The 56,532-nt window shown below is 69.5% G+C and carries 50 protein-coding genes and 1 tRNA gene (1 of these 51 running past the window's edge); 16 read left to right on the top strand and 35 right to left on the bottom strand.

Annotated elements, in window-relative coordinates:
* The first annotated feature begins 527 nt into the window (after window positions 1–527).
* Complete coding sequence (locus ACTMTI_RS47275; protein ID WP_441127418.1) at window positions 528–791, top strand: hypothetical protein; 264 nt, start codon at window positions 528–530, stop codon at window positions 789–791.
* Window positions 792–934: 143 nt separating this feature from the next.
* Window positions 935–1,360 (top strand): BP74-related protein, encoded by a 426-nt coding sequence (locus tag ACTMTI_RS47270; RefSeq protein WP_441127417.1) that lies wholly within the window; start codon window positions 935–937, stop codon window positions 1,358–1,360.
* Window positions 1,361–1,527: 167 nt separating this feature from the next.
* Here the strand turns inward: ACTMTI_RS47270 and ACTMTI_RS47265 are convergent, their stop codons facing one another.
* On the bottom strand, window positions 1,528–4,809 hold the full coding sequence (locus ACTMTI_RS47265) for a BTAD domain-containing putative transcriptional regulator (protein ID WP_441127416.1): 3,282 nt from the start codon (window positions 4,807–4,809) through the stop codon (window positions 1,528–1,530).
* Between the two features lie 120 nt (window positions 4,810–4,929).
* Here ACTMTI_RS47265 and ACTMTI_RS47260 point away from each other — a divergent pair, with 120 nt between their 5' ends.
* Entirely contained in the window at window positions 4,930–6,240 is a 1,311-nt protein-coding gene (locus tag ACTMTI_RS47260) for an FAD-binding oxidoreductase (protein ID WP_441127415.1), read from the top strand.
* Window positions 6,241–6,500: 260 nt separating this feature from the next.
* Here ACTMTI_RS47260 and ACTMTI_RS47255 read toward each other — a convergent pair whose 3' ends face one another.
* A complete protein-coding gene (locus ACTMTI_RS47255; protein WP_441127414.1) occupies window positions 6,501–7,652 on the bottom strand; it encodes an alginate lyase family protein in 1,152 nt (383 codons plus the stop codon).
* 1,026 nt (window positions 7,653–8,678) lie between these two features.
* Window positions 8,679–10,073 carry a hypothetical protein gene (locus ACTMTI_RS47250; RefSeq protein ID WP_441127413.1) on the bottom strand — a complete coding sequence of 465 codons (1,395 nt, stop codon included), beginning with the start codon at window positions 10,071–10,073 and terminating at the stop codon, window positions 8,679–8,681.
* 96 nt (window positions 10,074–10,169) lie between these two features.
* On the opposite strand from ACTMTI_RS47250, the gene ACTMTI_RS47245 reads away from it, so the two are divergent.
* Entirely contained in the window at window positions 10,170–10,469 is a 300-nt protein-coding gene (locus ACTMTI_RS47245; protein WP_441127412.1) for a hypothetical protein, read from the top strand.
* Window positions 10,470–11,122: 653 nt separating this feature from the next.
* On the opposite strand, the gene ACTMTI_RS47240 is transcribed toward ACTMTI_RS47245, so the two are convergent.
* Window positions 11,123–11,204, bottom strand: a tRNA-Tyr gene (locus ACTMTI_RS47240).
* A 310-nt stretch (window positions 11,205–11,514) separates the two neighbouring features.
* Between ACTMTI_RS47240 and ACTMTI_RS47235 the strand changes: the two genes are divergently transcribed.
* Both ACTMTI_RS47235 and ACTMTI_RS47230 read left to right on the top strand, forming a co-directional pair.
* Complete coding sequence (locus tag ACTMTI_RS47235) at window positions 11,515–12,006, top strand: YajQ family cyclic di-GMP-binding protein (protein WP_441127411.1); 492 nt, start codon at window positions 11,515–11,517, stop codon at window positions 12,004–12,006.
* Window positions 12,007–12,263: 257 nt separating this feature from the next.
* Window positions 12,264–12,737 carry an NUDIX hydrolase gene (locus ACTMTI_RS47230; RefSeq protein ID WP_441127410.1) on the top strand — a complete coding sequence of 158 codons (474 nt, stop codon included), beginning with the start codon at window positions 12,264–12,266 and terminating at the stop codon, window positions 12,735–12,737.
* On the opposite strand, the gene ACTMTI_RS47225 is transcribed toward ACTMTI_RS47230, so the two are convergent.
* From ACTMTI_RS47225 to ACTMTI_RS47190, 8 genes are all read right to left on the bottom strand, one after another.
* Window positions 12,709–14,187: a hypothetical protein gene (locus tag ACTMTI_RS47225; protein WP_441127409.1), complete on the bottom strand. Its 1,479-nt coding sequence runs from the start codon at window positions 14,185–14,187 to the stop codon at window positions 12,709–12,711. The genes ACTMTI_RS47230 and ACTMTI_RS47225 overlap by 29 nt on opposite strands.
* 26 nt (window positions 14,188–14,213) lie before the next feature.
* Entirely contained in the window at window positions 14,214–15,065 is an 852-nt protein-coding gene (gene htpX, locus ACTMTI_RS47220) for a zinc metalloprotease HtpX (protein WP_441127408.1), read from the bottom strand.
* A 107-nt stretch (window positions 15,066–15,172) separates the two neighbouring features.
* Window positions 15,173–16,720 carry an NADH-quinone oxidoreductase subunit N gene (locus ACTMTI_RS47215; RefSeq protein WP_441127407.1) on the bottom strand — a complete coding sequence of 516 codons (1,548 nt, stop codon included), beginning with the start codon at window positions 16,718–16,720 and terminating at the stop codon, window positions 15,173–15,175.
* A complete protein-coding gene (locus tag ACTMTI_RS47210) occupies window positions 16,717–18,408 on the bottom strand; it encodes a complex I subunit 4 family protein (protein WP_441127423.1) in 1,692 nt (563 codons plus the stop codon). Before ACTMTI_RS47210 ends, ACTMTI_RS47215 begins: the two co-directional genes overlap by 4 nt.
* Before the next feature lie 129 nt (window positions 18,409–18,537).
* The gene (locus tag ACTMTI_RS47205) at window positions 18,538–20,532 is read right to left on the bottom strand and encodes an NADH-quinone oxidoreductase subunit 5 family protein (protein ID WP_441127406.1); all 1,995 of its coding nucleotides are present in this window, start codon (window positions 20,530–20,532) and stop codon (window positions 18,538–18,540) included.
* Window positions 20,529–21,077 (bottom strand): NADH-quinone oxidoreductase subunit NuoK, encoded by a 549-nt coding sequence (gene nuoK / locus ACTMTI_RS47200; RefSeq protein ID WP_441127405.1) that lies wholly within the window; start codon window positions 21,075–21,077, stop codon window positions 20,529–20,531. The genes ACTMTI_RS47205 and nuoK overlap by 4 nt, the downstream gene beginning before the upstream one ends.
* On the bottom strand, window positions 21,077–21,802 hold the full coding sequence (locus ACTMTI_RS47195) for an NADH-quinone oxidoreductase subunit J family protein (protein WP_441127404.1): 726 nt from the start codon (window positions 21,800–21,802) through the stop codon (window positions 21,077–21,079). Before ACTMTI_RS47195 ends, nuoK begins: the two co-directional genes overlap by 1 nt.
* Window positions 21,799–23,403 (bottom strand): 4Fe-4S binding protein, encoded by a 1,605-nt coding sequence (locus tag ACTMTI_RS47190; protein WP_441127403.1) that lies wholly within the window; start codon window positions 23,401–23,403, stop codon window positions 21,799–21,801. Before ACTMTI_RS47190 ends, ACTMTI_RS47195 begins: the two co-directional genes overlap by 4 nt.
* Window positions 23,404–23,571: 168 nt before the next feature.
* Between ACTMTI_RS47190 and ACTMTI_RS47185 the strand changes: the two genes are divergently transcribed.
* Window positions 23,572–24,795: a serine/threonine-protein kinase gene (locus ACTMTI_RS47185; RefSeq protein ID WP_441127402.1), complete on the top strand. Its 1,224-nt coding sequence runs from the start codon at window positions 23,572–23,574 to the stop codon at window positions 24,793–24,795.
* 50 nt (window positions 24,796–24,845) lie between these two features.
* Here the strand turns inward: ACTMTI_RS47185 and nuoH are convergent, their stop codons facing one another.
* Genes nuoH through ACTMTI_RS47165 form a run of 4 tightly spaced genes read right to left on the bottom strand, consistent with a single transcriptional unit; the run spans window position 24,846 to window position 27,341 of the window.
* Window positions 24,846–25,787, bottom strand: coding sequence for an NADH-quinone oxidoreductase subunit NuoH (gene nuoH, locus ACTMTI_RS47180; RefSeq protein ID WP_441127401.1), 942 nt, complete (start codon window positions 25,785–25,787; stop codon window positions 24,846–24,848).
* A 54-nt stretch (window positions 25,788–25,841) separates the two neighbouring features.
* Entirely contained in the window at window positions 25,842–26,384 is a 543-nt protein-coding gene (locus tag ACTMTI_RS47175) for an NADH-quinone oxidoreductase subunit C (protein WP_441127400.1), read from the bottom strand.
* On the bottom strand, window positions 26,381–26,911 hold the full coding sequence (locus tag ACTMTI_RS47170; RefSeq protein WP_441127399.1) for an NADH-quinone oxidoreductase subunit B: 531 nt from the start codon (window positions 26,909–26,911) through the stop codon (window positions 26,381–26,383). Before ACTMTI_RS47170 ends, ACTMTI_RS47175 begins: the two co-directional genes overlap by 4 nt.
* Before the next feature lie 58 nt (window positions 26,912–26,969).
* Window positions 26,970–27,341 carry an NADH-quinone oxidoreductase subunit A gene (locus ACTMTI_RS47165; protein ID WP_441127398.1) on the bottom strand — a complete coding sequence of 124 codons (372 nt, stop codon included), beginning with the start codon at window positions 27,339–27,341 and terminating at the stop codon, window positions 26,970–26,972.
* 131 nt (window positions 27,342–27,472) lie between these two features.
* Here ACTMTI_RS47165 and ACTMTI_RS47160 point away from each other — a divergent pair, with 131 nt between their 5' ends.
* From ACTMTI_RS47160 to ACTMTI_RS47140, 5 genes are all read left to right on the top strand, one after another.
* Window positions 27,473–29,014, top strand: coding sequence for a polysaccharide deacetylase family protein (locus ACTMTI_RS47160; RefSeq protein ID WP_441127397.1), 1,542 nt, complete (start codon window positions 27,473–27,475; stop codon window positions 29,012–29,014).
* A gap of 38 nt (window positions 29,015–29,052) precedes the next feature.
* The gene (locus ACTMTI_RS47155; RefSeq protein ID WP_311132193.1) at window positions 29,053–29,142 is read left to right on the top strand and encodes a putative leader peptide; all 90 of its coding nucleotides are present in this window, start codon (window positions 29,053–29,055) and stop codon (window positions 29,140–29,142) included.
* Window positions 29,143–29,263: 121 nt separating this feature from the next.
* Window positions 29,264–31,108 carry a 2-oxoacid:acceptor oxidoreductase subunit alpha gene (locus ACTMTI_RS47150; protein ID WP_441127396.1) on the top strand — a complete coding sequence of 615 codons (1,845 nt, stop codon included), beginning with the start codon at window positions 29,264–29,266 and terminating at the stop codon, window positions 31,106–31,108.
* The gene (locus tag ACTMTI_RS47145; RefSeq protein WP_441127395.1) at window positions 31,101–32,147 is read left to right on the top strand and encodes a 2-oxoacid:ferredoxin oxidoreductase subunit beta; all 1,047 of its coding nucleotides are present in this window, start codon (window positions 31,101–31,103) and stop codon (window positions 32,145–32,147) included. Before ACTMTI_RS47150 ends, ACTMTI_RS47145 begins: the two co-directional genes overlap by 8 nt.
* 62 nt (window positions 32,148–32,209) lie before the next feature.
* Window positions 32,210–33,166, top strand: a complete 957-nt coding sequence (locus ACTMTI_RS47140; protein WP_441127394.1) for an NAD-dependent epimerase/dehydratase family protein — start codon at window positions 32,210–32,212, stop codon at window positions 33,164–33,166.
* Here the strand turns inward: ACTMTI_RS47140 and ACTMTI_RS47135 are convergent.
* From ACTMTI_RS47135 to ACTMTI_RS47125, 3 genes are read right to left on the bottom strand one after another with little or no spacing between them, the layout of a single operon-like run.
* Window positions 33,148–34,485 carry a hypothetical protein gene (locus tag ACTMTI_RS47135; RefSeq protein ID WP_441127393.1) on the bottom strand — a complete coding sequence of 446 codons (1,338 nt, stop codon included), beginning with the start codon at window positions 34,483–34,485 and terminating at the stop codon, window positions 33,148–33,150. The two genes, ACTMTI_RS47140 and ACTMTI_RS47135, sit on opposite strands and share 19 nt — an antisense overlap.
* Window positions 34,485–36,533 (bottom strand): glycosyltransferase, encoded by a 2,049-nt coding sequence (locus tag ACTMTI_RS47130; protein WP_441127392.1) that lies wholly within the window; start codon window positions 36,531–36,533, stop codon window positions 34,485–34,487. Before ACTMTI_RS47130 ends, ACTMTI_RS47135 begins: the two co-directional genes overlap by 1 nt.
* Window positions 36,534–36,535: 2 nt before the next feature.
* Window positions 36,536–37,282, bottom strand: a complete 747-nt coding sequence (locus ACTMTI_RS47125) for a WecB/TagA/CpsF family glycosyltransferase (protein ID WP_441127391.1) — start codon at window positions 37,280–37,282, stop codon at window positions 36,536–36,538.
* 169 nt (window positions 37,283–37,451) lie between these two features.
* On the opposite strand from ACTMTI_RS47125, the gene ACTMTI_RS47120 reads away from it, so the two are divergent.
* Window positions 37,452–38,000, top strand: coding sequence for a dTDP-4-dehydrorhamnose 3,5-epimerase family protein (locus ACTMTI_RS47120; RefSeq protein WP_441127390.1), 549 nt, complete (start codon window positions 37,452–37,454; stop codon window positions 37,998–38,000).
* Here the strand turns inward: ACTMTI_RS47120 and ACTMTI_RS47115 are convergent.
* The gene (locus tag ACTMTI_RS47115; RefSeq protein WP_441127389.1) at window positions 37,939–39,318 is read right to left on the bottom strand and encodes an O-antigen ligase family protein; all 1,380 of its coding nucleotides are present in this window, start codon (window positions 39,316–39,318) and stop codon (window positions 37,939–37,941) included. The two genes, ACTMTI_RS47120 and ACTMTI_RS47115, sit on opposite strands and share 62 nt — an antisense overlap.
* Entirely contained in the window at window positions 39,315–39,998 is a 684-nt protein-coding gene (locus ACTMTI_RS47110; protein ID WP_441127388.1) for a hypothetical protein, read from the bottom strand. Before ACTMTI_RS47110 ends, ACTMTI_RS47115 begins: the two co-directional genes overlap by 4 nt.
* A 174-nt stretch (window positions 39,999–40,172) precedes the next feature.
* On the opposite strand from ACTMTI_RS47110, the gene ACTMTI_RS47105 reads away from it, so the two are divergent.
* Complete coding sequence (locus ACTMTI_RS47105) at window positions 40,173–40,982, top strand: 2OG-Fe(II) oxygenase (protein ID WP_441127387.1); 810 nt, start codon at window positions 40,173–40,175, stop codon at window positions 40,980–40,982.
* A gap of 10 nt (window positions 40,983–40,992) precedes the next feature.
* Here ACTMTI_RS47105 and ACTMTI_RS47100 read toward each other — a convergent pair whose 3' ends face one another.
* A complete protein-coding gene (locus ACTMTI_RS47100; protein ID WP_441127386.1) occupies window positions 40,993–41,850 on the bottom strand; it encodes a hypothetical protein in 858 nt (285 codons plus the stop codon).
* A gap of 199 nt (window positions 41,851–42,049) precedes the next feature.
* Here ACTMTI_RS47100 and ACTMTI_RS47095 point away from each other — a divergent pair, with 199 nt between their 5' ends.
* On the top strand, window positions 42,050–43,201 hold the full coding sequence (locus ACTMTI_RS47095) for an acyltransferase family protein (RefSeq protein ID WP_441127385.1): 1,152 nt from the start codon (window positions 42,050–42,052) through the stop codon (window positions 43,199–43,201).
* Here the strand turns inward: ACTMTI_RS47095 and ACTMTI_RS47090 are convergent.
* The 10 genes from ACTMTI_RS47090 to ACTMTI_RS47045 all read right to left on the bottom strand — a co-directional run bounded on the left by ACTMTI_RS47090 (window position 43,198) and on the right by ACTMTI_RS47045 (window position 53,297).
* Window positions 43,198–44,106, bottom strand: a complete 909-nt coding sequence (locus ACTMTI_RS47090) for a hypothetical protein (RefSeq protein ID WP_441127384.1) — start codon at window positions 44,104–44,106, stop codon at window positions 43,198–43,200. The two genes, ACTMTI_RS47095 and ACTMTI_RS47090, sit on opposite strands and share 4 nt — an antisense overlap.
* A gap of 68 nt (window positions 44,107–44,174) precedes the next feature.
* Window positions 44,175–45,065: a glycosyltransferase family 2 protein gene (locus tag ACTMTI_RS47085; RefSeq protein WP_441127383.1), complete on the bottom strand. Its 891-nt coding sequence runs from the start codon at window positions 45,063–45,065 to the stop codon at window positions 44,175–44,177.
* Window positions 45,065–46,513, bottom strand: a complete 1,449-nt coding sequence (locus ACTMTI_RS47080; RefSeq protein ID WP_441127382.1) for an oligosaccharide flippase family protein — start codon at window positions 46,511–46,513, stop codon at window positions 45,065–45,067. Before ACTMTI_RS47080 ends, ACTMTI_RS47085 begins: the two co-directional genes overlap by 1 nt.
* Window positions 46,514–46,529: 16 nt before the next feature.
* Window positions 46,530–47,489, bottom strand: coding sequence for a hypothetical protein (locus ACTMTI_RS47075; RefSeq protein WP_441127381.1), 960 nt, complete (start codon window positions 47,487–47,489; stop codon window positions 46,530–46,532).
* Window positions 47,489–48,751, bottom strand: coding sequence for a DUF4910 domain-containing protein (locus ACTMTI_RS47070; RefSeq protein WP_441127380.1), 1,263 nt, complete (start codon window positions 48,749–48,751; stop codon window positions 47,489–47,491). Before ACTMTI_RS47070 ends, ACTMTI_RS47075 begins: the two co-directional genes overlap by 1 nt.
* Complete coding sequence (locus tag ACTMTI_RS47065; protein WP_441127379.1) at window positions 48,748–49,767, bottom strand: NAD-dependent epimerase/dehydratase family protein; 1,020 nt, start codon at window positions 49,765–49,767, stop codon at window positions 48,748–48,750. The genes ACTMTI_RS47070 and ACTMTI_RS47065 overlap by 4 nt, the downstream gene beginning before the upstream one ends.
* Window position 49,768: 1 nt before the next feature.
* Window positions 49,769–50,419 carry a PIG-L deacetylase family protein gene (locus ACTMTI_RS47060; protein ID WP_441127378.1) on the bottom strand — a complete coding sequence of 217 codons (651 nt, stop codon included), beginning with the start codon at window positions 50,417–50,419 and terminating at the stop codon, window positions 49,769–49,771.
* Window positions 50,416–51,192 (bottom strand): glucose-1-phosphate cytidylyltransferase, encoded by a 777-nt coding sequence (locus ACTMTI_RS47055; protein WP_441127377.1) that lies wholly within the window; start codon window positions 51,190–51,192, stop codon window positions 50,416–50,418. Before ACTMTI_RS47055 ends, ACTMTI_RS47060 begins: the two co-directional genes overlap by 4 nt.
* On the bottom strand, window positions 51,189–52,397 hold the full coding sequence (locus ACTMTI_RS47050; protein WP_441127376.1) for a methyltransferase domain-containing protein: 1,209 nt from the start codon (window positions 52,395–52,397) through the stop codon (window positions 51,189–51,191). Before ACTMTI_RS47050 ends, ACTMTI_RS47055 begins: the two co-directional genes overlap by 4 nt.
* Entirely contained in the window at window positions 52,398–53,297 is a 900-nt protein-coding gene (locus ACTMTI_RS47045) for a hypothetical protein (RefSeq protein ID WP_441127375.1), read from the bottom strand.
* A gap of 46 nt (window positions 53,298–53,343) precedes the next feature.
* On the opposite strand from ACTMTI_RS47045, the gene ACTMTI_RS47040 reads away from it, so the two are divergent.
* A complete protein-coding gene (locus tag ACTMTI_RS47040; RefSeq protein WP_441127374.1) occupies window positions 53,344–53,922 on the top strand; it encodes a dTDP-4-dehydrorhamnose 3,5-epimerase family protein in 579 nt (192 codons plus the stop codon).
* Here ACTMTI_RS47040 and rfbD read toward each other — a convergent pair.
* The 3 genes in view from rfbD to ACTMTI_RS47025 are tightly spaced (at most 26 nt apart) and all read right to left on the bottom strand, a layout consistent with a single transcriptional unit that may run on beyond the window.
* Window positions 53,904–54,755 (bottom strand): dTDP-4-dehydrorhamnose reductase, encoded by an 852-nt coding sequence (rfbD, locus tag ACTMTI_RS47035; RefSeq protein ID WP_441127373.1) that lies wholly within the window; start codon window positions 54,753–54,755, stop codon window positions 53,904–53,906. The genes ACTMTI_RS47040 and rfbD overlap by 19 nt on opposite strands.
* Before the next feature lie 26 nt (window positions 54,756–54,781).
* A complete protein-coding gene (gene rfbB, locus ACTMTI_RS47030; RefSeq protein ID WP_441127372.1) occupies window positions 54,782–55,708 on the bottom strand; it encodes a dTDP-glucose 4,6-dehydratase in 927 nt (308 codons plus the stop codon).
* Window positions 55,705–56,532, bottom strand: partial view of a glucose-1-phosphate thymidylyltransferase gene (locus tag ACTMTI_RS47025; RefSeq protein WP_441127371.1) — the 3' portion only. It continues 240 nt past the right edge of the window; the window shows 828 of its 1,068 coding nt (coding positions 241–1,068); its start codon lies beyond the right edge, outside the window; the stop codon is at window positions 55,705–55,707. The genes rfbB and ACTMTI_RS47025 overlap by 4 nt, the downstream gene beginning before the upstream one ends.

Here is a 56,532-nt window from a genome sequence, read left to right as displayed (position 1 = left end):
CCGCCACCGAGGCCGCCTAAGATCCACTCACGGCACCTACCTCGTCGAGCCTTTTACACCGCTCCGAGGACGCGACCCTCACCTGGCCTTTGGGATCCGACTTTAAAGACACCCACCAATGCCTGTTCATGGCACAGCGCTCAGGCGGTTGTTCTCTCACGCGGCGAGCACACCCGCGTGCACCCCTCCCGTGGCCGACGCCCCAGCCGAAGACTCCTAGTGGCCTACGGTCATACTCCCACCAGCACGGCGATCAGCCACGTTCTCGGTGAGCCAGGGTGAGGAACGAACCCTGGATCGTCGATCGCCCCCAGCCATGCACGGTGGCCAGCCACACCGTGGCGATCGTAAGGGCTGTATCTGTGCGGCGGCGCGGCAACCCCGGCCGGTGCGTTCGGTCTGTACGGCGGGGCCGGCGTGCGGCGCCCGGCCCGGTGTCCCGCCGCCGTCCGGGACCGGCCCCCAGGCCGCATGCCCGGACGGCGGGCGGAGGGCCGGGGGTACGGCGGCGCGCCGCGCCGCCGCTTGTGGCCGCGATCCTGGCCGAATGGGACGCCCACGTCGCCGAGCACGGCACCGTCACACGCGAGGAGGCCCGCCGCGACAACGAAATCGCCGACCTGAAGCGGAAGCTGGCCGACAAGACCCGCGAATGCGGCACTCTTCAGCGTTCCCTGGATGCGGCCGCCACCGCCATTGCCGCCCTTCACCACGACAACACGCTGCTGCGGGAGGACCTGGCGGCCCGCGGCGGCACCGTCGTCCCGCTGCATCGTTCCTCGCGACGCTGAAGGGTCGCCCGCAGCGAAACTGGGCTGTTGCGGACGGTGACTGCGTTATCACTGTGGCGTTAGGGGCTGCTCTCATCTTCACATGATTACTTAGCGTATGCAACAGCAACTCAAAGTAGTTTCGCGCAGCTGAAAGGGTCTCCATGCACAGCATCCTGACCAGGATCCTCGCGGCTCTCGCCGCCATCGCGGCGTTCAGCGTCGCCACACCGCCCGCCCAAGCAGCGCCCACAGCCTACTTCGTGATGACCGACATCACCCGCGAGGAGTTCGTCGTCCAGCTCACCGACCCCGGCAAGATCCAGCACGCTCGCGACCTGCTCAGCGGCGCCACCGAGGACCGACCACACGTCGTCGGACGCATCATCAAGCGCCCCACCCCCTACAACCCGCGCTGGAGCTACCACCTGAACCCCGACACGGTCGACTTCTTCGACTACGCGATCGAGGTCTGCGACGCGACCATCCCCTACGTCGAGGACCACCTGGACGAGGCCGGCGGGGCGTTCCTGCCTGGTCTTGTCTGGTGCGACTGGTCTTCCAGGCTCGTGCGCGAACTCACGCCATAGCCCCCTGACGTCGTCTGCCATCGCGGCCCTGGAGAACCGCTCCGGGGGCCGCCCCCTCGGGCGGCACCCAAGTAAGCAGCTGTGGATCCCTCGGAGCCATGCCCTAGAGACACCGGCACCTCGTCGCAGGCGTCGCATCACCGCAAGTCATGAGCGCTTCCGTCGCTCTAGGTGATCGGACGTATGTCGAACCCCGGTATAGGGGCCGGCCCATTCTCGCCTGGAACAGCGACGACCTCCGCTTGTTCACTCCTTCGCCCGGAGTCCTTCAGCGCATGTTGAGCGGCGCGCGTGTGCTCGCGGGCCGTCTCCGGCCGTCCCATGCGGTCGGCCAGCTCGGCGAGGACCTGATGAGTGGAACCCCAGCAGGCGCTGCCGATGCCGAGCACGACAAGCAGGTTGGCGGAGGGCAGGAGCGTCTCGTACAGGCGGCGGGGCTCGGGGCTGCCGAGCCGGGCGGCGATCAGTCCCCAGACGGGGGTGAGGAAGTCGGCGGTCCAGTCCTGCCTGATGGCGGTGCCCCAGCGGGCGATCAGATCGTGGGCGAGGTCGGTCCGGTCGGATTCGGCGGCGGCGAGGATCGCGAGCGGGCGGACGGGCTCCAGATGGCGGTCCTCGGCCGCGGCCAGCAGGTCGTCCAGCACCGTGCCGCTCTCGCCGTGGGCGCGGGCTCGGGAGTAGGCGGTCACCAGCCGCCGGTACGGCCCGCCCCACAGGCTGGAGCCGTAGCGCGGCGACGTGTACCCGGCGGCGAGCCGTTCCACCTGGTTCCAGTCGCGGTCGAGCATGTGACGGCCGGTCTGCGCGATGCGCACCATCGCCTCCAGGTCCGGCCGCCGGTCGCGGTCGAGGAGGCGTTCGCAGCGGCCCAGTTCGCGGTCCCATTCGTCCAGGTCCGCCTCGCGTAGCAGGCAGGCCAGGCGGGTGACGCGGGCGACCAGCTCGGTGCTCGGCGACAGTCCCGGCAGCGCCGCCAGCTGTTCGGCGGCGGCGCGGCGCTCGCGGTTGCGGCCGGGCACGAAGGCGGCGAGCAGGTAGTTGCTCAGCGTGCGGGCCTGCAGCGTGCGGTCGTCGGCTCGCCTGGTCAGTTCGATTGCCTGCGTGGTGAGGCGTTCGCCTTCGGCCTGCCGCGGGCCGTAGTGCAGCTCGACGCCGAGCGTGCCGAGCAGCCGGGCCCGATCGCCGTCCGGCAGCGGCCCGGCGAGCAGCTCTTCGAGCGCGGCCACGATACGCTCGTCGACCTGGCCGTAGGGTCGCCAGTGCCACAGCGCGGGCGTGCCGAAGAAGCTCAGCGCGTCGATCATGGCTGTGCGGTCGCCGAGCCGGCCGGCCAGCTCGATGGCCTCGAGCAGGTCACGCTCCGCGGCCTCGGCCTCGCCGGTGGCGCGCCGGGCGTGCGCCAGGCCGATCAGCAGCCGGGCTCGGGTGGCTTGGTCGCCGGGCGACAGGTGGGTCAGGGCGAGTTGCCAGAACTGGACGGCCTCGGTGTAGGCGAGCTGGCGTGCCGCGTGCCCCGCCGCGCGGGCGGCGTGCCTCACGGCCTCTGCGGCGCCGCCCACCTTGGCGGCCTGGGCGAAGTGGTGGGCCAGTGTGGCGGCCTCGGCCTCGGCGGTGTACGGCTCCAGCGCCCGGCCGACTCCCAAGTGCAGGCGGGCCCGCTCGAGCCGGGACAGCTTGGCGTAGAGAGCCTGGCGGACCAGGGCGTGGCCGAAGCGGTAGTCGGGTCCGCCGGGCGGCTCGGTCAGCAATCCCGTCGCCACCGCCGGTTCCAGGGCCAGCATGACCTCTTCTGCGGGTTTGGAGGTGACGGCCACGAGCGTCTCGACGTCGAACTCGCGGCCCGCGATCGCCCCGACGCGCAGGAGCTCGCGGGTCTCTTCCGGCAGGCGGGCGACACGCCGGTCGATCACGTCGCCGGCGCCCCTGGGCACGGCGGTGGGGTCGCGCCGTTCGCTCTGGCTGAGCCGTAGCACCTCTCCTAGATAGAACGGATTACCGCCGGTGCGCTCCAGCAACGTGCCCGGCTCTTCCTCGAGGTTCCTGGAGCGCAGGTACGCGGCGACCTCCTCCAGGGTGAACGACGTCAGCTCCAGCCGGTCCACCACGTGCTGGCGGGCCAGCGTGGCGAGCAGGTCACCCAGCTCGTGGGGATGGTCGCCGGGCTCGGGACGGAGGGTGGCGACGGCCAGGACCGGGAGGCGGGAGAAGGGGTCGGCCGCGTAGGCGAGCAGCCGCAGCGAGGAGGCGTCGGCCCAGTGCAGGTCATCCAGGACCACCAGGAGTGGCCGGGGATCCTCGGTCAGGGCCGCGACGGTCTGTTCGAACCGGCCGTACAGGGTCGGTTCCAGGGCCTCGCCCGACAAGGGCTCTCCCTCGTGGCCGCTCTGCCGGATGATCTGCGTCCACGGCCAGAAGGCGGGAGCCGTACCCTCCACACAGCGCCCCCAGGCGACGCGGAAGCCGCGGGCCTGCGCCAGCTCGGCCGCGACCTGAGCGAGCCGGGACTTGCCGATGCCCGCCTCCCCGGCGATCAGGACGACGCCGCCGCGGCCGCCGCGGGTCTCGGCGAGCCGGCGTTCCAGCACCGCCAGCTGGCCGGACCTGCCGACCAGTGTGCTCGTCGCGGGCACGGGCGCCGGGGCGGGCGGCTCCGGCGTCGGCGCGGCCGGCCGCAGGTCCGCCGCCTGGTCGAACACGGCCTGTTCCAAGGCGCGCAGCTCGGGCCCGGGGGTGAGGCCGAGATCCTCCGACAGCCGGGCCCGTACGCGGCGTAGCGCCGCCAGCGCGTCGGCCTGGCGGCCGGTGCGGTAGAGGGCGAGCACCAGCAACGCCCAGCCGCGTTCCCGGTAAGGGTGTGCTTCGACCAGGTCCTGAAGGCCAGGGATGACCGAAGCCGCCTCGCCGAGCGCGAGCCGCGCATCGAAGCGGTCCTCCAGCGCCGCGGTCTGTATCTCGGTGAGCCGCGCCACGGTGGGCCGCGCGAACTCCTGGTCGGCGAACTCCCCGAGCGGATCGCCGGTCCACAGCGCCATGGCGCGGTCCAGGGCGGTGATCGCTTCCTGGTGCTCGCCGCGGGCCAGGGCCAGCCGCCCTTCCTCGGCGTGGGCGGCGAAACGCCCGAGGTCCACCTGGCCGGGAGCGACGGCGAGCAGGTAGCCGGGCTCGCGGGTGAGCAGCACACGCGGCGGGGTGCGCGGTGGCCGGTCAGGCTCCAGGATCTTGCGCAGGTGCGCGATGTAGGCCTGCAGGGTGCGCGTAGCTCCGGCAGGCGGCTCGCCGGTCCAGAGCTCGTCGATCAGCCGGTCGAGGGAGACCACGCGACCCGGCTCCAGCGCCAGCATCGCCACGAGCGCCCGCTGCTTACGCGTCCCCAAATCGAGCGGCTCGCCAGAGGCACCGGAAACCTCCACCGCACCGAACAACCGGAACGCCAGTCCCGCCGCCATCATCCCACTCTGCTCATAGATCCACCGAGGTCACAGCATATGCCCCCAGCCTCAGCTCGATCCCAGCTCGACCTCAACTCACCTACGAGAGCCTTGATCCAACGCCAACGAAGGGGATACATCATGAACATCGGCGACGAACTGCGCAGTGTGGTCAGGGGCACCGTGCTCGCGGCCGGCGATGGCGGCTTCAAGCAGGCTCGCCGTCCGTGGAACCTGGCGGTGGAGCAGCCCGTCCGCGCGGTGGTCGAGGCCGCCGACGCCGATGACGTCGCGGCTTTGGTACGGCACGCGCGCCTGGCCGGGCTCACCGTCACCACCCAGCCGAACGGCCACGGCGCCAGCGGTGATGTGGACGGCGTGATCCTGCTGCGCACCGGCAAGCTGGACGAACTGGTGATCCACCCTCGGGAGCGGCAGGCCAGAGCGGGCGCCGGCGTGAGCTGGGGCCGGGTGCAGCAAGCGGCAAGCCCGCACGCGCTGACCGGTCTGGCGGGCAGTTCCCCGGTGGTCAGCGTCACCGGCTACACGCTGGGCGGCGGCCTGAGCTGGTTCGGCCGCAAGCACGGATTCGCCTCCTCCAGTGTGCGTGCCTTCGACGTCGTCGACGCCGAAGGCATCCGAGCCCGGGTGGACGCCGGCAGCGACCCCGACCTGTTCTGGGCGCTGCGCGGCGGCGGTGGCGACTTCGCGATCGTCACCGCCGTCGAATTCGACCTGCACCCCGCTCCCGCCCTGTACGGCGGGCGCATGCTGTGGCCCGGCGACAAGGCCCGCGATGTCCTGGAGGCCTACCGGGAGATCACCGCCGACGCGCCGGAGGAACTGACCGCCTGGTACGACCTCCTGCAGTTCCCCGGCGCCCCGGCCATGGTCGCCGTGGACGTGGCCTTCCTCGGCGAGCGGGCGGAGGCCGAACAGTTGCTCCGCCCGCTCGACAAGATCGATGCAGGCATATCGGACTCCCGCGCCGTGATGGCCGTCGCCGACCTGCCCGCCATCACCGCGGAACCGACCGACCCCGGCGCCGGCCGCTCCAGGGCGGAACTGCTGACCGGGCTGGGTTCCGACGTTGCCGACGTGCTGCTGGAGCGGCCCATCGACCCGCTGCTCAGCGTCCAGCTCCGGCACCTGGGCGGCGCGCTGGCCCGGCCCTCGGACACGGCCGCGGGTCACCTGGCCGAGCCGTACGCCCTCTACCTCTTCGGCCCGACCCCCACCGCGGAGGCCGGCGCCGCCGTCGCCGAACGGCAGCGCGAGCTCAGCACCGCACTGCTGCCGCACACCAGCGGGCGCAAGCCGTACACCTTCCTGGGCCAGGGCGAGCGGGCCGCCAGCGCCTTCACCGGCGCGAACCTCGCCCGCCTGCGCGACCTCAAGCGCGCCCGCGACCATCACGGGACCTTCAGGAGCAACTTCCCCGTCCTCGCCTAAGCCTTAAATGCCGCTGGCGCCGCACATGGCGACGCCCGTAGGTGTGCGGTCGGCCGTTGCCATACCAAGAGCGAGCATCGGTACGCCCGATGCCTCCGTAGAACAGCCAAGACCGTCCAGCCGGAGCTGATCGCGGTGGCCGGGCCGAACTTGTCGCCGCCTTCGCTGTTCCAGACAGTCAGCGTCCCGGTGGCGGCCGAGAAGATGTCGGCCACGCCGTCGGAGTTGAAGTCCGGCGTGGCCGATCCACTCATCGCGGCTTAGCGCGGGTTCTTCGCGTGGGTGAGGGTCTCCCAGGCCAGGAAGCGCGAGGCACCGACCGGACGCTTCTGCTTCACCCACTTCGCCGCACTGGGCATGTCGTATCCGAAACGCTGCTGCAGCGCGTTGTAACCGACTTCGAGGTTCGGCCCGAGGCCGAGGGTGACCCTTCCGCCGCACAGCCACGATGGCACCGTCGCGCCCAGTTGCAGGCGAGCGTGGAACTCCATCGCGAATCGCAGCCGGTGCTTGGCCTCGGCGTACAGGTCCACGCCCTGGTGGCGGGCCGTCTCCGCGACGTGGGAGATGGCCGCGATGCCCCATCCGGTGTGCCCGAAGTCGCGGCAGGTTTCCTGGGCCAGGCCGTTCACGAACTTGGTCTGCCCATGCCAGTAGTCGATGATCTCGGCTTCGGTGTCGTGCTTGCTGTCCGGCGGCGCCTTGGGCAGCGAGCCGTCCGTCGCGAGGTAGATGTAGGCGGGCAGCCTGCCGCGCCAGGTCGTGATCGCCCGGTCGAAGGAGACACGGTCGTCGAGGTGCACGGCGATGCCGATGGCGGCATCGGTCATGATCAGTTCCCAGTTGCCCTGGTTGTTGGGCTTTCCGGCGATCACGGTCGGGAGGTACACGGTGCGTAGCTTGTCGGCGAACCGGCCGGCCTGGGTCCAGCCGGCGTAGGTGTGCTTGATGAGTTCGGCGGCGCGGGAGAAGTTGGCGCCCGCAAAGCCAGTCTGTAGCGGCGCGTTGCTCCCGGTGTGTTCGGTGATCACGGCCGACCAGGCGTCCATGATCTGGATCGCTTTCTTGGCGTAGCGGGAGTCCTTGGTGAGGTACCACCGCAGGGCGTGTGTGTAGGCCGCATTGGCGTCCTCACGCTCGTCCGAGCAGCCGTGGTCGGGGTTCCCGTACATACCGCACTCCACGACGGCGCGGGGCTTGGCCGTGTAGGACAGCGAGGCATAGGAACTGCGTTGCAGGGCTTCCCAGGCGGACTTCCACGGTTCGTTGCCGAGGTTGGCTTTGACGAAGTCGAGCTGAGCACGGCTGACCAGGACGCCGGGATGCTTGAATGCGGCCGCCTGCGCGGGCTGCGGGGCGGATAAGGCGGCGGTCACGAGCATGGTGGCGGCGAGAGGGCGAGCGAGACGCACGGGTTTCCTTCCAGGCGCGGACGTCCATTCAGCCAGCCGCCGACTTTGCTGTCAACTCAGCTGTCAACCTATTCGCGCTGTGGACAGCGGCCGCTATACCGCCGCATACCGTACCCACGGTTGGACGCCTCGCCAGGCAATCGTGGAGGCCTAACGTGCTCAGCCGACAGCGACGGTGAAGATGTTAGCAAGATCCCGAGATTGTCCTGACAAACATAAAAGCCCGCACCAGGATGTGCCTGGTGGCGGGCCTTTCGTATGAGCGCGGCCGACAGGAGTCGAACCCGTATCCTTCTGATCCGTTGGGAAGGGCAGACGTCCTGTCAACGCGCGGCCGTCCCGCTCAAGTGGTGATCGCGGAGAGTCGGCATGCGGTCGTGTAAGACGGCGTTGCTGTACGGGCTGCTGTACAGCCCGCGCATCTCTGCGTCGCCGCATGTGCTCGACCGGCAAGACGCGCGCTGCGTGCTCTGCGGAGAACACCTCTTGTCTCCCGAACAACCCCCGCAAGGACCGGATGAATGGGAGAGATGGTGGCTTCAGGTAGCACGAAAGGCGATCTCACAAGACCACCTCGTCTACCACGGAAGCCGCGGCCCGAAGGGTGGCGTCCGATCACACCTTGTGCACACCTCATGCCACCGGAGCCTCATGTCCCGGGAACGCATGAGGACGGCCAAGCCCTCCCGAGCGTCCGCGGGGCTTGCTTGAGCCGTGTGCTGCGACGAGCAGCAAGCACGGTTCTGAGGGGGCCGGGGCGCAGCAATGCGCCCCGGCTACCCGACCCTGACAGACCTTCAAGCGGCTGACCAGCTAGTTCACCTGACTACTCCAGATAACGATGGCATATGGGGTCCGTCTGGACCGGCAGGCAAGTAAGGCAAGTGGCCTTATGGGAACTTGCCTGACGGATTATCTGGGGTTGTCAGGCACGTAGGTCACGTCAGGGGACGTGAGGTTACGATCTCCGTGGAAGATCTCCGGACGTCTGATCGCAGGAAGGGGCTCCCGCCGAGGACTTCGGGACTATCCGGCGTACAGCTTGGCGAGGCGCGCGCCGAGATCGGCGCCGTAGTTCTGGTGGTAGACCTGGGCGGAGCAGTAGACAGGGCCGCCCTGCCGGGCCAGGCCGGCCGTCCAGGTGGCGGCGTTCTCCACGCCGGGGTCGCTCATCTGCAGGCCGGTGACGGCGATGTCATCCACGCGCACGTCGACGAAGTTGTTACCCACGCCCTTGCGCTCGTACAGCCGCCATTGCAGTGTCGCGCTCGTCGCCCCGGTCAGCTTGGCCGTCAGGTCGATCGTGGTCTGCTGCCAGGCGTACTCATCGGCGGCGACATCCCGCTCCCACACCACCTTGTCGTTGAGGAGAAGCTGCTTCATGTGGTAGCCGGCCGGGCTCCCGGAGCCGCGGTTGTCCCGGTGCCAGAAGCTCACCGTGCGCTTGGTCACGCCGGGTGTCAGCTGGATCGTCCGCGTAGCGCCGCACCACATCCCGGCCTGGGTGAGGGTGTCGGCCTGGACGACGAAGCTCAGCCGTCCGTTGCCGGTCCGGGCGAGGTTGTCGGTCGCGGGGCGTGTCCATCCAGGATCACGGGCGATGTAAGGGAGCTTGTACTGCAGGATCCCGGCGAGTTCTCCCGCGGCGACGTGCTCGAGCGCCTTCTTGGTGATCGCCTCGACGTAGGCCACGGTCGGTTTCAGGGCAGTACGGCTCAGCGGGTGGGCGTAGGGCATCAGGTAGATGTCGGTGCCGGGGAGGCGCTGGGCGACTTGCTTGACCTGGTAGGACAGGCTCCACGTCCACGACGTGTCCCGGACCGGCTCGTCGCGGAAGGGGAAGATCACCCCATCCAGCAGCGGGGCCTGCTCGGCGGCGAACGTATCGGTGAACTGGCTGTAGTAGACGGTCGGGATGAACTTGAACGACGGGTTGATCGCCTTGGCCGCCGCACGCATCTGCTTGACGTACGCCGGGGTGAACGTCTTGAGGTCGAAGCCGTAGTCGTCCACGGTCCAGCCGATCAGGTTCGGGTGGCTCTTCGAGAGAGTGGCGAGCTCGCTGGACCATTTCACGTAGTCGTGCCCGTGCGGCCGGGATACGGCCGATTGGCTCGGCGCGTAGACCGTGACCCACACGTCAATCCCGGCGTCCGCGGCGGCCAAAAGGAACTCGTTACGCAGGTCGTCCCAGTGATCGTAGCCACCGGCCAGAGGATAGACGTAGGTGTTCACGTTGAGTGCCTTCAACGCGGTGATCATCGCCTTGGTGTCCATGTGCTTGATGCCATCGGCCCGCGGCTCCACCTCCCGGATGAGGTTCCCCGCCGTCCCCACCACGCCAGGGCCCGCGGCGTGGGACACACCGGGAAGCAGCGACAGCAGCAGGGCGACGACCACTACGAGCACGGGACGGGGCACGACGTTCCTTCAGCATGATCCGTAGACGAGGGTTCGTCAGCATAGGGGACACCGGTATGTCGCCGGTATAGCGTGACGCGCCGCCCCGGACGCGCGATGTCCGCCGCACGCGCGGCGATGACATCGGTGAAGGACATGCACCGCGCCACCACCTCCGAGGCCGGCAACCGCCACTCGATCGCGCGCAAGGAGTTCGCCACGATGGCCGAAGCCGCCGACGAGTGCATCACCAAGGTCGTCGGCATCGACAAGGTCGGCCCGCAGGCGGTCCGACAGGAGAACACCAGTCTGCTCACGCAGATGATCGCCGATCTGGAAGCCCGCCTCGCCGCACCAGCGCGGCAGGCTGACCAGGGCCCACCGCCCCTCAACGACCAGCCAGGAGCCCCGCCATGACCACGCTCGAACGCACCCTTGCCAAAGCCCTCACGGAGATCGTTATCAGACTTGATCTCAGTGACGACGACATAACGCCCGAGGCCGCGATGGAGGTGCTCCAGCCAGGCGATCGCACTCCTGTAAAACCTCCCCGAGCAGGTCCGGCAAGCCCTCGCCGACCTAATCAATTAGTGCGCGCAGGAGGAAACCGACCCTGAGAGGCATCTGACGGCCTGGGAAACGCCCGAAACCCTAGGTCTCCTGGGCAATCGAGAGAGGCGGAAGCGATCTTGTTCTGTTGAGCGGCGGAGGGATAGGCGCCGCAAGTAACCTCTGAACACACGCGGAGGGTCAGGCGCAGTAGCACGCGCCCTACGCCAGCGCGTAGAGGGCGGCGAGAGTGCTGCCGGCGTAGCTGCATTGCCGTCCCAGGGTGCTTGAGTCCTTCCTGAGGGCTCTGTGACGCTCCTTCCTGAGGTAGACGCGCGCATTGTGGGAACCAGTGTCGCCGCAGACACATCCCGGGCGCTGCGGTCCACCAACCATGATCGCTAGGGAACGTATAGGGAACGATCAACCGTAGAGTGCCGGTGTCACTCGTGGACGGCCGGACACAAAGCGAGAGGCCCGTCACCGCGTTTCCGCTGGTGACGGACCTCTTCCCGCTGGTGTGGCAGGTGCAAGGTTCGAACTTGCGTAGGCTGAGCCGACGGTTTTACAGACCGCTCCCTTTGGCCACTCGGGCAACCTGCCGTGCCATCCGCTCTCGCGGCGACAGACAGAAGAATAGCGGACTTCGGGGGTGCACGTGACACCGGTTTGTCCCGCGCCACATCACGGCTACCGGCTCCGCCGAAACGGCTCCCAGCGCAGGAGGCCAGAACGGGGCTCCTGGATGATCAATCGCTCGCCGGAGATGAGGCGGCGAAAAGCGGGCGTACACGGGCGGTGTCCTGCACGGCGCGCCGATGCTGGCTAGGCTCGTTCGCTGGGTCCGCGCGTTTCGCGTACGCCGGGGAAGCAGGATCCGCATACGTGTTCCGCAGCTGAGAGGGTGGGTGTTTTGGCCGATTCATCTTTCGACATCGTCAGCAAGATCGACCGCCAGGAGGTCGACAACGCGCTGAACCAGACGGTCAAGGAGATCGGACACCGGTTCGATTTCAAGGGCACCGGGGCGAGCATCAGCTGGTCCGGTCAGAACAACATCGAGATCAAGGCGAACAGCGAGGAGCGGGCCAATGCCGCGCTCGACGTGTTCAAGGAGAAGGTGGTCAAGCGCGGGCTCTCGTTGAAGATCCTCGACGCGGGTGAGCCCAAACTTTCGGGCAAGGAATACCGCATGCTGGTCAGCCTGAAGGAGGGCATCGACCAGGAGAACGCCAAGAAGCTCTCCAAGCTGATCCGCGACGAGGGGCCGAAGGGGATCAAGGCGCAGATCCAGGGCGAGGAGCTTCGGGTCAGCTCGAAGAAGAAGGACGACCTGCAGGACGTCATCACGCTGCTCAAGGGCAAGGATCTGGATATCGCGCTGCAGTTCGTGAACTACCGCTAGCCAGCATGCGCGGCGGCGCTGGGCCGGCTCCTGGTACGGGGCGGGGGTGGCAGGCGGGCATGTCCGGGGCGCATGGAGCGAGCGCGTTGTCCACGTGGGCGTCGCGGCTTCTCCTGTGCCTCGGGCCACGCGCGCGGCACGATGGCTTCTCGCTCCGGTCTTCATGAGCTTGGTGGTGGCCTGCGGTGCGTCCGAGGCCGAGCGGTTCGCGGAGTCCGTCGATGCCATGGAGCGGGTTCCTCGTATGCTCGGTCGGTGTGACGAAGATCCCCCTGCGTCGCTTCACGGCGCGCGTACTGCCCATTGACGATCAAGGTCGGGTGCTGCTGCTTTGCGGCTTCGATCCCGAGCGGCCGGATCAGCTTTTCTGGTTCACCATCGGCGGGGCGATGGAGGGCGGCGAGACGCTGCGGGAGGCCGCCGCGCGGGAGCTGTTCGAGGAGGTCGGGATCCGGGCGGGCGCAAAGGATTTCAGCGGCCCGTACGGCACGAACACGATCGAGTTCTGCTGGGCCGGGTACGCCATCACGCAGGACCAGACCTTCGTCGCGATCCGGGTGGGCGACGCGGCTGTTTCGTTCGATCACATGGAGCAGATCGAGAAGGACACGACGACCGCGTACCGGTGGTGGAGCGCGGAGGAGCTCGAGAGCACCGAGGAGATCTTCTTTCCTGAGGATCTCGCAGCGATCTTGCGGAAGGTCACTGCGGGCGGCGAAGGATGCGGGTAGCGCCGGCGATCAGTGCTGTTGCCAGGATCCAGCCCGAGACGATCAGGCCGTACGCGAGCCACTGCGTCCATCCGCCCGGGTCGAAAAGCTCTCGTTGCCCGAATGCGGGTAGCGGAAGCAGCAGGTCGAAGGTGTAGGCGAAGGAGTTGAAATCGGGGCTCTCGGCGGGCTTGAGGGGTCTGGGAGGGTCTAGGGCGAAGACGACCGTTCCGATGGCGAGCAGGAGCGTGAACCATACGCCTGCCAGCCAAGGGCGGTAGCCGTACCCGACGGCGGCGTCGAGTAGCCGGCCCCACAGCCTGCCGCCGAGGCTGCTCTGGGTCTGGCGCCGGGCGCGGAGCTTGGCGAGCTGGGTGCGGCGGGCGAGAGCGTCGTTGCCGTCGCTGAGGTACCACGCGGCGAGCTGCTCGTACGGCTGCGGCCGGAATCCCTCCGGATCCCGCGTCACCCATTCGATTCTGCGGGCGACGCCGCGGCCGCGCAGGCGGTCGTAGGTCAGGCCGTTCAGGCGTAATTTCTCCGGCCAGGTGTCCGGGCTGTCATGGAGTGTGCCGACCCGGCTGTGGGCGAGGGTGACGACGCCGTCGATGGGCTCGGCGGGCTTGAGGACGAGCTCGCGGATCTCCATGTGGCTCAGGTGGAGGGCGTAGCGGGTGTCGGGACTGCGTACGGTCCCCTCCAGCGATAACGTCCCGTTGATCCGGGAGCCGCGCAGCCGTACACACCCGACTGCCTGGAATCCATCGTTGCAGCGCAGGCTGTCCTCAACGACCATGTTGTCCGCCGTGAGCGCTTCCTTGCCGGGATTGCGGAGGGTCGCGTGCTCCAGGGAGAGTCCGCCGTTGAAGCGGCCGCCGAAGAGGGCCACTCCTCCGGTGAAGTCGGCGTTGCGCATGACCGTGGTCGAGTCGACGACGACGGTGGGCGCGTACAGCGACCACTCGCCGTCGTCGCCCACCACCTTGGTGCCGCCCAGCCACAGGCCGCTCTCGAACTGGGCCCGGCTCAGCCGGACCGTGCCGGTGATGATGGAGCCGGACAGGCTGAGGTGTCCGGCGACTCGCATGCCGCCTGCGCTGAGGCCGGGGAAGCAGCAGTCGGTCAGGCGGATGGTGCGGGTGGTGGAGCCGGTGAGCTTGATGGGCTCGTCGAGGTGGCAGCCGCTCAGTACGAGCTCGTGCGCGATGGTGCCGCCGAGGATCGCGAGCTGGCCGGTGATCCTGGCACCGCGCAGACGCACCGCGGGGACGGAGCCGTCGCCCGCGTCGTGGGCGCCGAGCAGCAGGGACGCGATGACACGGGCTCTGATCGTACGGTCGGGGCCCCAGGTGTCGCCGTCCTTGGGGGCGTTCTCGCCGGCCGTAGGGCCGATGCTCTCCCGCACCGGGCCGAGGTCGACGAATTCGCCCGTGGGGAAGGCGTTCCACAGCTTGCGTTCGGCCTCGGTCAAGCGAGGTGATCGTCCCATGTGATCCTTCAGCGCCGGTAGCCGGCCATGCGCTCGAGGCGGGCGACGCGCTCGGACGTGGGCGGGTGGGTGGAGAACAGGCGGCCGAAGCCGGAACCGCTGAACGGGTTCGCGATCATCATATGGGAGGCCGAGGTGAGGCGGCTGTTCTCGGGGAGCGGAAGCCGGCGGGCGCCCATCTCTATCTTGCGAAGGGCCGAGGCCAGCGCGAGCGGGTCGCCCGTGAGCCTCGCGCCCGACTCGTCGGCCTGGAATTCGCGCGTCCTGGAGATCGCCATCTGGACCATGCCGGCCGCCACGGGTCCGAGGAGCATCATGAGCAGCGCGCCCACGAAGCCCGGCCCCTCGTCGTCGTCCGAGCCGCCGAAGAACACGGCCACGTAGCTGAGCCAGGTGATCATCGTGGCCAGCGCGCCGGCCACGGAGGAAACGAGGATGTCCCGGTTGTACACGTGCGACAGCTCATGCCCGATCACGCCCCGCAGCTCGGCCTCGTCGAGCAACTGGGTCAGGCCGTACGTCACGCACACCGCGGCCTGGCGCGGACTCCTGCCCGTCGCGAACGCGTTCGGCTGCGCCGTCGGCGAGATGTAAAGGCGTGGCATCGGCTGACGGGCCTCGGTGGAGAGCTCTCGCACGATTCGGTAGAGCGTGGGCTGCTCGACCTCGCTGACGGGCCTGGCACGCATGGCCGACAGCGCTATCCGGTCGGAGAAGAAATAGGCGGCGCCATTGCTCACCAGGGCGAGCACGAGCGCGATCTGCACACCGGTGCCGCCGCCCAACCACGCGCCCACCGCGACAATCAGCGCCGACAGGCCGCCGAGCAAGACGGCCGTGCGCAGACCATTGTGGTGCAAGGTTCCCCCCTTCGTGGTCTGGGTTCAACCCGTCCAACGATGGTGACCCGGTTCTTCGTTCCCCGCAGTGCTCAACTGAGGGCAGAGCGCGACCCCCGCACCCCGGATCAAGACAGCGAAGTCACGTCCAGGACCAGCTGGGGCGCGAATGAGAACACGATCGCCACGGCCACCGCCAGGCCGATCGCCGGCCAGATCGCCGGCGAGGCGAGCGTCCTTCCCCCGGCCTGCGCCCCCTCCCTGGGCGCTCCTTCCCCGGCCGGGGTGAACAGGCGTGCCGTCCAGACGGCGTAGTAGTAGAGGCCGATCACGGTGTTGACCGCCATGACCAGCGCCAGCCAGCCGGCGCCGCCGTCGACGATCGCGCGGAAGACGAAGACCTTGGCGAACAGGCCCGCCAGGCCCGGGGGCAGACCGGCCAGGCAGATCAGGCAGAACGCGAGCGCGACGCCCGCCGCGGGGCTGCGCAGTGCCAGGCCGCGGTAGTCGTCGAGCTCGTTGCGGGGGGCGGTCCTGGAGATCAGCATGACGACCGCGAAGGCCCCGAGGTTCATGGCGGCGTAGATGACGAGGTACGCGGTGGACGCGCTGATCGCTCCCCCGGCGGTGGCCGCCGTGGTCTGCGCGATGCCCAATGGGGCCAGGATGTAGCCGGACTGGGCGACCGAGGACCAGGCCAGCAGGCGTACGGCGGAACGCTGCCGCATGGCCAGCAGGTTGCCCACGGTCATGGTGAGCGCGGCGATGATCGCGATGATCGGGACCCAGGTGGCGGCCTGTCCGGACAGAGCCGTGCTCAGTACGAGGATCAGCCCGGCGAACCCGGCCGCCTTGGAGATGACCGAGAGCAGGGCGGCCACCGGGATGGGAGCGCCCTGGTAGACGTCGGCCGCCCAGGCGTGGAACGGCACGGCGGCGATCTTGAAGGCGAAGCCGGCCACGACGAGGACGACGCCGACCGTGACCACGGCGGGGAAGTCCTGGCCGGCCGCCAGCGCCGTGCTCACGCCGGGCGCGGGGATCCGGCCGCTGAAGACGGCGGCCAGGCGGGACAAATAAACCGTGCCTGCGATGCCGTACAGAAGCGAGACCCCGAACAGCATGACCGCCGTCGACACGACTGATACGACGAACAGCTTCACAGCCGCTTCCGAGGACCTGCCGTCATAGCGCTTCAGGGCGGTCAGCGCGAAGACCGGGAGAGAGACCAGCTCGAGCGCCACCACGAGCATGATCAGGTCACGGGAGGCGGGCAGGGTCACCGCGCCGACGAGGGTGCAGAGCAGGAGGAAGTACCACTCGCCCACCGGGATGCCGCCGCCTGCCAGCTGCGTCATCGACAGCAGGACGATCACCACGGCGGCAGCGAGCACCAGGCCCGCGAAGACCAGCGTGAACCGGTCCACCACGAAGGAGCACAGCGTGTCCGCCCCGGCGAGGTTGGGCGGGACGCAGAACGTCCGCTGCGGGGGCCTGGTCGCCTGGGCGACGACGAAACCCAGGGAGACCAGGACGCCGGCCAGCGTGACGAGCCCGAGCCCGCTCTTCGTGCGCGGGCGGACGGGGAGGAATGCGTCGAGCAGCAGCACCAGGCCGGCCGCCAGGGCGAGCACCAAAGGAGGTGCGATCGCGAAATAGTCGATCTGCTGGATCATGAGACGGCTCCCAGCAGGATCTGCACGGCCGGTGTGGTGAGGGACAGCAGGAGGCCGGGCCAGAGCCCGAAGAGCAGGATCAGGACCACCAGCGGGGTCCAGGCCAGCAACTCGTGGCCTCTGATGTCGGCTGACTCGGGGATGCCCGGAGGAGCGTGCGAGTCCGGTGTCTCCAGAGTGGCCGTCGCCGCGCGGGCCGGGGACGAGGTGAGGGGTTCGACGGGGCGCTCGTCCGGGGGTTCGTGGATCAGGCGATCGTCGAGGGCGGTGATCTCCGCGACCGGCCCCCCTTCGATCTCACCGCCGTCGGCCTGCGCCGGAGTGGCGTGCCGGGGGCGGCCGTGGGTGACGCGGGAGAGCATGACCAGGAAGTACGCGGCCGTCAGGACCGCGCCCAGGCCGCCGATCACCATGTACGTGAGGAACAGGCCGCGCGGCAGGCCGTTCGCCGGCTGGAACGCGCCGAGGAGCGCCAGCATCTCGCCCCAGAACCCGGCCAGCCCCGGCAGCCCGAGCGAGGCGATGGACGCGAACGTGAGCACCGAACCGAGGCGCGGCAGCGTAGCCAGCATGCCGCCGCCCAGCGCAGGAATGTCGGCCGTGTGGTAGCGATCCTTGATCGCTCCCGCCAGGAAGAACAGCAGGCCGGTGATGAGGCCGTGGGCGATGTTCGCGAAGAGCGCGCCGTTGATGCCCACCGGAGTGAGAGTGGCGAAACCCAGCAGGACGAAGCCCATGTGGCCGACGGAGGAGAAGGCGATCAGTCGTTTGAGGTCACGCTGGGCGAGGCACGCCAGGGCGCCGTACACGATGCCGACCACGGCGAACGCCCCCAGCCACGGTGCCACCACCGCCGCCCCCTCGGGGAGGATCGGTATGGCGATCCTCGCGAAGCCGTACGTGCCCATCTTCAGCAGCACCCCGGCCAGCAGCACCGAGCCCACGGTGGGAGCCTCCGTGTGGGCGTCGGGCAGCCAGGTGTGCAGGGGCCACATGGGGGTCTTGACGGCCAGGCCGATGCCGATCGCCACGAATGCCAGGATCTGCACGGATCTGGACATGCCGGCGCCATGGGACGCGCTCAGCGCCTCGATGTCGAGCGTGCCGGTCTGGGCCCAGACGAGCAGCAGGCCGAGGAGCATCACGACCGAACCGAGCAGCGTGTAGAGGATGAACTTGATCGACGCCGCCCGGCGGCCCTCGCCGCCCCAGATGCCGATCAGGAAGTACATCGGGATCAGCACGATCTCGAAGAACACGAAGAAGAGCAGCAGGTCGAGCGCAAGGAACGTGCCGATCATGCCTATTTCGAGCACCAGCAGCGTGAACACGAGCGCTCTCGGCCTGGCCCTCATGAACGAGGCCCGGGCGCCGCCCCAGCACAGGTAGACGAAGCACAGGAACGTCAGCAAGGCGGTCAACGCGACCAGCGGCAACGAGATGCCGTCGACGCCGAGGTGGAAGCGGAGCCCCAGCCCGGGGATCCACGGCAGGTCCACCTCGAACTGCTGCCGCGCGGCCTGGCCGTAGTCGAACGTCGCCACCAGCAGCACGGCCAGCGCCAGCGTGATCCCAGAAAGGATCAGGCCGTACGTGCGTAGCGCCGGGCGGAGGGCGTACGGCGAGACGAGCAGTGCGAGCGCGCCGACCAGTGGCACGGCCAGCAGCGCGACGGGGAGCCAGCCCATCATGCGAACACCACCGTCCTCAGGTCCACGGGCATCGTCATGACGCCCTGGCGAGGCCGTCCGCTCACGTGAACATCACCGCCCTCACGTCCACGGGCAACGTCATGACGCCCAGGCGAGGCCGTCCGCTCACGTGAACATCACCGCCCCCACCGCGATCAGCAGGACGCCGGCCAGCAGGCCGCTCACGTAGAGCTGGACGTTGCCGTTTTGCGCCAGCCTTAGCATTCCGGACAATCCGCGGGCCGACCTGCCGGAGCCGCGTACCGCACCGTCCACGACCGCGTCGTCCGTCCTGATGACGAGCCTGGCCAGGGCCAGGACCGGGCGGGCGAAGAGCGCGGCGTAGAGGCCGTCCACGTAGAACGCACGCTCGCACGGCAGCCGCAGCGGGCCGAGGAAGCGCGCCGGGTCGGCGATGGGGTCGACGCGCCAGAACGCGTACACCGCCCCCGCGCCGAGCAGGGCCAGCACCACGCTGATGGCCGCCACGCCCAGGTCCAGGTGCGGCTCGCCGGCGAAGCCCAGCAGCAGAGCCGGGACCGCGAGGAGGATGACGGGCACGAGCATCGTCTTGGGGGCTTCCGTGACGTCCACGACATGGGCCGTGCCGGGCTCCGGCTCGGGGAGCGCCACCGCCCTCGCCTCGCCGAAGAACGTGCGGAGCCAGGCTCTGGTGGCGTACGCGCCGGTGACGGCCACGGTCGCGAGCGCGCACCCGTACAGGAGGAGGGCGGCCGCGTCCGTCAGCGTGCCGGTCGACAGGGCCTCGTCCATGGCCAGCAAGATGCCGTCCTTGCTGAAGAACCCACTGGCCGGAGGGATCCCCATCAGGGCGGCGAAGCCGATCGTCATGGTCACGAAGGTCACCGGCAGCTCACGGCGCAACCCGCCCATCTGGGTCATCAGGTTGGAGCCGACGTGGTGGATCACCGCTCCCGCGCAGAGGAACAGCAGTGCCTTGAACGCGCCGTGGGTCAACAGGTGGAAGATGGCCGACGTGTCGGAGCCCGCCGCCAGGCCGCCCGCCATGTAGGCGAGCTGGCTGATCGTGGAGTAGGCCAGCACGCGTTTCAGGTCGTCCTGGGCCAGCGCCGCCAGGGCCGCGCCGAGCATGCCCAGCGCGGCCACGACGGCCAGCACGTCCATGGTGGGCTGCGCGGCGGCGAAGGCGCCGAAGAGCCTGGCCACGATGAAGACCCCGGCGGCGACCATGGTGGCGGCGTGAATGAGCGCGCTGATCGGCGTCGGGCCCGCCATGGCGTCCGGGAGCCAGGTGTGCAGCGGGACCTGGGCGCTCTTGCCGGCCACACCCGCCAGCAGGAGCATGGTGGCGGTCACCAGGGTCGCCGCGGACATTTCCGGCACCTTCGCCAGCACGTCGGCGATGCGGAAGCTCCCCGCCGCCGTGCCCAGCACGAAGATGCCGAAGAGGAAGCCGACGTCGCCCAGGCGGGTGACGAGGAACGCCTTCACCGCGGCGCGCGAGTTGCCGCGGTCCTCCCACCAGTGGCCGATGAGCAGGTATGAGCAGAGGCCCATGATCTCCCAGCCCACGTAGAGGACCAGGAGGTCGCCCGCGTAGACCACGAGGAGCATGGCGCTGGTGAACAGGCTGATGAACGCGCTGTAGGAGGGATAGCGCGGGTCGTCTTTGAGGTAGCCGACCGAATAGACCTGTACGGCCAGGGCTACGACGGTCACCAGGACGCCGATGATGCTGGACAGGCTGTCGGCCTGCAGGGTCAGCGAGATCGGGATGCCGCCGGTGACGATCGTGCCGTAGGCCTGGCCGGTGGGCTGTGGCGAGGTGGCGGTGGCGCCGGAGAGAAAGGCGAAGCCCGGCGCCCACGCCAGTCCGGCGGCCAGCACTGCCGAGGCTGCGGTCGGGAGGATGGCCAGCCAGGCTGCTCGGTTGTTCGCTCGCTCGCCTGCCGCTATGGCCAGGTGGGCTTGGGGTGGTGCCGCATGGCCGCGGCCGGGTCCGGCGTTGCCTCCGCTTGCCTCTGCGCCGCCCTCGGGCCGGGCCTCGGCTGATCGGCGGTGTGGCCAGCGTGAGAGCAGCAGGCCCGCGAAGGCGGCGGCGAACGGCAGGAGCACGGCCAGCAGCGGGAACGTCGTCACAGCGTGCCACCTCGCTTGGCGGGCTGCTCGCCCTCGCGGTCGCCGTCAGGCTCCGCCTGGTCACTTCGGTGCTCGGCGTCCTTGCCTGCTGGCGTGGGGGTGGGCCCGTCCGCTGGGGTGGGGGCAGGCCCGTCCGCTGGCGCGGGGGCGGGCCCGGACGTGCCACCTGCGACATCGGCGTGGACTCGTGCCGGTGCCGCCGGGCTGTGGGTGGTGCGGGCGCCTGGTTGTTCGTCGGTGGGTTCGGCGAGGTCGCGGAGGTGGTCGATGTCGACGGTGCGGCGGTTGCGGTAGAGCGCCAGCACGATCGCCAGGCCCAGGCCCACTTCGGCGGCCGCGATGACGATGATGAAGAGGGTGAGCACCTGGCCGCTGTGCAGGCGGTCGGCCAGCCACACGTCGAACGCGACCAGGTTGAGGTTGACGGCGTTGAGCATCAGCTCCACCGACATCAGCACGAGGATCGTGTTGCGCCGGGCGAGCACGCCGTAGACGCCGACAGAGAAGAGGAGAGCGGAGACGACCGCCGGGTAGACGATGTGCACTAATGACCCCCGGTTTGATCGGGTGCCGAGTTACCGCCGGTCTGTTGGGGTGGCGAGTCACCGCCGGACTGTCGGGAGGCCGAGCCACCGCCGGACTGTCGGGACGCCGAGTTACCGCCTGGCTGTCGCAGTGGCGAGTGGCCTTCGGCGGGATCAGGCGGCGAGGAGCCTGGGGTCTGATCCGATGGCTGGCCGCCGGGGATGTCCGTGCGGGACAGGACGATGGCGCCGATCAGTGCGGCGAGCAGCAGCACGGACAGCGCCTCGAAGGGCAGCACCCAGGTGGCGAAGATGCTGGCGCCCAATTCCTTGGCTGCCCCCTCGCCGGGTTTGAGCGGTGTGTACGCCGTGCGGAACCCGTCGATCACCACCGTGACCAGGATGGCCGCGGTCGCGAGCGCCACCAGGGCCGAAACCAGCCGGTTGCCGCTGTCGAGATCGGCAGAGCGGCCGATCGGGGCGCGGGTGAGCATGATCCCGAAGAGCAACAGCACGACCACCGCGCCCACGTAGATCAGCACCTGGACCCAGGCCACGAACTCGGCCGTCAGCACCAGATAGCAACCCGCCAGGGCGCCGAAGCAGACCACGAGCCAGAGGGCGGCGTGGACCAGTTGTTTGGTCGTGACGACAAGCAGCGCCGATCCAACCGCTACCGCGCCCAGCAGCAAGAACACGATCTCTTGCCCGGTGGGTGACAGGTAGGAGGGCACCGCCTCGGTCACGACTCCTCCTCTGACTCCCTTGTCTCGTCAGGGCCGCTCCCGCCTGGCGGACGAATGGACCGTGGGTCGGCCATTCTGCGTCGGCGAGGGCCCGGGGCAGAAGCTTGCTCCTCCGGCTCGGGCTGCGGGGGCGGTTCGCCTGGAGCTGTGGACAACTTCTCTGCGGACGGCTCGCCTGTGGATGAAGCCCGTCCTCGCTCTGTGGAGGGGGTCTCCGTGTTCGGCCCGTCCTCCGTCCCAGGCTCACGGCCTCCGGTCACCCTGGGCTCGCCGCCTCCGGTTGCCCCCGGCTCACGGCCTTCGGTCGTCCCGGGCTCACGGCCTTCGGTCGTCCCGGGCTCGCCGCCTCCGGTTGCCCCCGGTTCACGGCCTTCGGTCGCCTCTGGCTCAGGGCCTTCGGTCGTCGTCCCGCGCTCGTGGCCTTCCGCGGTTCCGGCGACGGGCGCGGGGGGAGGGCTGTCCGGGGTCGAGCTTGCGGATGGAGGGACGTCGCCTTGGGCGCGGGGTGGGGAGGTCTTGCCCTCGGGACGGGGCGGGAGGGTGCCGGGCGGGCGGATTGCCCGGATGTTCGTCATCGGTCGGCGTGGGCGCTGGGGCCTGTCGGCGGCACCGGGTGTGGTCCCAGGTGCGCTCGTGGTCGGCTCTGCGTCCGGTGCGCCGGCCTGCTCTGCTCTTGCGGCGCCCTGCTCTGCTCGTGCGCCCGCTGTGGGCTCGCGGTCTGAGGCCCTGGTGGCGGTTTCCCGCTCCGCCGCACCGGTGCCGACCCCGCCTTCTCCGGCCTTCGCCGTACCTTCTCCGGCCTTGGCCGTGCTTTCTCCGGCCCCGACCTCTCGTTCCACCGCCCCGGCCTCGCCTTCCACCGCCCCGGGAGCGGCTTGCGGCCCTGCCACCCGGGGAGCGGCTTCCGGCCCTCCGGCCCGGGGAGCGGCTTCGGGCCCTCCGGCGCTGGGCGTGGCTTGCGGTCCTCGAGGGCTAGGCGTGGCTTGTGGTTCTGCCGCGCTGGATGTGGGCTCGCGGCCTGAGGGGTCGGTGGTGGGGGTTGTGCCTGGCTCGGGGGGTTGCGAGGGCTTGTCCGGTCGAGGTGTACGGGCGCGCGGCGGCGTGCCTGCTTCGCGACTGGGCGGCGTGCCTGCCGTACGGGCGGGCCGTTCGGCGGCCGGGCGGCGGGGGGCGGCGGTGAGTTCCTTCGGGGGCTCGGCACCGGGGTCGTGGGCGGGCGGCGGCGGGACGGTCTGCGTCCAGGCGGCCAGCCGGTCCTTCTCATGCAGCAGGTTGCGGATGTCGCCCTCGGCGTACTCGAACTCCGGAGACCAGAAGAGCGCGTCGAAGGGGCATACCTCGATGCAGATGCCGCAGTACATGCACAGGGCGAAGTCGATGGCGAAGCGGTCGAGGACGTTGCGCTGGCGCGGGCGGCCGCCCTCAGGGGCCGGGATCGTCTCCTTGTGCGAGTCGATGTAGATGCACCAGTCAGGACACTCTCGGGCGCAGAGCATGCAGGAGGTGCAGTTTTCCTCGACTAGGGCGATTACCCCACGGCTGCGGGGCGGGAGGGCGGGCCTGACCTCGGGATACTGCTGCGTGACGGATTTGCGCAGCATGTGGCGAAGGGTGATGGACAGCCCCTTTGCAAGCCCGACTCCCGGTATACGCCCCATAGCTCAACATCATGACGCACTTGGCTCCGCACGTGAATGAGCCAGCGCATTGTCCCCAGTTTTTCCACAGCTATCCACAGGATAGCCCGAGGTTATCCACAAGCTGCACACATGCCCGATATGAACTACGGCAAGGGCGATAGTCTCTCCGCCATGCAGCACAGCCATCCGGTCCGCCCCAGTGGCGGGGCGTGGGCGGCCTCCGTCGTGTGGGCCTGCCTGCCCCTGCTCACGTGCGGCCTGGCGACCCCGTTCACGATCGGGTTCGCCGGGTTTTGGCTGCGAAGCGTGTTCCAGGTCGTCGCCGCCTCCGTCTACCTGGTCTGCATCGGCTCCTTCGTGATCGCGGTGCTTGCCTACGACGATTTCGAGTACATTCCCGATCCGCTGGCCGGGCTGGTGTCGCTGGGGCTCCTGGTCAGCTGGTTCGGCGGGCTCATCCACTCGGGGATTTTGGTGCCGATGATGGCGCGGGCGCGGTTGCGGCCGCCGCTGCCGCCACCGGCATACCAGCATGTGGATCTGGGGCAGCGGACCACCGCGCCGAGTCATCAGCGGCGTCAGGGGGAGCCCGAGTGGATCGGGCATTACCGGGTGATCAAGCCGCTCGGGCGCGGCGGGCAGGGGGCGGTTTACCTGTCCATGGCGCCCAACGGGGTGCGGGTCGCCGTGAAGGTGCTGCACGATCTGGTCGACGAGACGGCGCGGGCGAGGTTCGCGCGGGAGGTGGATGCGGCCCGGCGGGTGGCGACGTTTTCCACAGCCCGGGTGCTCGATGTGAACATCACGGGGCAATACCCCTACATCGTCAGCGAATACGTGGAAGGCCCCTCGCTGGAGCAGCTCGTCCGCAAGTACGGGCCGCGTGACGCCGACAGCCTCACCCGGCTGGCGTTATCCACAGCCGGGGCGCTGGCGGCCATCCACAAGGCAGGGATCGTGCATCGCGATTTCAAGCCGAGCAACGTGCTGATCGGGCACGACGGGCCGCGCGTGATCGACTTCGGGATCGCACGGGCGCTCGATCAGGTCACCGTGACGTCCGGGAAAATGGTGGGGACGCCGCCTTACATGTCGCCCGAGCAGCTGACCGGGGAGGCGGTGGGGCCGGCTTCGGATGTGTTCAGCTGGGCGGTGACGATCGTGTTCGCGGCTACGGGGCGGCCGGCGTTCGGGGAGGACACCGTGCCTGCCGTCTTCAACCGGGTGCTCACCGTTCATCCGGATTTGTCGCCACTGCCTCCTGCGTTGCGCGGGGTCGTGGGGGCCTGTCTCAGCAAGCGGCCTGACGAGCGGCCGTCGGCCGCCGATGTGATGATGGCGATCATCAACTGATACGGCCGGGTGTCAAGGAGTGGCCTTCCTGGCGCTGAACGAAAGAACTCTCAGGTGAGGACCTTCACCACTCCGGTGAGGGCCAGCTGGACCAGGGCCAGGGGGACGAGGCCGGCCCAGGCGAGCTTCTGGAGCTGGTCCTCGCGCAGCCGGGGGTACGTCACGCGGAGCCAGATCACGACGAACGCCAGCAGGAAGACCTTGACCAGCGTCCACAGCCAGCCCGGCAGGAACGGGCCGTGCCAGCCACCCAGGAACAGCACGGTGGTCAGGAAGGACAGGACCACGATCCCGGCGTACTCCGCGAGCATGAACAGGGCGAACCGCATGCCGGTGTATTCGGTCATCGGGCCCATGATGATCTCGGACTCGGCTATCGGCATGTCGAACGGCGGCCGGCGCAGCTCCGCCAGCCCGGCCATGAAGAAGACCACGCCGCCGATCGCCTGCCACGGCAGCCACCACCACTGCCACGCCTCCACGATCCCGGGAATCGACAGCGTGCCCGCCGCCATCGCCACCGAGGAGGCCGCCAGGACCAGCGGCAGCTCGTACGACACGAGCTGGGCGGCCGAGCGCATGCCGCCGAGCACGGAATATTTGTTGGCCGACGCCCACCCGGCCATGATCGAGCCCAGCACGCCGATGCCCATGACGGCGAGGACGAAGAAGAGGCCGAGGTCGAGGTCCACGGCCACGAGGCCGCGGTCGATGGGGATGGCGATCAGCACCACCAGATAGGGGACGAGCGCGACCCCGGGGGCGATCATGAAGATGCGGCGGTCGGCCGCGGCCGGGATGACGTCCTCCTTCTGCGCGAACTTCACGCCGTCGGCGATGAGCTGCGCCCACCCGTGGAAGCCGCCGGCGTACATGGGGCCGAGGCGCGACTGCATGTGTGCCATGACCTTGTGCTCGGTCTGCCCGATGATCAGCGGCAGCACCAGGAACACGACGAGGATGACGGCGAAGCTGAGCACTACGTCAAGCATCGGGCGGCTCCCAAGGCTCCCAAAAGATCAAAGCTCCCAAACGATCACGGCAGGTCAGGCATCCGGTTGTCCCCAATCGGCAGGGACGCCCGGCGGGAGAGTCTTGCGGCGGCTCGGGGCGCCGTGTCCGGACTCGCCGGGCTCCTTGGCGCCGGGCCAGGCCTTGGCCACGCGGGCGGCCAGGATGAAGTCCTTGCGCAGCGGGTGGCCTTCGAAGCCGTCCGGAAGCAGCAGCGGCACCAGGTAGGGGTGGCCGTCGAAGATCACGCCGAACATCTCGTACGTCTCGCGCTCGTGCCAGTTGGCCCCCCGGTAGACGCCGACGGCGGAGGGCAGGTGCGGGTCGGCGCGGGGCACGCCGGTGCGCAGCAGCAGGCGCCGGCCGGCGACCGGGTTGTAGACGTGGGCGACGACGAGGAAGGCGTCCGGCGGGTCGTCGACCCCCGTCAGCCAGTCGAAGAACGCGTAGCCGAGGTCGTCGCGGACGAACGTCAGCAACTCGATCCAGTCGGCGGGGCCGACGTCGATGGTGGTGTCGCCGTATGACTCGGAGATCTGGGCGCGGTCGCCGAAACGCGCGGCGACCTCGGCGTTCATGCCTCCTCCGCGTGGGAGCGGGACAAGAGGTAGCGGTCGCCGAGCTTCTCCTGCGCGATCTTCTCCTGGAGCTTCATGATGCCGTACAGGAGGGCCTCCGGCCGGGGCGGGCAGCCCGGCACGTAGACGTCGACGGGGATGATCTGGTCCACGCCGTTGGTCACGCAGTAGGAGTCCCAGTAGGGGCCGCCGGTGTTGGAGCAGGCGCCGAACGAGATCACGTACTTCGGGTCGGGCATCTGCTCGTAAAGCCGCTTCACGGCCGGGGCCATCTTGTCGGTGACGGTGCCTGAGACGATCATCAGGTCGGCCTGCCGCGGGCCGTTCGCGAACGGGATCACCCCGAACCTGATGAAGTCATGCCTGCTCATCGACGTCGCGATGAACTCGATCGCGCAGCAGGCCAGCCCGAAGTTGAACACCCACAGCGAATAGCGGCGGCCCCAGTTGAGCACGAACCGCATCGGCTTGGGCGCCAACCGGGAGAGTGGCCCCACCGTGGGCATCGGGAGATCCGTTGCTGCCATGTTGTCCATTCTTGCGCGGATCGCAGGTCAAGCAAAGAAACAGCAGCGCACGCCAGGGTTAGGTCCAGGTCAGTACGCGCTTGCGCCACGCGTACACGATGCCCAGCGCGATGAATCCCAGGAAAACGAACATCTCGACCAGCGTCGTCACCCCGTAGCCGGGCGCGTCGAAGACGGTGGCCCAGGGGAACAGGAAGACGGCGTCCACCGCGAAGACGACGTACAGGTAGGTGAAGACGTAGTAGCGGACCTGCGACTGCGCCCATCCCTCGCCCACCGGGTCGACCCCGCACTCGTACGTGGTCAGCTTGTCCGGCGTGGGACGGTTCGGGCGGAGCAGGCGGTTGGCGGTCAGGGCCCCGGCCACGATGGCGACACCGATGGCGAGCAGCGCGGCGACGAGCACGTAGGACCCGAAGTAGCCGTCCATGAGGCGATCGTAACCCAGCGGCCCCCGTCCACCCAGAGAACGCCGGCTCAAACCAGGAGTCGGTCAAAACCTCCCACACCATCACCCCAAAACGGGGTAAATGCCAAGATCAGCCCCATAACCTGACACACATGCACAAAACGCGATTCTTTTCCGGAATCGCTCTGCTGGCCCTCTCGGCCGGAGGTTGCGGCTGGACCGGAACCTCGTCCGAGCGGGACGTCATGGTCCCGGCAGAGCCGACACTGATCGACTTTGCCGACCCCGCGACCGTCACCGGCTTAACGACCAGAACGCTCACCGAAGGCGACTCCCCCACCAGCCGATACGTGCACATCACCTACCCCGAGCTCGCCGACGCCCCCGCCCTCAACCGCGCGCTGCGCGCCCAGGCCGAGCGCCAATTGAAAGACTTCCGCGCGCGCACCGGCACCGGCCCCAAAGGCCCTCGCCCCGAGTTGAACGTGGAGTGGCAACTGGCCGCGGTCACCCCCCAGGCGATCGCCGTACGGCTGCGCACCGGCGAGTTCCTCGGCGCGACCTGGGGCAACTCCACACAGACCTACTGGTACGACCGGCGCAACGGCAAGGCACTCGAATCCACCGGCCTGCTGGACGGGAAGGACGCGCTGCGCCGCCTGGCGGTGCTGGTCAAGGACGGGCTCAAGGTACGCGGGCCGCAGGTCGAGCAGGACGAGGTGACGGCCGACGGCGACCAGTTCGACTCAATGGCGTTCAACCGGAACGGGGACCTGGTCGTCGAGTTCGACGACTGCCAGATCGGGCCGTGTTCGCTGGGCCGGCTGGCCGTGGCGGTGCCGGCGGAGCAGGCCGCGCCGTTGCTGTCCGGTCTGGGACGGCGGGCGCAGGACAGCGTGCGGGAGCAGGCGAACGTTCCGCACGACGAGCCTCCCGTCGCACCCACGACCCGCCCCGACGCCCTCAGCAGCAGGGCGGGCACGGTGGACTGCGCCAAGACCAAATGCGTGGCGCTGACGTTCGACGACGGGCCCGGGCCTCACACGGGCCGGCTGCTCGACCTCTTGCGCGAGCACCGGGCGCGGGCCACGTTCTTCACGGTCGGCACCAGCGCGGCCGCGCAGCCGGGGCTGCTGCGCAGGATGAGCCAGGAGGGCCACCTGGTCGGGAACCACACCTGGGCGCACCGGGACCTGTCGAAGCAGACGACCAGCAAGATCGCCGACTCGCTCGAAAAGACCCAGGACGTGATCGCGGCCGCCACCGGCCAGGCGCCGACCCTGGTGCGGCCGCCGTACGGGGCCGTGAGCCAGGATGTGCGCGACGTCACGCACGAAATGGGGCTCGCGCTGGTCACCTGGGACGTCGACACCGAGGACCTGCGAGGGGCTGAAAGCGCGGGCGAAAAGGGCACACCTGAAGACACCTCTAAAGAGATCGCAGGGCACCCTAAAGAAACCAATGACGACGCCAAAGACATCGCGGACCGTGCTGTGCGGGGGGCGCATCCGGGTGCGATCATTCTCATGCACGACATCGATCGGGAAGCGGTTGACGTGCTTCCGGCCATCCTCAAAGGGTTGCGCGGGAAGGGTTACACCTTCGTCACCGTTTCAGAGTTGTACGGCTCTGCTGGGATGCAGGCCGGACGCCTGTACAGGTCAGGGAGCGAGCTTCGCGTAAGAAGCCCCTGACGTAGCACACGTGTTGGGGGGACGTATAGTTGGCGCTCGTGACCCGAACCGTCCTGTTCGCCCGCCTGCATGTAGACCTCTGCAGGCTCGCGTCCGGACTGTGTCGTCGTTCTCCGACCTCACCCTGACTCCGCCCGCGTTTACCCGCTTTACGCGGGCTGCAAACGCGTGACCTTCCGAGGATCTAGCATGGATACAGAGAACGCGCCCGAAGCAACCGCGCCTTGGCGCGTCGAGGAGGACTGAGCTGTGACGAAGCAGGTCCAGCAGCTCGACCGTGTGATCATCAGATTCGCCGGCGACTCCGGTGACGGCATGCAGCTCACCGGCGACCGCTTCACGGCCGGCACGGCAGAGTTCGGCAACGATCTCTCGACGCTGCCCAACTTCCCGGCCGAGATCCGCGCGCCCGCAGGCACCCTGCCGGGCGTGTCGAGCTTCCAGCTCCACTTCGCCGACCACGACATCCTGACGCCCGGCGACGCGCCGAACGTCCTCGTTGCCATGAACCCGGCGGCGCTCAAGGCCAACCTCGGCGACCTGCCCCGTGGCTCCGACATCATCGCGAACATCGACGAGTTCACCAAGCGCAACCTGCAGAAGGTCGGCTACGACACCAACCCGCTGGAGGACGACTCGCTCAGCGAGTGGCGGGTCCACGCGGTGCCGCTGACCTCGCTCACCGTCAAGGCCCTCGAAGGTTTCGAGCTGTCCAAGAAGGACGCCGAGCGGTCGAAGAACATGTTCGCCCTGGGTCTGCTCAGCTGGCTCTACCACCGGCCGACCGAGCACACGATCAAGTTCCTCGAGCAGAAGTTCGCCAAGAAGCCGGAGATCGCCAAGGCCAACATCGCGGCCTTCCAGGCGGGATGGAACTACGGCGAGACGACCGAGTCGTTCTCGGTGTCGTACGAGGTCAAGCCCGCCAAGCTCGCACCCGGCGTCTATCGCAACATCTCCGGCAACCAGGCCCTCGCCTACGGTCTGATCGCCGCCGGCGTGCAGTCCGGGCTGCCGCTGTTCCTGGGGTCCTACCCGATCACCCCGGCCAGCGACATCCTGCACGAGCTCAGCAAGCACAAGCGGTTCGGGATCCGTACCTTCCAGGCGGAGGACGAGATCGCGGGCGTCGGCGCGGCGCTGGGGGCCGCGTTCGGCGGGGCGCTCGGCGTGACCACCACGTCGGGTCCCGGCGTGGCGCTGAAGGCCGAGACGGTCGGCCTCGCGGTCACCACCGAGCTGCCACTGATCATCGTGGACGTGCAGCGTGCCGGGCCGAGCACCGGCATGCCGACCAAGACCGAGCAGACCGACCTGCTGATGGCCATGTACGGCCGCAACGGCGAATCCCCGGTGCCCATCGTGGCGCCGATGTCGCCGAGCGACTGCTTCGACGCGGCCATCGAGGCGGCCCGGATCGCGGTCAAATACCGCACCCCGGTGATGCTGCTCTCGGACGGCTACCTGGCCAACGGCTCGGAGCCCTGGCGCCTGCCCGAAGTTTCGGAATTGCCCGACATTTCGCAGGACTTCACCACCACGCCCAACGGCGAGGACGGCGAGTTCCTGCCGTTCAAGCGGGACACCGACACCCTCGCCCGTCCTTGGGCCATTCCCGGGACTCCCGGTCTGGAGCACCGGATCGGCGGCATCGAGAAGGCCGACGGCACGGGCAACATCTCCTACGACCCGGACAACCACGACCTGATGGTCCGCACTCGGGCCGCCAAGATCGCCGGCATCGACGTGCCCGACCTGGAGGTGGACGACCCGGACGGCGAGGCGAAGGTGCTGGTCGTCGGGTGGGGCTCGACGTACGGGCCGATCGCCGCGGCGGTGCGGCGGATCAGGAGGAGTGGCGGCAAGGTCGCCCAGGTGCACCTGCGCCACCTCAACCCGCTGCCCGCCAACACCGGCGAGGTGCTCAAGCGCTACGACAAGGTGCTGCTGCCCGAGATCAACCTCGGCCAGCTCGCCCTGCTGCTGCGCGCCCGCTTCCTCGTCGACGTGATCAGCTACAACCGTGTGCGCGGGCTCCCCTTCAAGGCCGAGGAGCTGGCCGGAGTCATTCAGGACGTGATCGACAGTGACTGAGCTCGTGAACGGGAAGGGCCTGTCCCTCATTCCCAAGACCGACGTCAAGCAGGGGTTGAAGGACTTCAAGTCCGACCAGGAAGTGCGATGGTGCCCCGGCTGCGGGGACTACGCGATCCTGGCCGCGGTGCAGAGCTTCCTGCCCGAGCTGGGCCTCAAGCGCGAGAACATCGTGTTCGTGTCCGGCATCGGGTGCTCCTCGCGCTTCCCCTACTACCTCAACACCTACGGCTTCCACTCCATCCACGGGCGGGCGCCGGCGATCGCGACGGGCCTGGCGGCCTCCCGCCCGGACCTGAGCGTGTGGGTGATCACGGGTGACGGTGACGCGCTGTCGATCGGCGGCAACCACCTGATCCACGCGCTGCGCCGCAACGTCAACCTCAACATCCTGCTGTTCAACAACAGGATCTACGGGCTGACCAAGGGCCAATACTCCCCCACCTCCGAGGTCGGCAAGATCACCAAGTCGACGCCGATGGGGTCGCTGGACAAGCCGTTCAACCCGATCTCGCTGGCCATCGGCGCCGAGGCGTCGTTCGTGGCCCGCACCATCGACTCCGACCGCAAGCACCTGCAGTCGGTGCTGCGCGAGGCCACCGCGCACCGCGGCACGTCGCTGGTGGAGATCTACCAGAACTGCAACATCTTCAACGACAACGCCTTCGAGCAGCTGAAGGACCCGGCGGTCCGCGACGACATCACGCTGCGGCTGGAGCACGGGCAGCCGATCGCGAGTGCCTCCAAGGCGGTCGTACGCTCCGCGTCCGGCGGCATCGAGGTGGTGGCCCGCGACGGCGTGAGCGAGGACCAGATCCTCGTGCACGACGCGCACAACCCCGACCCGTCCATCGCCTTCGCGCTCAGCAGGCTGGACGAGCCGGCGTTCGAGCACGTGCCGATCGGCGTCTTCCGCAGCGTCGACCGGCCGGCCTATGACGTGCTCATGGCCGAGCAGCTCGAGGAAGCGGTGGCGCAGAAGGGCCCCGGCGACCTGAGCGAGTTGCTCATGGGTGGAGACACCTGGCGCATCGGCTGACGTTCGCGATTCATGGGGCCTGCTCGACCGAGCGGGCCCCTTTCACGTGGAAAGGGGCGCTCGTGGAGTGGGCCGGCAGGCGGGTCCTGGTGACGGGGGCCTCTGGGTTCATCGGCGCGCGCCTGGCGGTGCGGCTGGCCGAGCTGGGCGCGCAGGTCCATGGCACCAGCCGCGGCGCGCTGGGGTGGCACGGCTCTGGCCCGGGTCCGCGTGAGGTCCACGGCGAGAGCGGGCGGCGAGGCGAGCTCCACGGCCATCGGATCGACCTGCGTGAAGCCGGCGCCACCGGCGAACTGGTCGCCGCCGTGCGGCCCGCCGTCATCTTCCACCTGGCCAGCGAGGTCGACGGGGCCAGGGACGTGTCCGTGGTGCGGCCGACGATGGAGAGCAACCTCACCAGCACCGTCAACGTGCTGACCGCAGCGGTCGAGTCCGGGTGCCGGGTGATCCTGGCCGGGTCGAGCGAGGAGCCGCGACCGGGCAACGGGCACACGCCGCCGCCCTCGCCGTACGCGATGGCCAAGGCGGCGGCGTCCGGGTACGCCGAGCTGTACCACCGGCTTTGGGGGCTGCCGTACACGATCGTGCGCCCGACCATGGTGTACGGCCCGGGCCAGCGGGACACCGCCAAGCTGGTGCCGTACGTGACGCTGTCCCTGCTGCGGGGCGAGCGGCCCCGGCTGACCAGCGGGGCCAAGCTGGTGGACTGGGTGTACATCGACGACGTCGTCGAGGCCTTCGTGCTGGCCGCCGAGAGCGAGCGGGCGGCCGGGCAGGCGTTCGACGTCGGGACGGGGGCCAAGGTCTCCGTGCGAGAGGCGGTGGAGCTGCTCTACCGGATCGCCGGGGCCGAGGCCGCGCCGCCCTTCGGGAGCGCGCCCGACCGGCCCCTCGACGTGCCGCAGACGGCTGACCCCGGGCCGGCGCTGGAACTGCTCGGCTGGCGGCCGCGGATCGAGCTGGAGGAGGGGCTGCGTCGCACGCACGCGTGGTACGCGGGTCAGGCCGGGATCTTGTAGATGTGGTAGGAGTGCTCGGCCTCGAAGGTGTCGGTGAACCGCCCTGACCCGTCGACGGGGATGCGGCGGTTCTCGAAGAGGACCTCGACCTGGCCGGGCGACAGTCCGCGGGGCAGCGTGAAGGTGCGCGACCCCGGCTTCCCCGTCCGCGACGGCATCGCGAACAGGTAGTAGAAGCCGTCGTGCGCCTTCAGCATCGTGTCCGTGTCGCCGCCGAAGTCGTACTGCAGCGACTGCGTGTTGAGCACCGGGGCGAGCTGCTTGATCTGCTTGTTCACCTCGATGACCGCGGGCCTGGTCTTCGTGCCGCAGGCGTCGCGCAGGACGTGCTGGCTCTGGCAGGAGCCGCCGAAGCTGTGGTTGAAGTAGATGACGCCCCTGGCCTCGTGGATCAGCGAGTTCATGACGGCGCCCTTGACCTCGGCCGCTTCGATCCCGCGCTTGTCCTCGGGGGCGGGGCGGCCCACCTCGACGAAGGCGTAGATGGGCTGGCGCTTGCCGTCCATGGCGTCCAGCTTGCGCTGCCGGTCGATGAGCAGGCCGTAGTTCGCCGCTCGCTGGCACTGGTCCGCCGCCATCCGCAGGGAGTTCTGGCCGTCCAGGCAGGCGTAGTAGCTGGTGTACCAGTAGACGTCCAGCGACACGAGGTCGGTGTAGTCGTTGACGAACCGGCCGGCCTGCCGGTCGTTCTGCCAGATCATGACGCCCTTGCCGTAGTTGGCGTAGTGCGGGCGGCCGTCCTTGGGGAGGCGGTCCTTGAGCGTCTTCATGACGGTGTAGCCGCAGCGTTCCTTGTGCGGGTCGTCCGGAATGCACAGGGGGCCCTGGCCGGGGAAGTTGCCGGTCCAGCCGTCGTCTCCGGGGCCGGCCCACATGTCGGCCTCGTCGGTGATCAGCCAGGCCACGGTCTCCTGGCCGTAGCCGCTCAGCGGCTTGCTGGGGATGGCGAACATGCCGTTGTTCCTGATCAGCGCCATGTCGGTGGACTCGGTCAGCTCGACGTAGGTGTTGATGCCGGCCTCGCGGTCCTTGTCCACGTCGCCCTGGCTGGTGACCGACTCGTACCAGACGCCCACGGGGAAGAACGAGGGGTTCGTCCATCCGGCGGCCTTGGTGGCCGCGAAGCGGTCGTAATAGGCGGGGCCGCCCTCCCAGGGGACGCGTGGAAGCCCGGCGACCTCCGGCGGGGCGGAGCCGGTGCCACCGGGCGACGCCTGCGGGGCGCCGGTCTGGCCCTGGGACATGCCCACGACCGCCCACACCAGGGCCGCCGCGACGGCGATGACCGCCACGACGAGGATCGGGCGGGTCGCCCGCATCAGCGCTCTCCCTCCGCCAGCTCCATGAGCTCGCGTGCTCGCGAAGACCAGGACATGTCCAGCACGGACGCCCGCAGCTCGGCCGCCGGTCGCCGGCCACCCTCGGACAGCGCGGCCTTGACCGCCTCGACGAACCGGTCGGGATCGGCCGCGATGCTCACCCGGTCACGATAATGGGCCAGCTCCGGGAAGTCCGTGCTGACGATCGGCAGGCCCAGAGCCAGATATTCCTTGAGCTTGATGGGGTTCGCGTGGCGGATCCACGCGTTGTCCTGCCATGGCATGATCGCCACGTCGAAGCCGGAGGCGTACACGGGGATCCGCTCGTACGGCAGGAAGCCGAACCAGTGCACGTTGGGATACCGGGTCAGCCGTTCCATGGGCACGGTCGCGTCCCCGATGAGCACCAGGGAGGCCTGCGGCAGCTCGGCCGCGACGCGTTCGAGCAGATCGACGTCGACCACGAACTCGTCCAGGGCGCCGAAGAAGCCCACGCGGGGCCCCGGGACGGCGGCCATGTCGGCGGGCAGGTCCGCGGTCCTGGTGAAGTGGTCGATGTCCACGCCGTGGTCGAGGAAGTGCGCCCGCTCGCCGGTGATCGGCCGTTCCTCGTCCATCAGCGCCCTGCTGACGTAGACGACGCGGTCGGCACGGGCGAGCAGCTCTCGCTCCAGCGTCTCGATGGTGGCCGTGTCGGCCTCGGGGAACGCCGAATGCCGGTCCGAGCGGTTGTACACCAGCGACCGCCTGGCCATCGGCCGTACCACGTCCCACGCCGTGGGGAGGGTCACCACGAACACCGGCCGGCGTAGCCCCAGCGCCCGGCACACCACCCGGACCTGGGCCCGGACCAGCACCGCGTTCAGGCGGCGCAGCAGGGGCGAGCCGTAGAACGGCAGGGGCAGCGGCGACATCACGTGGAAGCCGGGCAGCGGCCGGCGGACGAACTTGGCGACGCTGCGGAGCTTGCGCAGGATGCGCCGGGTGACCTGGGTCGACGTGCCCGGTGTCGGCATGCGCATGCCGATGCTGTTGACCACGAGCACCTTGCGATGCGCGGCGATCGAGCGCATGAGCTGGAAGTCGGAGTGGGCCTGGTTGTGGTACCACCAGTCCTGGGCCGAGAAGCAGACATAGCCGGGCGGCGTGGGCCGCTCGGGCCCGGCCGGCCATTCGGGCATGGCGATCAGTGCGCGTAGCGCGGCCCGGTGTTTGCGGCCGCCCGTACGGCCCCTGGCGATGGCGCGCGACGCCTCGTTGAGCAGCACCGCGCCGCGCATGCCGAGCGCCGCGAGTCTCCCATGCCGCTCGCGGTGCAACCTGACCCGGTTGGCCGTGGCCAGCGCCCACAAGAAGCTGGAGGTCGCCTGCTCGCCGCCGAGGTGCACGGCCTGCGCCCGCGGCTCGTAGCGGACGGCGAAGCCGCGGTCTCCGGCGCGGAGCATGTACTCGGTCTCCTCCGAGTACAGGAAATACCGCTCGTCGAGCGGGCCGAGCGCGTCCAGACAGGCGCGGGAGGCGAGCCAGGCCGCGCCGGTCGCCCAGTCGGCGGTCCCCGGCCGCTCGTACGCCTCCGCCCCCACGACGAGCTCGCCCAGCGCCGGGACGCGCCCGGCCCGGTAGCCGCCGAGCAGGGCCTCGCCGAGCGCCCGCAGCACGGTGGGCCGCCTGCGGAGTGAGACGTGCGGGCTGCCGTCGTCACTGGTCAGCCGCGGCACCGCGATCCCGGTGCCGGTCACGGCCAGCGCCTCGCGCAGAACCGGGATAGAGCCGGCGGCCAGCCGGATGTCCGGGTTCAGCACCAGCACGTCACAGCCGGGCGCGGCGGACACACCAGCGTTCACCCCGGCGGCGAACCCCGCGTTGCGGCCCATGCGGATCACCTCGACGCCGGGCATCGCCTCGCGGGCCCGGTCGAGCGTCGCGTCCGCCGAGCCGTTGTCCACCACGAGCACCCGCGCGTCCCCCGCTCCCGCGGCGGGCAGCGAACGCAGGCAGTCGCCGACGATCTGCTCGCTGAAGTACGTGACGATCACTATCGCCAGCATGCTCACCTTCCCAGGAGGCGGACACGGAGCGCGCCGGTCAGCAGGCGCACGGCGAAGGGCGCGTCGTCGAGCAGGTAGCGGCGGACCAGGCGGCGCGGTTCCAGCGCGAGCCGGTGCAGCCACTCGCCGCCGCTGCGCTGCAGGAACTCGGGGGCGCGGCGGAACTGCCCGGCGGCCATCGGGATTCCGGCGCCGCAGCCGAGGAACCAGGCGGCGGGCAGCTGCGCGCGCAGGTCCAGGATGATCCGTTCCTGCTTGGGGAAGCCCAGTCCGACGAGCACGAGGTCGGGGCGGGCCGCGCGCACGCGCTCGGTGACGTCGCGCCGGGCCTGCGGATCGGCGTCGAAGCCGTACGGCGGGGAGTACGCGCCGGCGATCCGCAGCGCCGGGTAACGTTCCAAAAGCGCCGCGGCAGCCGCCTCCGGCACGCCGGGATCGCCGCCCAGCAGATAGACCGACCGCCCGTCGCGCGCTGCGCGCTCGGACAGGGAGTAGACAAGCGAGGCGCCGGTCACCCGTTCCGGGATCGCCGCACCTGCCAGGCGGCCCGCCCACACCACGGGCATGCCGTCGGCGACGACCAGCTCCGACCGGCCGACGAGCTCGGCCAGCGCGGGGTCGCGGGTGGCTGCTCTGACGATGTCCACGTTCGCGGTGACGATCGCGCCGCCGCTGCCGCCGGCCCAGGCCCGGGAGACGTGGTCGGCCACCCCCGCCTCGGCGATGACCATGACATGGATCGCTCCCACGCGTACCCGCGCAGGAGGACTGGTCGCCGTGAAAGGATCCGCCGGAATGTCCTCGCTCCTTCTCCCGGCCGAGCCACATCCCGACCTTTCACTGGATCATCGGCATTCCAGAGAATTCCGTTACGCGTGGGTCTGGCAGTAAATACGGCGCAGCCATGAGGATGGGGGCATGAGAGTGGAGCGCGGCGCCTTCGACGGTGTCCTTCTCTTCGTGCCCACCCCGCATCACGACGACCGGGGACTGTTCACCCGGACGTTCGACGCGGCCGTGGCGAAGGAGCACGGTCTCGACCCGGCCGCGTTCATCCAGGACAGCCAGTCCCGCTCGCGCCTGGGCACGATCAGGGCGCTGCACGGGCGTACCGGGCGGGGCGAGGCCAAGCTGGTCAGGTGCGCCCGGGGCGCGATCCACGACGTGCTGGTGGACGCCCGCCCCACCTCGCCGACGTACGGCCAGAGCATGAGCGTGGTGCTCGACGACGAGACGTTCGCCTGCCTGTATGTGCCGGCGGGCTTCCTGCACGGCTTCCAGGCGCTCACCGAGCAGGCCGACATCTGCTACCGGATCGACCGGGAGCACGACCCGGCCGAGGACATCTCCGTACGGTATGACGACCCGGACCTCGCCATCGCCTGGCCGCTGCCGGTGACGGCGATCAGCTCACGGGATCTTTCGGCCGGATCGTGGAAGGAAGCGCAGCCGCGGCTGCTCGGCTGAGCTCCTCCAGGCGGCGGCACTCCCTCGCCTCCCGCAGCAGCGCGCCCGCCGCTCCGACCAGGAGGAACGACAGGCCGGTGATCACGGCGTACGAGCGCAGGTCGAAGGTGGCCGCGCCGATGAGCGGCACCACCAGGCAGGCCGCCAGGGTCAGTCCGAGGTCGCGGTCGACGGGGTCGGAGAGCAGGCGCCTGGCGCGCAGCGCTGACGCGATCCCGGCCGCGAACAGGCCGACGAAGGCCAGCAGGCCGATGATCCCAGTCTCGACGGTCGTGAGGATGTACTGGTTGTCGAAGACCAGGTATTTGGGGGCGTACCAGGTGCCGAGACCGCGCCCCAGCCAGGGGTGCTTGGCGATCTCGGTGACGGCGGCGGCGTAGTCCATGGTCCGCCAGCGCAGACTCGAGTCCGTGGAGAGGTTGGTGAACAGGTCGACGATGGCCCCGAGCACGCCGGGCACCACCACCTTCACCGCCCCCAGGAACAGCAGCATCGCCCCGAGCGCGAGCAGCCGCCGCACCCGCGGCCAGCCGATCAGCAGCACCGCGGCCGCGCCCGCCAGGCCGATGAAGGCCGAGCGCGAGACGGAAAAGACCATCCCGGCCGCGATCAGGCCCGCGCACAGCCACCATGGCAGGGACGGCTTGCCCTGCTCGCGGGCCCGGAAGGCGAAGTGAAGCGCGATCGGCAGGATCATCGCGCACATGACCGCGAACTCGATGGGATGCCCGGTGGTGGCCGCCACCCTGCTCAGCCCGTTGCGTTCCAGGATGAACAGCTCCTCCTGGGTGAAGCGCAGGCCCGGCAGCACCATGTACTGGGTCGGGTCGAACTTCAGCAGGAACTGCACCGCGCCGATCACGCCGAGGACCGCCCCCATCACGGCGACGGCCTTCAGCATCACGTCGAGCCTCACCCTGCCGCGCACGCCGTCCACGACCAGCAGCACGACGCCGATCATCGCGAGCGCGGTCACGAGCATGTGGTCGGAGAGATCGAGCTCGTCCCTGGGCAGATTTCCGGCCGTCGAGTAGGCGTACGTGGCCACCAGCGAGGCGACGTAGACGAACACCGCGCTGCGGACGAGCGTGCGGCCCTTGGCCGCGCCCAGCGTGTTGGTGAAGTGCGCGCAGAGCCACCACACCAGGGCGAACAGCCCCACGGCTTCGGCCGGCGTGATGGCGAACGACAACCCGCGGAAGACCAGGCGGGCCGGGACGATCATGAGGACCACCGCGAACACGACGCCCAGGGTCGCGCCGTCGGCCGGGTACGGCCGGGCCGCCACGGGCGTCGCGGGCAGGGCGGGCGCGCTCATGAGCGCAGCGCCAGCGACTCGTTCCGCACGGCGGGTTCGGCGGGCTCGGCCGGCCGCCTGCGGCGCAGCGCCGCAGCGACGCTCTCCGCGGCGAATCCCGCGGTGAGGCTGGCGAACAGGCCGAGGACCAGCACCGCGGCGGCCGAGCGGCTCTTGCCGCCGCGCTGCTCCTGCGGAGAGGTCGGCGGCACCATCTCCGTCAGCGCGATGTACGTGCTCGGCGGCGCCTGGAGGGTGCGCTGGCGGGCCGCCAGCTCCGTCTTGGCCTCCTGGACCAGCTTGGTGACGAGCGCGTGGGCGGTCTCCGCCGAGGGACTCTTGACGTCGATGATCACGAAGGGGCCGTTGGCCAGCAGTTCGGGGTTGGGGCTGCCGTTGTGGACGGCGTACGTCGTCTTGCCGCCCGGCGGCGCCCCGAGCCGGGCCGCGGTCTCCGGCGCGCTGAGCGCCTGCAGCAGGATCGAGGCCGCGACGTTGAGCGCGCCGTTGTAGTTGAGCAGCGGGTTGGTCCGCGGATTCGGGTATTCGGGGTCCACTGGAACGCTCCCACCCGAGACCGGCACGGTCAGCACGAGCACCGCGTTCGACTGGTAGATGGTCGGGATCGTGGTGTAGACCGCGAACGACGCGCCCAAGGCCAGCAGGAACGCGGGGATGGTGACATACCATCGCCGGATCACGACCAGGACTGTCCCCCAGAAGTCCAAGACGCTTCCTTCCTGAGCTGGAGAATACGGGCCTCCCCAGGATCATCGGCCATCCGGGTACCCCGCGTTACCAGGAAATTTGTAACGAGATCACCGCATATCGCGATTTCAGTCCCGGGGTATTCGCGTCCATTTCAAGGGGTGGGAATGTCATCGACACAAGCGCAGAGCTTCACTTTCAGCCGCGACGAGCTCCTCCCGCTGGCCGACAGCCTGCGAGAGAGCTTCCTCAAGGCCAGTCCCTTCAGGCACGTCGTGATCGACGACTTCCTGCCGCCCGAGGTCCTGGAGCCGGTGCTCGCCGAGTTCCCTGAGCCCAGGGACGTCGAGTGGCAGCGGTTCGACAACGCCAAGGAGATCAAGCTCGCGCTCGCCGACACCGAGCGGATGGGCCCAGCGACCCGGCACCTGCTATCCGAGTTCAACGGCCAGGTCTTCGTCGACTTCCTGGAACGGCTCACCGGCATCGAGCACCTCGTGTCCGACCCGCATTACGACGGCGGCGGCCTGCACCAGATCAAGCCGGGCGGCTTTCTGAAGGTGCACGTCGACTTCAACCGCCACCGCAGGCTCAACCTCGACCGCCGGCTGAACGGCCTGCTCTACCTCAACAAGGACTGGGAGGAGTCGTACGGCGGGCACCTGCAGCTGTGGAACAAGAACATGACCCGGTGTGAGCACAAGATCCTGCCGGTGTTCAACCGGTTCGTGCTCTTCGCCACCACGGACGACGCGAACCACGGCCACCCTGAGCCGCTGACCTGCCCCGACGATCGCGCTCGCCGGTCGATGGCGCTGTACTACTACACCAACGGCCGGCCCGCCGACGAGGTGCTCGACGAGCACGACACCAAGTTCAAGCAGCGTCCGGGCGAGGAGTGGAAGAGCAACTTCCGGCAGACGGCCAAACGGTGGGTGCCGCCCGCGCTGGTGGACCTCGCGTCGCGACGCAAGTAGCGGCGGGCGGTCAGTTCTGATTGCCCCGCACGATGTCGATGGGGCCGGTCTCGTCCAGGTCGACGGGGGCCGGTCCCTTTCCGTTGCCGTCCGCCTTGCTCACCAGGCGGAAGTCCTGCGTGGACTTGACGTCCTCTTTCTCAGGCTCGGGCGCGGTCTCTTCCGGCTCGGGCTCCGCCACCATGGAGGCGACCGGCGGCTCCTCGGGCTCCGGCGCCGCCTTCGCCAGCCCCTGCAGGCGCGCGGGCATGGTCAGCTTCCGGCGGACGACCGCGTACGCCGCGCCGAAGCCGATCAGCAGGCCGAGCAGCGCGCCACCGACGGCGCCCTGCAGCTTCGCCGACGTGTCCGCCTCAGGGCTGAGCCGCACGACGTCCTGGAGCTGCACGAACGTGATGGGATGCGCCTTGAGCTCGTTCTGGCGGTCCTCCAGCTCCTGTTCGAGCCGTTCCTGGACCGCCTCCAGCACCTTGGTCGCCGTGGCCGGCGAGTCGCTGTCCACCTGGACGTAGACGAAGGGGCCGGTGGTGCCGACGCCCAGCAGCGTCGGATTGCTGCGCCCGTCGTCGATGGTGAGCTCGGTGGGCCCGTCCTCGGTGACGCCGACGGACTTGAACACATCGGTGGTGTTCATCGCCAGGATCAGGATGCTGGCGGTGGTCCGCAGGTCGTCGGTGAACTGCAACAGCGGGTTCGTCTGCGCCACGGGTTTGCTGCGGTCCACGGAGCCGCCGCCCGACGGCGTGACCAGGACCATGGAGACGCTGGCCACGTAGCGCTCAGGTAGGACGAAATATCCGGCACACGCCAACGCCACGGCTAAAACGGCCACCGGGATGCCGATGAACTTCTGACGGGCAAGGCCCATAATGGCCTTCCAGAATTCCATATATCCCCAGCCCGATACTCAAAGCAACGGGGCGTTCAGCATCCCCCGAAACCGTTCCAATCAGGACATCGCCCTTTTCGATCCGCACGTTACATGACCTGTTACGCGAGACCGGTCTGCCCCGATATATCCCCGGTGGCCGATGTCCGGCCCCGGGCGGGGGTGGGGGATGGACTCGGTGAGGGCTGCCGGCGCAGCGACAGGCTCAGGGCCGGATGCGGCGCCCGGCGCCCGGCTGGGCGGGCTCGACGGGATCCGCGGCCTGGCCGCGCTCTTCGTGGTGCTGCACCACTGCTGGCTGCTGTCCTTTCCCGGGTTCCCCGCCGACACGGGTCCCGGGTGGGCGGGCTGGCTGCTGTACGGCCACTTCGCCGTCGTCGTCTTCATCGCCTTGTCGGGATTCTCCCTGGCGGTCTCTCCCGCCCGCGCGGACTGGCGGCTGAACGGGCTGCGCCGCTTCGCCCGCCGCCGCGCCTGGCGCATCCTGCCGCCGTACTGGGCGGCGCTGGCGTTCAGCCTCGCGGTCGCGTGGCTCCTGGTGCCGCAGCCCGGCCAGCCCGTGCCCACCGGCAAGACCGTGGTCGTGTACGGGCTGCTGCTGCAGGACGTGTTCGGCTCGCCCAGCCCCAACGGGGCGTTCTGGTCGATCGCCATCGAGGCGCAGCTCTACTTCGTCTTCCCGCTCCTGCTGCTGGTCGTGCGGCGGCTGGGTCCGATGGCGATGGTGGCGGCGGTCACCGTCGTGGTCGCGGCGGTGGGGGTGCTGGCGGCCTACGTGCCCGCGGTGGCGACGCTGATGCGGCTGACTCCGCAGTTCGCGGTGCTGTTCGCGGTGGGCGTGCTGGCGGCGGGCGTGGTCCGCGCCCCGGTCCGCGCGCCCTTGCACTGGGCGGCGGCCATCGCGGTCGTGCCGGTGCTCATCGTGATCGCCGTCCAGGGCTCCACCTGGGCGGTGGCCAACTTCTTCTGGATCGACCTCGCGCTCGCGCCCGCCGCCGGGCTGCTGCTCGCGGCCGTCGCGACCGGGCGGCCGCGACCGCTGGTGCGCCTGCTCGACACCGGGCCGGTCCGCTCGCTGGGCTCCTTCTCCTACAGCCTCTACCTGGTCCACGCGCCGATCGTGGTCGCCGTGAACCACTTCCTCGTCGCCCCGCGTCTGGAGGCCGGTGTGACCAGGTTCTTGGTGCTGCTGGCGGTCGCCGTACCGGTGTCGGTGCTGTTCGCCAGGGCGTTCGCGGCGGTGTTCGAGCTGCCGTTCCAGCGCTACCGCAGCGGCCCCGCACTGCGCGCGGCGGTGCGGGACCGGTTGTCGCGACCGCGGGCGGCCTAGCCGTCCTGGTGGGCCAGGGTCCTGGCCTCGCTCTCGAAGGCCAGGGCCAGTTCCTCCGGCATGCCGTCGAGGTCGGTGGCCCGCCTGAAGTCACGCAGAGTCGTGCCGAGGCAGGACGCGTCGACGTTGGGCGCGCCCCTGCGGGCCCGTACGTCGTCGATGTGCACGGTCCGGAAGTCGATGCTGAACCGGGTCCGGCCCGAGGTGTTCGGGACGGTGGAGTGCAACTGGGCGCCGGAGAACATGATGACGCCGCCGGGCTCTGGAACGATCCGCACCTGGGGCTCGAGCTCGATCGACTCCTCCGGCTTGGGCTGCTCCCGGGTGTCGCTGTAGATGTGCTTGGGAGCGTTGGGACGGTCCACACTGCTCCAGACCGCATAGTCGTAGCGACCGCTGCCGTTGCGCACCGGATTGTCGAAATAGCGGGGGTGGAAGGCCATCACGTTCTCGCGTGCCACCTCGTACACCGGGATCCACCAGTTGATCTGGCTGAACGGCGCGGAGTACCAGCAGTCCCTGTGCGGATGGTAGGCGTACGAGATGCCCGACGTGAGGTAGTCATCCGACGTGGAGGTACGCAGTCGCGGCACGTCGTAGTAGGTCTTGGCGAGGTCGTAACCGAAGTCCTCGAACACCGCGGGCAGCAGCTCCCGGCACCGCGGATGGTGGATGAACGCCGGCTTGAGGTCGGCGAGCAGCCGCGTGTACTCCTCGACGGGCATGTCGAACTGGGCGGTCTCCGGATCGAGCGGGCCGAACGCCTCCGCGATCATCTCTTGGGCGAAGGCGATCAGCTCACTGGACGCCGGCGACGCCGAGTAGACGAAGACCTGACCTTGGAAGATCAGCCCCCTGCGCGTCTCGTCGTCCACACGGCTATTGGAATAGACGGTGGTCAGCATGTACGGATTTCCTTTCTGATCCCCCCGATCAATCCGTACTCGCCAATTTCGGTCCCTTCGTTACACGGCTATCGTGGGGACCGCAGCGCTGCCAAGCTCATGAGCTTGCGCCCCCGCCGGGCGGCGGTCACACCGTGTCTGCGGAGATACATCCGGGCCACGATCGCGCGTCCCCTCCTGCGCTGCGCGGCGGTCAGCTCGACCTCGCCGAGCGCACGCAGCAACTCCGCGCACTGCAGCAGCGTGGCGACGCGGACGTGCCAGGCGGGCGCGCCGATCTTGCGGGCGATGTCGGCCAGGTGCTGCACCTCCCAGTCGCGGCCGGCGAGGATCTCGGGCACGTGGCCCCACGGCCCGGCCAGCGCCATCCGCGCGGCGAAGATCTCGTCCTCGCGCAGCATGACCCGCCCCCGGTCGACCCGCATGATCCGCTCGCGCCGCATGAGGGCGTATAGGGGGTCCATGGCGAACGGGTCCTCGTTGAGCATCCTCAGGGACTCCGCGAAGCGGTCCACGGGGTCGTCGGCGAGGTAACCGGTCCCGGTGTACGGCGCCGTCCGCGTCGAGCCGTCAGGGCCGGTGTAGGCCTGCTGGGTGGTGACCAGCAGCAGCCGCTCGTCGGCGGCGAAGACCTCCAGGCAGCGGGAGACGTACGTCGGCGCCAGCCAGTTGTCGTCGCCGGCCCATCGGTAGAACTCGCCCCGCGCCCGTCGGATGGCGTCGCTGAAGTTGGGAATCTGCCCGATGTTGACCGGCTGCCGGTGGTAGACGATCCGGCTGTCGGTCGCGGCCCAGTCGCGGCAGACCTCCTCGGTACGGTCGGTCGAGGCGTTGTCGCAGATGACCAGCTCGATGTTCGCGTGATCCTGGGCCAGCACCGAAGAGATCACTTTCTCGACGCGGTCGGCCCCGTTGTAGACGGGCAGCCCCACGGAGACCAGCGTGTCGGCGAATGCCATCAAGCGCTCCTTCTGACGAGCTTCTTCAGCACCGCGTTCGGCACCACGATCATGACGAAGACCAGCGTCCCGGCCCCGCCGGCGACGACGAGCTGGACGAGCGCGGGCCCCGAGCCGGTCAGCCGTTCCAAGCCGAGCATCACGGCCCCGGCGACGACCGCGCCGACGGCCGGACGTACCAGGTCGGGCAGCGAGGGCGCGAGCCGCACCCCCACCCGGTGCAGGATGACCAGCGCCATGGGGACCGCGACGAACACCGCGACCACCGCGTGCGCGATGGCGGCGCCGCGGATGCCGCCGATGTGCGCCCCGGCCACCAGAGACGGCAGCAGGACGACGGCCCAGCCGAGGTTCAGCCAGACGGTGGTCTTGGTGGCACCGAGCCCGGTCAGGATGTCCACGGCCAGGTACGAGATGAGCATCCTGACCACCATCAGGACCGCGAGCCAGCGCAGCACGCCGGCGGAGAAGTCCCACCGCTCGCCGTACAGGAAGGTGATCAGCGGGTGCGCCAGGATGGCCATCACCAGCGCGGGCGGCAGCACGAACGCCACCATCACGGGGACCGACCTGCGCACGCCCTCCGACAGCGCGGCGGGGTCCTCGGCCAGGCGGGAGAAGCTCGGTAAGGACACGTAGCGCAGCGCGGTGCCGATGATCCCGGGCACCCAGCTCGACACGTTGAACGCCAGCAGGTAGTAGCCGAGCTGCTCGGCGCCGAGCACGTCCCCCACCACGACGTAGTCGGAGTTCACCAGGATGGCCTCGAGCCCGAACCCGACGGCCGACGGGATGCCGAACTTCAGCAGCTTGCCGGCGATCTCCCGGTTCAGCCCGATCCTGATCGGCACCCAGCCCCAGAAGAAGATCAGCACACCGGTGATCACCGACGCGGTGACCTGGCCCCATGCGAAGGAGTACGCGCCCGCGCCGGTCAACGCCAGCGTGATGGCCACCGACGCGTTCGCCACGAAGCCGATCATGATGGCCAGCGTCAGTTTGTCCTGCTGGAACCTGCGCAGGAGGGCCGCGCTGCGCACGGCGGTGAAGGCCTCGATGAGGATGATCGACGTGAGGAGCCGCACCACGCCGGTGGCCTCCTCGTTGCCGGACATCCGTGCGAAGACGGGAGCGAACAGCCAGAAGGCGCCGTACACGCTGGTGGTGACGACGAAGCTGAGCACGGTCGCCGTGGGCGCCATGTCCTCCAGGCGCCCGCGCCAGTGGATGGTCGCCGCCTGGATGCCCACGTCCTTGATGTGCATGACGATCTGCGTCGCCGCCAGCGCCACCGCGTACGTGCCGAAGTCGTCGGGCGCCAGCACCCTTGCCAGGACCAGCCCCATGGCGAACGAGCCCGCCCGGGTGACGAGGTTGCCGAGCAGGCTCCAGCGCAATCCACGACCCGCCTGTGCCCCGATCTCGTCGACGCGCTGTGTCTCTTCCATTCGTTCCTTTTCTCTGTTACGTGGTGACGCGTTCGAGCCAGATCTCGCGCCAGAAGGGCACGAACTCGCGCGGGCAGTTGAGGCTGTACAACCCCTTGCACACCACGTCCTCCAACGTGACGCAGGGCGTCTTCATCGTGAGCATGCGGCCGGTGCGCTCGTCGATGCACCGGTCGATCCGTGCCTGGACGCGGGTGACCGTGCCGCAGTAGGAGGCCATCTCCTCCTCGAAGCCGAGGCCGCGATTGTGCATGTGCTCGTTGAGCGTGGCCAGGATGTCGGCCTGCGACCGCACGCGCACGAGCTCGCCGGGCTTCAGGTCGAGCACCTCGGTCGGGGTCTTGCCGCGCAGCGCCGGCTTGAGGAATCCCCAGCGTCTGCCCTCCTTGAACCGCAGCCGTGGGGGCAGAACCCGCTTGCTGACCTCCTGGAGGCGGTTGAAGACCCCGATGAGCAGGGCGTGCAGGGTGCGGAGCACACCCGCGTTGCCACTGCGCACGTCGTCGACGTACTGCCCCATGCTCCTGACCGGCAGGCACGTCGGCGCGGCCCGCAGCAGCTCGGTGCCCTGGCAGGAGTACCGTTCCACGCCGTCGTCCCCGGGTGGCCGCCGGGTGTTGATCTCCAGGAGCGGCAGCAGCCGGGGGTCGGGGGCGGCGGGCGCCGGGTCCGCGTCGGCGCGTTTGAGCCAGGCTTCCTTCCAGTACATCGAGCAGGCCGTCTGGCAGCCGCCGTGCGCCGACCCGTCGCAGCGCGCGCCGGTCAGGTGCACGGCGCGCTCCATCTTGCGGAGCCCGGTGCGGGTCTGCGTGTCGCAGAGTTTGTGCGCGATCTTGTGAACGGTGAGACGCCGGCCGCAGTAGGCCGCCATCTCGGGCATGAAGGGCAGCCCGTCGAGCTCGCCCCGCTCATCGAGCGTGGCCAGGATCTCGGCTTGCCCCCGCACTTCCACCACATCTCCGACCCTGAGGTCCATCACGCCATCTCCTTGACCAGTCCGGCTTCCAGCAGAGCCTGGGCCGCCCCTTTCACCGCGGCGAAGGGCAGCTCGGCTCGGATGGCGATGTCGAGCAGGCTGTGCTCCCCGTCGGACAGGTTCAACACCCATAACATCGCCATCTGGGCCTGTTTCGTGTCACTCCTCCCGCCGAGAGATCCGTAGAGGCCGCGCCGGCCGAGCTGCGGCTCGCCGTACGGGCTCAGGTTGAGATAGCTGCGGTTGCCCTCCAGCACCTCGACGACCTGCCACAACGCGTCCAGCGTGGCCGCCATGGCGGCCGGCGTGACAAAGCCCGGGTTGTCCCCCGAGGTGTGATATTCCGGGTATCCGGCGTACGGCGTTCTGGTCAGGCTGCCGAACGGCAGGTTGAACCCGGGCGAGCAGAACTGCCGCTCGTCGTATCCGTACGGCGAGAAGTCCAGCACCGTGTGCGGCCGGTCTTTGAGGACCTGCTCCACGGCCCGGTCGATCTCCGCGTCTCCGCGCCGGCTCCGCTTGTACGTCAGCGCCCCCGGATCCCCCGCGCACGCCAGCGTGAGCCCGGCCGCGATCAGGTGGACGCGTTCCCTGTTGAGCGCCAGCCAGGTGATCGCCCCGATCGTGCCCGGCACGAACAGGAACCGGTAGGTGTACCGGGGCTCGACCAGCCTCAGCGCCAGCGTCACGGCCACCGCGATGCCCGCGAGGTTGTCGTTGGCCAGCGACGGATGGCACACGTGGCACGAGATGACCACCTCGTCGGCCAGCCGCCCGGGCACCACGTGCTCGGCGATGGTCAGCGAGCCGTCCTCCAGCGTGGAGTCGATGAGCACCTCGTAGGGCCCCTCGCCGAGCCCGTCCAGCACGCGCCGGCTGAGGCAGAACCCCCACGTCTCGGCGTAGTAGCTGGTCCGGTAGGGGATCAGGTCCGGCTGCTCGGGCAGCGTGTGCAGCCGCGGCCGCAGCTCCTCCAGCGTGTACGTCCCCGACACCGGCACGCTGTAGCCCACCACGTGCAGGTTCGACTCCTGGAAGTCGATCACCCGCCGCCCGGAGGGGTCCTTGACGTAGGCGTCGTGGATGTTCCACTCCTTCGGCACGTTCCAGTCGAGCACCTCCGTCCCGGTCGGCACCTCGGTGACGGTCAGCGGCAGGTGCTCGCCGATGATCTCCAGCGTGCGCCGCACGCCGTCACCGGTGATGCTCCGGCAGATCGGATACAGCCGCTCGACGAGAGCGTGCATCTCCTCCCCCGTCATGGCCGCAGCCCGGGGTCGATCGCCCCCGCCTCCCGCCGGTCCGCCAGCCGAGCCAGCCGGGTGAAGCGCCGCTCGAAGTCGTGCCTGGTCAGCCCATAGGCCCGGTACGCCTCCGCCAGCTCGTCCGCCCCCGCCTTGACCGTCCACCTGGCGTCATAGCCGGGCAGCGCCTGGCGGATGCGCGAGAAGTCCACCCGGTAGGACCGCGGGTCACTGCCGGTCTCGCCAGTGATCAGCAACGTGGACCCGGGCACGGCCGCCACCACCTCGTCGGCGATCTCCGCCACGGTCACGTTGTTGCCCTCGGTCCCCACGTTGAACGCCTTCGCGTGCACCGGCTCACGCGGCGCCTCGATGACCCGCAGGAACGCCTCGGCGATGTCCAGCGCGTGCACCAGCGGCCGCCAGGGGGTCCCATCGGACAGCACCCGCACCTCGCCCGTCATCACGGCGTGCCCCACCAGGTTGTTCAGCACGATGTCGGCCCGCAGCCGCGGCGAGAACCCGAAGGCGGTCGCGTTCCGCATGAACACCGGCGTGAAGTCGTCGCCCGCCAGCTCCACCAGGTCGTCCTCGACCCTGACCTTCGACTCCGCGTACGGCGTCACCGGCCGCAGCGGCGCGTCCTCGTTCACCAGGTCATCGCCCCCGGAGGCGCCGTAGACCGAGCAGGTGGAGGCGTAGACGAACCTGCGTACCCCGGCATCCTTGGCCAGCTTGGCCAGCCGCACCGAGGCGTGATGGTTGATGTCGTAGGTCAGCTCCGGCGCGAGCGACCCGAGCGGATCGTTCGACAGCGCGGCCAGGTGCGCCACGGCGTCGACGCCTTCGAGCGCCGCGGCCGGCACGTCCCGCAGGTCAACAGCGTGGCCCGGCGGGTCGTCCGGCTGGGGTCCGAGCACGCAGTCGGCGAACAGGCCCGAGTCCAGGCCGATCACCTCATGCCCCGCGGCGGACAGCACAGGGGCCATCACGGTGCCCAGATAGCCCTGGTGCCCGGTCAGCAAAATCCGCAAATCAGCCTCCAGCCAGATCAATGGTCAGTTTGGTCACGTGGAACGCCTCGGCGTACCGGGCGCCGCACTCGATGCCGCGGATGCGGGCCAGCCCCAGGAAGGCTTCCCGGTCGTACCAGGGGCGGTGCCGCTGCGACGGGTAGTGCTCCTGCAGCAGGCGGACCTTGGTCTCGGCCACGCCGTCCGCGAGCGGCTGGTAGACCGAGGGGCGCCCGAGGTCGCCGTCCCACTTGACGATCTCGTAGCCAAGTGTCAGGTGGTCGCGCCAGACGGTCGGCACGAGCTGGGCCAGGCCGCGGTGGTCCTGGTGGGCGTCGCCCGCCCACGGCGCGAAGATCAGGTCGGGCCCGGTCCTGGCCCGCAGGTCCTCCAGGGCGTTCTTGGCCTCGTCCCAGTGCGCGGGCAGCCGCCCGTCGGGGATCTTCAGCACGGTGACCCGGAGGTCGGCCCCCGGGCAGAACGCCGCGAGCGCCGTACGCTCCTCGTCCTCGCGCTCGGTGCCGCCGCCGGACAGCACGAGCGCGTCCACGCGCAGCCCGGGGCGGGCCGCGCAGAGCGTGTAGAGGCTCCCGCCGGCCCCGATCGCGAGGTCGTCGCAGTGGGCGCCGAGTGCGACCACCGCCTGCGGCCCCGCGGGGCGCAGCCCGATCATGCTTCCCACAGGGCCCACGGCCGCTCGCCCCGCGCCCAGGCACGATCCAGCTCCAGGCGCTGGTTCACGGTGTCGCTCGGCCGCCAGTAGCCGCGGTGCGGGTACGCGAGCAGCCGCCCCCGTTTGGCCAGCTCCGCGCAGCCGTCGGCGACCAGGTCGCCGTTCTCCGGGATGTGCTCGAAGACGTCCTGGCGGAGCACGAAGAAGCCGCCGTTCACCCACAGCGGCATCTCGCTGACCGGGGTGATGCCGCCGACCAGCCCGCCCTCGCTGACGTCGATCACGTGGAAGGTGTTGGTCGGGGGGACGACCATCATCGAGGCGCCGGCGTCGGAGGCGGCGAAGCGGCCGATGATGTCCGGCAGCGGGGCGTCGGTGAGCACGTCGGCGTAGTTGGCCAGGAACATCTCGTCCCCGTCCAGGTACGGGCGGGCGCGGCGCAGCCGCTCGCCGATCGGGGAGTCGAGCCCGGTGTCGATCAACGACACCGACCAGTCCGAAATGTCCGTGGATAACAACTCGATCTTCCCGTTACGCAGGATGAAGTCATTCGACCCCGTTTCCTGATATGTCAGGAAGAAGTCCTTGATGTACTGTGCCCCGTACCCCAGGCACAGGATGAACTCCTTGTGGCCGAAGTGCGCGTAATAGCGCATGACATGCCAGACCAGCGGCCGTGGGCCGACGAGCTGCATCGGCTTCGGCATGTCCCCGCCGGGCGCGTCGCTGCGCATCCGGGTGCCGCGCCCGCCGCAGAAGAGGACGACCTTCATCCGACGACCTCCAGACGCGGAATCGGGAAGACCAGCCGGCCGCCCCACTCACGGACGTACGACAGCTGCTCGACGAGCTCGTCGCGCAGGTTCCACGGCAGCACCAGCACGTAGTCCGGCCGGTCCGCGGCGATCCGCTCCGGCGCCAGGACCGGGATCCGCGACCCGGGCGTGAACCTGCCGTGCTTGTACGGATTGCGATCCACCGTGTACGCCAGCAGGTCCGGCCGGATCCCGCAGTAGTTGAGCAACGTGTTCCCCTTGCCCGGGGCGCCGTACCCGACCACGGTCTTGCCGGCGTCGGCGGCGTCGATGAGGAACCGCAGCAGGTCGCGCCGCACCTTGGCCACCCGCGCCGCGAAGTCCTGATAACCCGACAGCTCGTGCAGCCCGGCGGCCTTCTCCTGGGCCAGGACGTCGACCACCCGCTGCGAGACCGGCGCCTCGCCCGGCTGCGCCCACAGCCGGATCGACCCGCCATGCGTCGGCAGCAGCTCCACGTCCACCAGGTGCAGCCCGCCGCCGGCCAGCGCCCGCTGCGCCGAGGCGACCGTGTAGTACTGGAAGTGCTCGTGGTAGATCGTGTCGAACTGGTTGAGCTCCATCAGCGTCAGCAGGTGCTGCACCTCGATGGAGACCCGGCCGTCGTCGGCCACCAGCGCCCGCAGGCCCTTGGTGAAGCCGACGACGTCCGGGATGTGCGCGTACACGTTGTTGGCCACCACCAGGTCGGCGGGCCCGTGCTCGGCCCGCACGCGCTGGCCGAGCTCCGGAGACAGGAACGCGGTGAGCGTCGGCACCCCCTTCTCGACGGCGGCCCTGCCGACGTTGGCCGACGGCTCGATGCCCAGGCAGCGCACGCCCCGCTCGACCACGTGCTGGAGCAGGTAGCCGTCGTTGCTGGCCACCTCCACCACGAACGAGCCGGGCCGCAGCCCCGCCCCGTCCACGAACCGCCGCGCGTGCTCGACCCAGGAGGTCGAGAAGGAGGAGAAGTAGGCGTACTCGGTGAACGTCTCCTCCGGCGTGATCAGCGGCGGGAGCTGGGCCAGCCAGCACTGCGTACAGACCCGCAGGTGGAGCGGGTAGGTGGGCTCGGGGGCGGCGAGCTGCTCAGCGGTCAGGAACAGCTCGCACGGCGGGGTCGCGCCGAGGTCCACGACCCCGGCCAGCTCCTCGGAGCCGCACAGTCGGCAGGTGATCATTCAGCTCACTCCAGCCAGGGCCGCGGCCTCGTACTGCTGGGCCAGGTCCTCCGGCATCGCGGCCAGGTCTCTGCAGCGCACGAAGTCGCGCAGCGTCGTGCCGGTGCACTCGGCGTCCACGTTGGGAGCGCCGCGGCGGGCACGCGCGTCGCCGATGTTCACGGTGCGGAAGTCGATGCTGAACCGGGTCCTGCCCGAGGTGTTCGGCACGGTGGAATGGAGCTGCGCGCCGGAGAACATGAGCGCCCCGCCGGCCTCCGGCACCACCCTGACCTGCGGCTCCAGCTCGATCGGCTCCTCGGGCTTCGGCTGGACGCGGGTGTCGTCGCGCACGTGGGCGGCCGCGTTCTGGCGGCTCGTACGGTTCCACTCGGCATAGTCGTAGACCCGGCTGCTGTTGCGTACCGGCTGGTCGAAGTAGCGCGGGTGGAAGGCCATGACGTTCTCCGGGACCACGTCGAACACCGGGATCCACCAGTTGACCTGGCAGAACGGCGCCGAATACCAGCAGTCGCGATGCGGGTGGAAGGCGTAGGAGATGCCGGAGACCAGGTAGTCGTTGGACGTGGAGGTCCGCAGCCTGGGCACGTCGAAATAGGTCTGGTCCAGGTCGCAGCCGCGCTCGGCGATGACGGCGGGCAGCAGCTCCTTGCACCGGGGGTGGTGGATGAAGCGGGGCTTGAGGTCGGCCAGCAGCTTGGCGAAGTCCTCAACCGGCATCTCGTGTTGCGCGGTCTCCGGGTCTAACCCGCCGAACGCCTCGGATATCAGCTCCCGGGCGAAGCCGACCAGCTCGGTCATGGCGGGCGAGGCCGAGTAGACGAACACCTCGCCCTGGTAGAGCAGCTCGCGCCGGGCGTCGTCGGACACGCGGCTGTTGGAGAAGACAGCGGTCATCATTGATCATTCACTCCTCATGATTCAGCCCTTGTGGCATGCTGCGATCATGGATCGCCTCTCGATCGACGGCGCGTGGCTGTACGCGCCACGTGTGCATGCCGACCCCCGTGGCAGCTTCCTCGAGGCCTTCCGGGCGGCCGAACTTCCGCACCGGCTGGACGTGGCCCAGATCAACTGCTCCGTCTCCCGCGCGGGCGTGCTCCGCGGCGTGCATTTCGCCGACGTGCCGCCCGGTCAGGCGAAATACGTGATGTGCGTCTCCGGCAGCGTCATGGACGTGGTCGTGGACCTCCGGGTGGGCTCGCCCACGTTCGGCCGCTGGGAGGCGGTGCCCCTGGACGACGAGACGCGCAGGGCCGTGCTCATCGCCGAGGGTCTCGGGCACGCGTTCATGGCGCTGAGCGAACAGGCCACGGTCGTGTACATCTGCTCGCAGCCGTACAACCCGGGCGGCGAGCACGGGGTTCACCCGCTCGACCCGGCCATCGGGATCGACTGGCCGTCCGGCCTGGAGCCCGTGCTGTCGGACAAGGACGCCAAGGCGCCGTCCCTGGAGGAGGCCCTCGCGGCCGGGTTGCTGCCGGACTACCAGAAGTGCGCGGAGTTCTACGCCACGCTGCACTGAGGGCTCCTCGTCAGGACGGGCCACGCCGCGTGCAGCGCCGCGCGCCAGTGCCGGATCGGCTGCCCTTTGGTGTGCGCCAGCACGCTGTTGGCCGGGCGCCGGGCCGGGCGGGGAAAGGCGGAGGTCGGCACCGGGCGCACCCGGCCGGCGTCCGCACCGAGCAGCGTGAAGATCTCCTTGGCGAACCCGCACCAGGTGGTCTCGCCCGCGCTGGTGCCGTGGTAGACACCCGGCGGCTGGTCCGACTGCGCCAGCCGGACGAGGAAGTCGGCCAGATCGGCGGTCCACGTCGGCTGCCCGCGCTGGTCGTCGACCACGTCCAGGACGGGCCGCTCCCCGGCCAGCCTGATCATGGTCCGCACGAAGTTGGCACCGTGCGCGCCGTATAACCAGGCGCTGCGCACCACGTGATGCCCGTGCTCCAGCGCCGCCCGCTCCCCCGCCAGCTTCGTCCTCCCGTACGCGTTGACCGGCCTGGCCGGAGCGTCCTCCGGGTACGGCAGGCCGCTGGTCCCATCGAAGACGTAGTCGGTGGACACGTGCAGGAGCCGCGCGCCGGCCAGGTCACAGGCCTCGGCCAGCCAGTGCACGGCATGCCCGTTGATCGCCAGCGCCTCGGCCTCGCGCGTCTCGGCCTCGTCCACCGCGGTCCAGCCGGCGCAGTTGATCACGACTCTGGGCCGGTAGGCGGACACGAAGTCGCGTACCGCCCTTTTGTCGCACAGGTCCAGCTCCGCCCGGCCGAGCCCGAGCACCGGCTCGCCGGTCAACGCCACCCTGTCGAGCACGTCCGCGGCCAGCATGCCGCCCGCGCCCGTGATGAGCCACCTCATCCCGTCTCCTACCCAATCAGACCTGATCAGCCGGCCCACCAGTCCCGGTGATCGGCGTACCAGCGGACGGTGTCCTTGAGCCCCTGGTCGAAGGGGATCTCCGGCCGGTAGCCGAGCGCCCTCAGCTTGGCGTCGTCCAGCGAGTACCTGCGGTCATGGCCCTTGCGGTCCTCGACGCGCTCCACCAGGTCCCAGTCGCGGCCGCAGGCGTCCAGCAGGCGCTCGGTGAGCTCCTTGTTGGTCAGCTCCGCCGTGCCCGCGATGTGGTAGACCTCGCCCGGCGCGCCCTTCTCCGCGACCAGGCGGATTCCGGCGCAGTGGTCGGCGACGTGGATCCAGTCCCGCACGTTGCCGCCGTCCCCGTACAGCGGCACCTTCTCGCCGCGCAGCAGCCGGGTGACGAACAGCGGGATGATCTTCTCCGGATACTGGCGCGGGCCGTAGTTGTTGCCGCACCTGCTGATGGAGACGTCCAGCCCGTACGTGATCGCGTACGCGTGGGCGATCAGGTCACCGCTCGCTTTCGAGGCCGCGTACGGCGAGCGCGGCCGCAGCGGCGCGCTCTCGTCCCACGAGCCGGCGTCGATCGAGCCGTAGACCTCGTCGGTGGACACCTGGACCACCTTCGGGACGCCCGCGTCCAGGCACGCCTGCAGCAGCGTCTGCGTGCCGAGCGCGTTCGTGCGCATGAACTCCGCCGCGCCCTCGATCGACCGGTCCACGTGGGACTCGGCGGCGAAGTTCACCACCAGGTCGTGGCCGGGGACGACGTCCTTGAGCAGGCCGGCGTCGCAGATGTCGCCGTGCACGAACTCGTGCCGGACTCCTTCGAGGTTGGCCCGATTGCCGGCGTACGTGAGCTTGTCGAGGACGGTCACGTGCACGTCGTGGAGGCTCCGGGCGAAGTGCGAGCCGATGAACCCCGCACCGCCCGTCACCAGGACTTTTGTCATGAAGAAATCTGCACCTTGCTGTGATCGCCCAGCACGAGGCGGTGGGCTCTTGGCGTATTGGGCGCCGGGGTGACCTCGACGTCGTGGCCGATCAGCGACGACTCGATGCGGCCCACCCCGGCGATGGAGGCCCGGGGCAGCACGATCGAATACTCGATCTCGCTGTCGGTGAGCGCGCAGCCGGCGCCGATGGAGGTGAAGGGGCCGACGTAGCTGTCGCTGATCCGCGCCCCGTCCCCGATGATCGCCGGACCGACGATCCGGGAGCGCTCGACCACGGCTCCGCGCTCGACGACGACCCGGCCGACCAGCTCGCTGACCTGATCCACGCGGCCGCGTACCTGTGGCTCCAGCGACTCCAGGACCAGCCGGTTGACCTCCAGCATGTCGGTGACGTTGCCGGTGTCCTTCCAGTAGCCGGAGATCACCGAGGATTCCACGCGCAGGCCCGCCTCGATCAGCCACTGGATGGCGTCGGTGATCTCCAGCTCGCCCCGCCACGACGGCTTCAGCTCGGCCACCGCCGCATGGATGGCCGGGCTGAACAGGTAGACGCCGACCAGCGCCAGATCGCTCTTGGGCTGCGCGGGCTTCTCCTCCAGGCCGACGATCCGGCCCTTGACGTCCAGCTCGGCGACCCCGAACTGGCGCGGGTCGCCGACCCTGGTGAGCATGATCTGGGCGGCCGGGCGCTCCCGCGTGAACCTGTCCACCAGGCCGTTGATGCCGCCCACGACGAAGTTGTCACCGAGGTACATGACGAAGTCCTCGTCGCCGAGGAACTCCCGGGCGATCAGCACGCCGTGGGCCAGCCCGAGCGGCGC

The organism is Nonomuraea sp. H19, assembly GCF_052068215.1.
In the GTDB taxonomy this organism is placed as follows: domain Bacteria; phylum Actinomycetota; class Actinomycetes; order Streptosporangiales; family Streptosporangiaceae; genus Nonomuraea.
The sequence above is the reverse complement of the archived record's forward strand: the minus strand, read 5'-3'. Positions and strand labels throughout refer to the sequence as shown.

What these genes read in the sequence shown, in the direction of transcription:
- ACTMTI_RS47270 (WP_441127417.1), top strand. Translation starts at nt 935, where the DNA reads ATGCACAGCATCCTGACCAGGATCCTCGCGGCTCTCGCCGCCATCGCG.
- ACTMTI_RS47265 (WP_441127416.1), bottom strand. Translation starts at nt 4,809, where the DNA reads ATGATGGCGGCGGGACTGGCGTTCCGGTTGTTCGGTGCGGTGGAGGTT.
- ACTMTI_RS47260 (WP_441127415.1), top strand. Translation starts at nt 4,930, where the DNA reads ATGAACATCGGCGACGAACTGCGCAGTGTGGTCAGGGGCACCGTGCTC.
- ACTMTI_RS47245 (WP_441127412.1), top strand. Translation starts at nt 10,170, where the DNA reads ATGTCCGCCGCACGCGCGGCGATGACATCGGTGAAGGACATGCACCGC.
- ACTMTI_RS47215 (WP_441127407.1), bottom strand. Translation starts at nt 16,720, where the DNA reads ATGATCCAGCAGATCGACTATTTCGCGATCGCACCTCCTTTGGTGCTC.
- ACTMTI_RS47210 (WP_441127423.1), bottom strand. Translation starts at nt 18,408, where the DNA reads ATGGGCTGGCTCCCCGTCGCGCTGCTGGCCGTGCCACTGGTCGGCGCG.
- ACTMTI_RS47190 (WP_441127403.1), bottom strand. Translation starts at nt 23,403, where the DNA reads ATGCTGCGCAAATCCGTCACGCAGCAGTATCCCGAGGTCAGGCCCGCC.
- ACTMTI_RS47185 (WP_441127402.1), top strand. Translation starts at nt 23,572, where the DNA reads ATGCCCGATATGAACTACGGCAAGGGCGATAGTCTCTCCGCCATGCAG.
- nuoH (WP_441127401.1), bottom strand. Translation starts at nt 25,787, where the DNA reads ATGCTTGACGTAGTGCTCAGCTTCGCCGTCATCCTCGTCGTGTTCCTG.
- ACTMTI_RS47175 (WP_441127400.1), bottom strand. Translation starts at nt 26,384, where the DNA reads ATGAACGCCGAGGTCGCCGCGCGTTTCGGCGACCGCGCCCAGATCTCC.
- ACTMTI_RS47170 (WP_441127399.1), bottom strand. Translation starts at nt 26,911, where the DNA reads ATGGCAGCAACGGATCTCCCGATGCCCACGGTGGGGCCACTCTCCCGG.
- ACTMTI_RS47165 (WP_441127398.1), bottom strand. Translation starts at nt 27,341, where the DNA reads ATGGACGGCTACTTCGGGTCCTACGTGCTCGTCGCCGCGCTGCTCGCC.
- ACTMTI_RS47160 (WP_441127397.1), top strand. Translation starts at nt 27,473, where the DNA reads ATGCACAAAACGCGATTCTTTTCCGGAATCGCTCTGCTGGCCCTCTCG.
- ACTMTI_RS47135 (WP_441127393.1), bottom strand. Translation starts at nt 34,485, where the DNA reads ATGCGGGCGACCCGCCCGATCCTCGTCGTGGCGGTCATCGCCGTCGCG.
- ACTMTI_RS47130 (WP_441127392.1), bottom strand. Translation starts at nt 36,533, where the DNA reads ATGCTGGCGATAGTGATCGTCACGTACTTCAGCGAGCAGATCGTCGGC.
- ACTMTI_RS47120 (WP_441127390.1), top strand. Translation starts at nt 37,452, where the DNA reads ATGAGAGTGGAGCGCGGCGCCTTCGACGGTGTCCTTCTCTTCGTGCCC.
- ACTMTI_RS47115 (WP_441127389.1), bottom strand. Translation starts at nt 39,318, where the DNA reads ATGAGCGCGCCCGCCCTGCCCGCGACGCCCGTGGCGGCCCGGCCGTAC.
- ACTMTI_RS47105 (WP_441127387.1), top strand. Translation starts at nt 40,173, where the DNA reads ATGTCATCGACACAAGCGCAGAGCTTCACTTTCAGCCGCGACGAGCTC.
- ACTMTI_RS47100 (WP_441127386.1), bottom strand. Translation starts at nt 41,850, where the DNA reads ATGGGCCTTGCCCGTCAGAAGTTCATCGGCATCCCGGTGGCCGTTTTA.
- ACTMTI_RS47090 (WP_441127384.1), bottom strand. Translation starts at nt 44,106, where the DNA reads ATGCTGACCACCGTCTATTCCAATAGCCGTGTGGACGACGAGACGCGC.
- ACTMTI_RS47085 (WP_441127383.1), bottom strand. Translation starts at nt 45,065, where the DNA reads ATGGCATTCGCCGACACGCTGGTCTCCGTGGGGCTGCCCGTCTACAAC.
- ACTMTI_RS47080 (WP_441127382.1), bottom strand. Translation starts at nt 46,513, where the DNA reads ATGGAAGAGACACAGCGCGTCGACGAGATCGGGGCACAGGCGGGTCGT.
- ACTMTI_RS47075 (WP_441127381.1), bottom strand. Translation starts at nt 47,489, where the DNA reads ATGGACCTCAGGGTCGGAGATGTGGTGGAAGTGCGGGGGCAAGCCGAG.
- ACTMTI_RS47070 (WP_441127380.1), bottom strand. Translation starts at nt 48,751, where the DNA reads ATGACGGGGGAGGAGATGCACGCTCTCGTCGAGCGGCTGTATCCGATC.
- ACTMTI_RS47060 (WP_441127378.1), bottom strand. Translation starts at nt 50,419, where the DNA reads ATGATCGGGCTGCGCCCCGCGGGGCCGCAGGCGGTGGTCGCACTCGGC.
- ACTMTI_RS47055 (WP_441127377.1), bottom strand. Translation starts at nt 51,192, where the DNA reads ATGAAGGTCGTCCTCTTCTGCGGCGGGCGCGGCACCCGGATGCGCAGC.
- ACTMTI_RS47050 (WP_441127376.1), bottom strand. Translation starts at nt 52,397, where the DNA reads ATGATCACCTGCCGACTGTGCGGCTCCGAGGAGCTGGCCGGGGTCGTG.
- ACTMTI_RS47045 (WP_441127375.1), bottom strand. Translation starts at nt 53,297, where the DNA reads ATGATGACCGCTGTCTTCTCCAACAGCCGCGTGTCCGACGACGCCCGG.
- ACTMTI_RS47040 (WP_441127374.1), top strand. Translation starts at nt 53,344, where the DNA reads ATGGATCGCCTCTCGATCGACGGCGCGTGGCTGTACGCGCCACGTGTG.
- rfbD (WP_441127373.1), bottom strand. Translation starts at nt 54,755, where the DNA reads ATGAGGTGGCTCATCACGGGCGCGGGCGGCATGCTGGCCGCGGACGTG.
- rfbB (WP_441127372.1), bottom strand. Translation starts at nt 55,708, where the DNA reads ATGACAAAAGTCCTGGTGACGGGCGGTGCGGGGTTCATCGGCTCGCAC.